Origin of the sequence: Paraburkholderia antibiotica (assembly GCF_012927125.1) — a bacterium.
GTDB classification, from domain to species: Bacteria; Pseudomonadota; Gammaproteobacteria; order Burkholderiales; family Burkholderiaceae; genus Paraburkholderia; species Paraburkholderia antibiotica.
The window spans coordinates 342,684-400,354 of the sequence record NZ_JABBFZ010000004.1 but is presented as its reverse complement, the minus strand read 5'-3'; the positions used below and the strand labels follow the sequence as shown (position 1 = coordinate 400,354).

Sequence of the window (57,671 nt, the reverse complement as noted above, 5' to 3'; positions counted from 1 at the left end):
TCGTTCTGCAAGACCAGCGGCGGCAAGGGACTGCACGTCATCGTGCCGCTCGCGAAACAGGCCGGCTGGGACGAGGTGAAGGATTTTTCGCAGGCGGTCGCGCAGCACATGGCGACGACGTTGCCGCAGTACTTCAGCGCGAAGATGGGCGCGCAGAATCGCAAGAAGAAAATCTTCATCGATTATCTGCGCAACAACCGCGGTTCGAGCACGGTCGCCGCATTCTCGGCGCGTGCGCGGCCTGGGCTAGGCGTGTCGGTGCCGCTCGGGTGGGACGAGGTCGCGGAGACGACGAGGGGCGATCAGTGGCACATCGGCAATGTGCACGAGCGCCTCGCGGACCTGAAGAGCGATCCGTGGGCCGCCTATGCGAAGACCCGTCAACGCATTACCGCCGCGATGAAACAGCGGCTGGACGAGGCGGGCTGAACAGACGAGTGCTCAGTTGGCCGTTTGACGCGCCTGGGTGCAGTGGGCGCGAATCGATGCAAGCGGATCGAGCGGACCGCACGAATCATGCGAGTCGCACGAATCAAGCAGACCGCACGGATACGCGTTCGACCCGTGCGACCGCATCGCAGGATTACTTCACCCGCTCACCACAGGAAGGAGCACGCCATGAAGACCGCGCCGCAATCGACCGACGGCGATCAGCACGCCAACCCACCCGCTAACCCTCGCTCCGATGCGCATACGGAAAAAAATCCGCGCTCGCTAGAAGAGGCGGCTGCGCCGCTGCCGCACGAAAGCGACCAGGACCCGGAGTCGCAGCACGAGGACCATCCGCGCGATGTCGGCAAACAGGCGCATCAGGATCTCGAACGCGGACTCGAAGATACCGATCGTCGTGGCGGCGACGACTATCAGACGCGCACGCAGAACGACGCGCATACCGATGTCAACTCGGATCGCAAGCAGCCGGGAGGGAAAGGCGGTCGGTGATGGTTGAGCGCATCGGGAATCCCACCCAAGCTATTCCCTCGCATCAGACTCCCCCGGCTCCCGATCCCAATACGGCGGATCACCAAAATGCGCGGCCAGAAAATCGATGAACGCGAGCGTCTTCGGCGGCACGAACGCGCGGCTCGGATACACGGCCCAGATCGCGACATCGTTGGCGAGCGGATAGCTGTCGAGCACGCTCACGAGTTCGCCGCTGCGCAGATAGCGCGCCACGTCCCACGTCGATTTCAGCGCGATGCCGAAACCGGCCAGCAGCGCGTCGCGAATCACTTCGCCGTTGTCGGTGACGAGACGGCCGCCCACGCGCACATCGAGCGCGCCGGCCGGTGTCATGAAGCCCCAGTCGCGCTGGTCCGACAGGATGATGCACTCGTGCCGCGCGAGCTCCGACGGATGATGCGGCGTGCCATGCGCGGCAAGATACGCGGGCGACGCGCACAGCACACGCCGGTTCACCGCGAGCCGCCGCGCGACCAGCGACGAATCCTTCAGCATGCCGACGCGAATCGCGACATCGATGCCCGCGTCGACCAGATCGACGAGCTGATCGGTCAGCCGCAGATCGACGCTCACGCCCGGATAGCAGCGCAGGAATTCGCTGATCACCGGCGACACATGCTGCCGCCCGAACGACGACGGCATCGATACGCGCAACCGTCCTTGCGGCTCGGCCTGCGCGCGGCCGACCGATGCGCGCGCGGCGGCGGCCGCATCGAGCAGCGCCTCGGCGCGTGTCATGAACACTTCGCCATCCTGGGTGAGGCTGATGCGGCGCGTGGTCCGATGCAGCAGACGCGCGCCGAGCAGCTTTTCGAGCTGCGCGATCCGCGCACTGGCGACCGCCGCCGATACGCCGAACTCGCGCCCGGCCGCCGACACGTTGGCTAGCAGCGCGGCGCGCACGAACAGCGCGACGTCGAGCAGATCGAGCCGCTCGCGCTCGTCGGGCAGCGAGCGGCCGACAGATTCATGCGTACTCATCGCGGATACTCATTATTCGGAAAAGCCAAAAAATGTTTCAGTCATTATGACTGTTTTAAAAGAAGACCGGCGATCCTACGATAACGCTCATGTCGTCGCCGGTGATGACCGCCAGCGATGCTTCCTTCCGAAACACGAATCTGAAATCCGAACCCATCAGGAGCAGCCATGAAAGCCGTCGGACTCTACCGTTATCTGCCGATCGATCACGCCGAAGCGCTCGTCGACGTCGAGATTCCTCAACCCGAAGCCAGCGGGCGCGATCTGCTGGTCAAGGTCGAAGCGATCTCGGTGAACCCGGTCGACACCAAGGTGCGCGCGCCGAAAGACACAGTCGAATCGACGCCGCGCGTGCTCGGCTGGGATGCCGCCGGCACCGTCGTCGCGGTCGGGCCGGACGTCACGCTGTTCAAGATCGGCGATCCGGTGTTCTACGCGGGCAGCATCACGCGGCCGGGCGCGAACAGCGAATTCCATCTGGTCGACGAGCGGATCGTCGGACGCAAGCCGGCGTCGCTCGATTTCACCCACGCGGCCGCGTTGCCGTTGACCGCGATCACCGCGTGGGAGGCGCTGTTCGACCGTCTCGGCGTGTCGCCGCAGGGCGCGCACAAAGGCCGCTCGGTGCTGATTTTCGGCGGCGCGGGCGGGGTCGGCTCGATCGGCATCCAGCTCGCGAAGCAACTCGGCAAGCTGCAGGTGATCGCGACCGCGTCGCGGCCGGAGTCGGCGCAATGGGCGCGCGAGCTCGGCGCGGATCACGTCGTCGATCACTTCGGCGATCTGCCCGCGCAGTTGAAGGCAATCGGCATCGAGCAGGTCGACTACGTGCTGATCTTCAACGACACCGACCGCAACTTCCCGGCCGCCGCGCAACTGATCAAGCCGCAAGGCGGCATCTGCACGATCGTCGAGAACGGTCAGTCTCTGCCGGTCGAACTGCTGAAGTCGAAGAGCGCCGCGTTTCACTGGGAGTTCATGTTCACGCGCTCGATGTTCGGCACGCCCGACATGATCGAGCAGCACAAGCTACTGACCGAAGTTGCACGGCTCGTCGATGCGGGCACGTTGCGTACGACGCTCGGCCAGGACCTCGGCCGGATCAACGCGGAGAATCTGCGGCGCGCGCACCAGCTGCTCGAAGGGGGACGCGCGATCGGCAAGCTGGTGTTGACGGGCTTCTGAGCGTAGGCCAGTGGCGCAGGGCCGGCGGCGCGCATCGCCGGTCCGTGCGTGCGGGATGCAGATGCACGCAGCCTGAGGCCTCGCACCGCTTTCAGAAATTCAGAGATGAAAGCGGCACGCAGAAACGGTCTTCTCGCAAGCGGGTTAACACCCGAGCCGACACGACACGCGCGGTGCCGTGCTTGGCGTTAGACTGGTGGAGCAGCATGCTAAAACGGTTGCGTGTCTTGCGCCGCAGCGGGCCGGTCCGAACGCACGAGTCGGGCAGGGCGAGGCAGTAGCGCTGGGTGCGGGCGCGCAGCGGCACAACAACGAGGTGACAGTATGGGCTCCAGCTTCAAACTCTCCGCCGTTTCCGTTGTCGCTTCTCTCGCCTGCGCGTTGATGCCGGCTGCCCATGCAGCCACCGCGATCACGGTGACCAACCAGGCCGCGCTCGATGGTCCGATCCGCTACACGGTTCGCGTGACGTCGAAACAGTTCGGCAATTCCCAGGAAACCCGCACGATCCGCTCCGGCGAATCGGACGACTTCACATGGAAAACCGTGCCGCCGGGCGGACCGGTGGCGGGCACGGATGCGTGCCCGAACTACTCGTCGCTGGCGGTCGATGCGAATGGCGCGATGATTCGCCAGACGCAGATACGCTTCGCGCCGGTGGTCGCCAAGGACGGCACCGCGAGCGTGCAGCTGAGCTTCCAGGCGCAGACGCCGCGCGGCGTGAAGACCGTGACGAGCGGCGGCAAGACGCTCAAGTGTCCGAACGACGTGCGCGTGAGTCAGATTGTGCGTTTCACGATGCCGGTCAACGGCACGACGAAGACGCTGACGCTCAGCGATGGCACCGAGGTCGCGGTTAGCGCGAAGCGCTGAGCGCTGGTTCGAATCTTCAGCGCATCCGCATCGAATCGGCAGCGGCGAATGCGTGCGTCGATGCACCGATGTAGCGGGCGCGGTGGATGTAGTGGGCGAGTGAGCCCACTGCGAAGCCGCGCAAGCAGAGCCTCAGGTGCGGCCTCAGATGCGCCGGGCACAGTTCAAACGGGCAACGCAAGCATGCACTTCAAGCGTGAGCCCAGGCGCGGCGGCCATGACTGCGCTGAACGCGCCCCCACTCGCCGGCTGAGCCTCAACCCTTACGCGCCTGCCGCTCGACAAGCCTCGCCGGCAGGAACTGATGCTCCGCCGAAAACAGCCGCCGGTACGTGAGCAACACCGCGCCAACGGTGCCCAACGCCGACGACGCGGCGATCAGAAACATGATGACGATCTGATAGCGCACCGCCTGCAATGGCGACTGCCCGGCCAGCACCTGGCCCGTCATCATGCCGGGCAGACTGACCACGCCGACCACCGCCATCTGATTGAGCGTCGGCATCATGCCCGCGCGCACCGCCTGGCGCGCCGGCGCCTGCGCGGCTTCCCAACGCGTCGCGCCGAGCGCGAGCGCCATGTCGACGCGGTCGCGCCGCGCGGTCAGCTCCTCGGTCATCCGTTCGACGCCGAGCGACACGCCGGTCAGCGTATTGCCGAGGATCATCCCGAGAATCGGAATCGCATATTGCGGTTCGTACCACGGATGAATCCGGATTACCGCGAACAGCCCGACCGCCGCGACCAGCCACGAACTGAGCCAGATCGACAGCACGCTGTCGGCGCGTTGTCCGGCATAGGTGTGGTGGCCGCGCTGCGCGCCGGCGAAACCGGCGATCAGCGTCATCAGGATCATCAACGGCAGCACCACGTACCAGCGGTCGAAGCGGAACACCCAGCCGAGCACGTAGCCGATCGCGAGCAACTGCACGACCGTGCGCACCGCGGCCCAGGCGAGCTTGCGTTCGAGATCGAGCTTCAGCGCGACCGACACCGCGCCATTCACGACGATCAGCAGCGTCGCGATCGCGACGTCCCACAAGCTCAGATTCTGCAGGCTCATGGGCGCGGCTCCCGAGCTTCGTTTGCGTTGACGTCGTCACGCGTATTGGCGAATGTGATTTGTTCGAGCACGCCGGCGCGCATCGTCAGATGCCGCTCGCTCATGCGGGCCGCCTGCTCCAGGTCGTGCGACACCCACATCGACGCATGATGTCCCGGCGCGGCATCGAACCACGCCTGCACCAGCGCTTCGATCGCGCGCGACGAAGCCGGGTCGAGCGACGCGGTCGGCTCGTCGAGCAGCAACACCTCGGGCGCGAGTTGCAGCACGCGAATCAGCGCGGCGATCTGCGCTTCGCCGCCCGACAGTTCGCTTGCGCGCTTGCCGAGGAAGTCGTCGCCGCGACCGGCCTGCGCGGCGAGCGCGGCCGCGCGCTCGCGATCGAAGCGCACGTCGCTATATGCGCGCAATTGGTACGGATAGCGCAGATTGTCCTCGACGCTGCCGTCGATCAGCGCGGGCCGCTGGCGGATATACGCGACGTTGCGCCGATAGCGCGGAATCGCCGCGCGCTCGACCGGCGCGCCATGCCACAGGATGCGTCCGGCATCGATCGGATCGAGCAGCGCGAGGGCGCGCAGGAACACGCTCTTGCCCGAGCCGGACGGCCCGGTGATCGCGACGCGCTCGCCGGCGCGCAGCGCGAAGCGGGTCGGCTGCAGCAGGGTCTGGCCGCGGTGCGCATCGCGCCGCACGATGCCGTCGGCGAGAACGAGGGGAACATCATCGGTCATGACGAGGGGAGAAGGTGAAGAGGCAGCATGAGGAAACAACCGGGCCATATTCACGATGAATAACGGCGGCTTGCGCGAACCGCTCGCGATGACGCCCGATCGCGGCGCGCGGCGCAGTCAATCTGCTGAACAAACTGTCATCGGACTGTGTGCCATGATAAAACGACTACCGCATGGCGATTCATTACTCGCATCCGGGCACGATATCTGCTGCTCGGTGCTCAACGTAGAAAAATAGCGGAGCCTTTCAATGGCAGGGTCGAGCAGTATCGGAAGAAGGATCGGAAAAATCATCACGTGGCTGCTGGTGGTGCTGGTGATTCTGATTGTGGCGCTGGCCATCTTCATTGTGACGTTCGACTGGAACCGCGCGCGGCCTTATGTGAACGACAAGGTCACTCAGGCGATCGGCCGGCCGTTCGCGATCAACGGCGATCTGAAGGTGGGCTGGCGCCGCCCGGTCGGCGAAACCGGCTGGCGCGGCTGGGTGCCCTGGCCGCGTTTCTCGGCGGCCAACATCACGATCGGCAATCCGGAATGGACTCGGCAGCAACAGTTCGCCACACTCGACGAAATCGATTTCGAGGTCAAGGTGTTGCCGCTGCTCGCGCACGACATCGTGATTCCGGCGATCCATCTTGTGAATCCATCGGTCGATCTCGAACGACTGGTCGATGGACGCAACAACTGGACGTTCAAGATGCCGGCCTCGAGCGGGCCGTCCGAGTGGAAACTCGATCTGCACGACATCGCATTCGACAAGGGCAACATCTCGTTGTCCGATCAACAAAAGAAAGTCGACCTGAAGATGGCCGTCGATACGCTCGGTCAGCCGATTCCGATCGGCGAGGCGCTCAAGCAGCAGGAGACCGCGTCGCGTAGCGCGTCGGCTCAGGCGATCGGCCGCGCGGGCGCGAGCAAGCTGGCCGCGCAGGCCGAGGCGCAGGCGGCGTCGGAGGCGCGGGCGGCATCCGCGGCGGCGGCTTCCGAAGCGGCGCTGGCATCGGGCGCATCGGGCGCGGCTGCGACTTCCGGCGCGACGACGGGTGCGGCTTCGGGTATGGCGTCAGGCGCAGCACCGGCCACGAGCACTGCCGTCACGAGCGGCGCGGTCGGCAGCACCGGCACCACCGGCAGCGAAGTCGCCACGGCCTCGGGCGCCAGCGGAGCTGTTACCACCCCGTCACGCGCGACGCCGCTTTACGCGATAGCATGGACCGTCAAGGGCACCTACAACCGTACGCCGGTGTCCGGCAGCGGCAAGGTCGGCGGCGTGCTCGCGCTGCAGGACGCGGACCGCCCGTTCCCGGTGCAGGCCGACGTGAAGGCCGGCGATCTGCATATCGCGTTCGTCGGCACCGTCACCGATCCCGCGCATCTGGCGGCGCTCGACCTGCGTCTCTGGCTGCAGGGCAACAGCATGGCGCGTCTCTATGCGCTGACCGGCGTGACCTTGCCCGATACGCCGCCGTATGCGACCGAAGGCCATCTGATCGGCCACTTCAAGTCGCACGGCAGCGTCTTCACGTATGAAAACTTTACAGGCCGGGTCGGCGGCAGCGATCTCAACGGCTCGTTGACCTATACCGCGCGCGAACCGCGTCCGTTGCTGCAGGGCGAACTCGTCTCGCATCTGCTGCAGTTCTCCGACCTCGCGCCGGTGATCGGCGCGGATTCGAACGCGAGTAAGGCGAAGCGCGGCGACGCGACCCATCAGCCGAGCGATCGCGTGTTGCCGGTCGAGGAATTCCGCACCGACCGCTGGAAGGCGATCGACGCCGACGTCAAGTTCACCGGCCGGCGCATCGTCAAGAACTCGGATCTGCCGATCACGGACCTGTACACGCACGTCGTGATGACCGACGGCGTGCTGTCGCTCGAACCGCTGAAGTTCGGCGTGGCAGGCGGTTCGCTCTCGTCTGACATTCATCTCGACGGTAGCGCGACGCCGCTGAAGGGGCGCTTCGCGATGGCCGCGCGGCATCTGAAGCTCAAGCAGCTGTTCCCGAACGTCAAGACGATGCAGGACGCGCTCGGCGAGATCAATGGCGACGCGTCGCTGTCCGCGACCGGCAATTCGCCAGCAGCGCTCGCGGCGACGTCGAACGGCGAAGTGAAGGCGCTCGTGACCGACGGCACCGTGAGCCGGCTGCTGATGGAAGCGGCGGGGCTGAACGTCGCGAACGTCGTGTATGAAAAGCTGTTCGGCAATCACGACGTGAGGATCAACTGCGCGGCCGCCGATTTCGTCGCGACCGACGGCGTGCTCGAATCGCGCGTGTTCGCGCTCGATACCGACGACGCGGTGATCAACATCGACGGTCACGTGAATCTGCGCGACGAGACGTTGAACCTCGGCGTGCATCCGCATACCAAGGGCTTCCGGGTTTTCTCGCTGCGCTCGCCGCTGTACGTGAAGGGCACCTTCAAGGATCCGCACGTCGGCGTGGACGCGGCCGCGCTCGCGCTGCGCGGCGGCGCGGCGATCGGCCTTGGGTTGATCAATCCGTTTGCCGCGCTGATTCCGCTGCTCGCGCCGAGCAACAACAAGCCGTTGCCGTGCGGGGAATTGCTCGCGCAAGTCCGGCAGTTGCCGAAGGCGCCGCCGCCGGGCGTCAAACAGCAGCCGAAGGCACCGATCTCGCTCGATGGCACGCCGGCCAGCGCGCCTGCGAAGAACGGCGCGTCGGCGCCGTCGCCCGCTACGAAGCGTCAGCCGGCGACGCTGCCGCCGGCGAGCGCGGCCGAGTACAAGGGGAGCTGATGCTGGCGGATTGGCCTGCGGACTGGATAAGCTGGTGTGTCGGCGGTGGCCTGTGCGTGCTGTTTCTGTGGCTGATCAGCGTGCCGCCCGCGCGCGAATGTATCGACGATGCATTGATCGAGTGAGTGCGCGATTGAATCACCTGCAACCGCGTACGCTAACCGGCAGCGCGACTGCGCGCAGCTACGTCGGAGCGTAGCGGGAGAGCAAAGGGGAAAAGGGAAAAAAGGAAGGTGGGAAAGGCAACGCCGCGAAGCGCGACGTTGCCGGAAGAAAAGCGTAGCTGCCTGAAGACCAAACTCGACCCAACCCAATTCGTACCGGCCGTCAGCAGCCCTGATATTCGGCTGACCTGATTTACCTGAGCGAGCGCGGCGTCGCATCGCCGGCGGCATCCTGGCGACGCACGCCGCGGCGAGTGCCGATGCGGGTCGCGCCGAACTCCGTCAGGATCTTGCCGCGCGCACGGCTCGCAAATACCAGGAAACCGAAGCCGTCCGCTTCGTACCAGTAGCCGCCGTTCTCGAGACCGTCGAGCGGCTGCTCCAGCGCGTTCGTAATCGATTCGATGCAGCGCCGCCGCAATTCGGCCGGCCCGGGATAGGGCGGCTGCGCGCCGCGCACACTGCATAGAAGCACGTCGAGTCCGGGTAGCACGTGCGCATAGAGCACCGGTTCGTCCTGCGCGCGGGCGCGCGCAATCTTGGTGTCGAGCTGACCGAACGGCTTGAAGTGCCGTAGAACCGCGAGGAACGACTCATCGCCGTCCACCTTCGCGCGTCTACGCTTTTTCGGGAAGGACATAAAAATTCGCCTGAAAAAGAATTGCAAGAAACGCTGCGTCCTCATGCGACCACTCCCGGCTTTCGCGCGCCGCACGTCGATCTTTTATAGCATACGACAAGGCCGGATTCACGGTGATTCGACGCCAGCGTCGTTCCACCGCCTCCCGCACGAATCATGCCGAACCGCCGCGCCGCGTGCATTCGCATCCCAGCACATCTTGTCTCCATCATAGACGCAGCCGGCGCGGAAAAAACATCCCATCCCAATAAAAAAGTCACTTTTGTGTGGGCCAGCGCCTGCTTGGGCCTACGTTGAAATATCTCCAATTCACATCGATAATGACCCGTCCGGCCGCGCCGTGCCCGGCTTACGGGGCGCAACGGGTACGCGCGAGCCATGCCGTTCGAGTGACAGCCTGAGCGACGGCCTGAACGCCCTGACGGAAACATGAAACTATTTACCAAGGGTCTGCTGTTGATTGCGGTGCCGAGCGCGGTCGAGCTCGCGTTGCTCGGCTTCGTCTTCGATACCCAGGAACAGACTGCGCAGGCTGCGCGGTGGGTCGACAACAGCAGGCAGATCCTCTATCAGTCGTCGGCGCTCGTCGATCCGTTGTTGCGCGAAGCCGCGCGCGTGCGCACGGCCATGGTGACCGGCGACGCATCGGCGATCGACCGTCACGCGGTCTGGGTCGATCTCAACGACCGCCTCGCGAAGCTCGATGCGCTGGTCGCCGATACGCCGCCGCAGGCCGAACGCGTGCGCAACATGCGGCACGCGATCGATGCCTATCGCGAGCAGAGCGCCGCGATCTCGCAGGCCTTGCATCAGGGGCGCGGGCTGAACGCGTATCGCGCGCTCGAAACCGGTGCATTGCCGCGGCAGATCGCGGTGTTGCGCGACGAGCTCGCCGATTTCGATGCGGCCGCTTCGCAACTCGATGCCGAGCGCTCGGCCGCGCTGGGCGAGCGGCGCGAGTTGCAGCAGCGCGCATTGATCGCCGTGGTGTTTGGTTCGATGCTGATCTGGGCGGTCACCGCGTTCGTGTTCGCGCGCAGCATCGGCCGACGTCTGGAAGTGTTGACCGACAATGCCGAGCGCCTCGGCAGCGGCCGGCCGCTTGCGGCGCCGTTGTCGGGCAGCGACGAAATCGCTGGGCTCGACGCGGTGCTACATCAGACCGATGCGCGTCTGCGCGAAGCGGAAGCCGAGCAGGCCGCGTTGAAGACGCAACTCGAAGCGAGGGTCGGCGAGCTGGCGGCCGTCAACGAGGAATTGCGCCAGGAAACCCAGGACAACGAAATGTTCATCTACAGCGTGTCGCACGATCTGCGCTCGCCGCTGGTGAATCTGCAGGGTTTTTCGAAGGAGTTGCATGTGTCGTGCGACGAACTGGACAGCCTCGTCGCCGACGCGCGGCTGCCGGACAGCGAGCAGCGGCGCATGACGCATATTCTCGACGGTGACGTGCGCGAGTCGCTGCACTATCTGCGTAGCGCGGTCGCGCGCGCGGCATCGATCATCGACGCGTTGTTGCGGATCTCGCGCGCGGGCCGGCTCGAATACCAGTGGCAGCGGGTCAGCGTCGGGCGCGCGGTCGGGCGGGTCGTCGATGCGATGCAGGGCGCGATCCTCCAGCGCGCGGCGACCGTCACCGTGCGCGAGCTGCCGCCCGCCTGGGGAGACCCGGCGGCGGTCGAGCAGATCTTCAGCAGTCTGATCGGCAATGCGCTGAATTTTCTCGATCCGGCGCGCCACGGGCGCATCGAGATCGGCGCGCTCGAAGCGGAGTCGGTCGACGCCAACGAGCCGCGCGCGCCGCGGATGCGCACGTACTACGTCCGCGATAATGGGCTCGGGATTCCGGCCGCGTATCTGTCGAAGGTGTTCCGCGCGTTCCAGCGTCTGCATGGCGATGTCGCGAGCGGCGAGGGCATCGGGCTCGCCGTGGTGCGGCGCACGGTGGAGCGGCACGGCGGGCGCGTATGGGTCGAATCGGCCGAAGGCGCGGGCTCGACGTTTTTCGTCGTGCTGCCCGAACAGCCGGTGCGTTTCTGAGCACGTAGCTGCAGCGGTGGGTGCGATGCAGGGCGCTTCATGCGTCGGCACGTCATTGACGTTGGTCATTGACGTCGGGCAGTGACATGGGTCAATGACGTTAGTGATGATCGGATAAATCGGTATCAACCTGGGCTCGGACAAGGACGCGCGCCGCGTGCGTCATGCCCGACGAATCGTTAGCACGGAGAGTCCATGAATCACGCGCAAACGGTCAGCATCGTGCTGATCGAAGATGACGACGGGCACGCGACGCTCGTCGAGCGCAACCTGCGCCGCGCCGGCATTTCGAACGGCTTCGTGCGTTTTCGCGACGGTCAGCAGGCGCTCGACTATTTCTTTGGCCCGACGCCGGCGCAGCCTTTCGTCGATGCTAACGGCCAGCCGTATCCGTCGCGCGAGAGCCTCGAAAATTTCGTCGTGCTGCTCGATCTGAAGATGCCGCGGGTCGATGGTTTCGAGGTGCTGCGACGGCTCAAGGAAGCGCCCGAAACCGCCGCGGTACCGGTGATCGTGTTGACCACCACCGACGATCCGCGCGAAATCGCCCGTTCCTACGAGCTTGGCTGCAACGTCTACATCTGCAAGCCGGTCGAATACGATGCGTTCATCGAGGCGGTGCGGCGGCTCGGTTTTTTCCTGCAGGTAGTCAAGCTGCCGGGCGGGCATCGGCTGGCGCCGCCCTGAACGGTGGGCTACGGCACCGTGCCGCGATGCCGTGTCGCGTACCATGCCACGATGCCTTGCCGCAATGTCCGCGCTGAAGCCGTCCGAAAGCCGTTCGTGACAAGATGAGCCACCGAATCAGCCAGAGAAGATCTGCATGACCGAAGAAGTGTCCACGCCGCACGCCGCGTATGTGCTCGTCGTCGATGACGACGAAGGGATCCTGCGGCTTGCGCGCAAGTCGCTCGAACGCGCCGGCTGCCGGGTCGCGATCTGCGCCGGTATCGACGCGGCCCGCGAGCGGCTCGCGAGCGGCGGCCCCGACCTGCTGGTGCTCGACTATCAGTTGAGCGGCCCGGAGACCGGGCTCGATTTCTTCCGCCGGTTGCGCGCGGAAGGTATCCGCATCCCGGCGATCCTCGTGACCGGTTTTACCGACGAATCGCGCGTGATCGAAGCGTTGCGCGCAGGCGTGTCCGACGTGGTGCCGAAGTCCGGCGACTATCTCGACTATCTGCCGGAGGCGGTCGAGCGCGTGCTGTCGCAGGTGCGGCTGCAGCGTGCGTCCGACGAAGCGCTGCTGTTGCGCGATCGCGAGCTGCACTACCGCACGCTGTCGGAGGCGCTGCCGCACCTCGTGCTGACCTGCGACGCGACCGGCGACTGCGATTTCCTGTCGAAGCAGTGGTACGACTACACCGGCTTGCCCGAGCAGGGTTCGCACGGACTCGCGTGGCTCGATGCGGTGCATCCGGACGATCGCGAGGAGATTCGCCGCAGCTGGCTGAAGGCGGTTGCGGGGCCGGGCGGCGACTACCGGCACGACCTGCGGATTCGCCGCCACGACGGCGAATATCGCTGGTTCGACATGCGCGTGGTCGCGATGCGCGACGCGGAAAACAACGTCAGCAAATGGTTCGGCAGTTGCACGGACATCCATTCGCAGCGCGAGGCGATCGAGGAGCGCGAGCGGCTGCTCGCGTCGGAGCAGGCCGCGCGCCAGGCCGCCGAGGAAGCGAATCGCGCGAAGGACCGTTTTCTGGCGATGCTGTCGCACGAATTGCGCACGCCGCTCACGCCGGTGCTGGCCGGCGCGAGCGTGCTCGAGATGATCCCCGGTCTACCCGAGCAGGCGCGTGGCAGCGTGCGGATGATTCGCCGCAATGTCGAGCTGGAGGCGCGGCTGATCGACGATCTGCTCGACTTGACGCGGGTCGCGAACGGCAAGCTGCGGCTGTCGCTCGAAACCGTCGATGTGCATGATGTGATCGACAGCGTGCTCGAGCTGTTTCGCAGCGAGATTCAGGTCAAGCAGCAGGACGTGCACATCGACAAACGAGCGACCCATCACTACGTGCTCGCCGATCGCGCGCGCCTGCAGCAGATGCTGTGGAACCTGATTCGCAACGCCGCGAAGTTCACGCCGGACGGCGGCCACATCTATGTGCGTACGCGCGACGAACGCATGCAGGTGCAGATTTCGGTCGAAGACACCGGCATCGGCATCGAACCGGAACAGATTGGCAAGCTGTTCAACGCGTTCGAGCAGGGCGACCAGAAGATGACGCGGCAGTTCGGCGGCCTAGGCCTCGGGCTTGCGATCACGAAGGCCCTGACCGACGTGCATGGCGGCGTCGTGACCGCGCAAAGTCCCGGCGCGCACTGCGGTGCGACCTTCACGATCACGTTGCCGACCGCGGCCGCGCCGGCCGCCGCGCAGCCGGTGGTGGTGCCGAGCGCGGTGGCGCCGGCAAGTCCGCTCACGGTGCTGCTGATCGAGGATCACGCGGACACCGCCGAGGTAATGGCGCAACTGATCCGCAGTCTTGGTCATGAAGTGACGGTGGTCGGCCGTGTCGACGATGCGCTCGCCGCGACGCAATTGCAGCGCTTCGATCTGGTGGTCAGCGACGTCGGTTTGCCGGACGGCACCGGCCTCGATTTCATCAAGGCGTTCCGCGAGCATTCGGACGCGCCGGCCGTCGCGCTGACCGGTTTCGGCACCGACGAAGATGTGCGCCGTTGTTTGAGCGCGGGCTTCACTTCGCATCTGACCAAGCCGGTCAATTTCGGCCAGCTCGAAACGATGATCGAAGGCGCGGCGCAGGCGAGGGCGCACGACGCGCGTTAGGCACATCAGGCGAAGCGGGCGATTAGACGCATCGGAAAGCATCAGGACGCGCAATTTTGCGCAACGGCTGAATGGCGCTTTTCGCGGACTTTCATGCCGAAAACGCGGAGTGTACGAATCCTGAAAATGTGACGAATATTGAAAGCAATCTGAAAAGATAAAGGCCTGTTGCGAAGTCGTTCGCAACAGGCCTTTTTATTTCATCGACGCCGTAATCAAGCTGGCGTTTTATTTCATTCGATTCAACGCTGCGAGCTCTTCAGCGAATCGCGGATCTCGCGCAGCAGCAGCACGTCTTCCGGCGTCGGCGGCGGTTCGGCCGGCGCGGCTTGCGGCTCCTTGCGGAGTTTGTTAATGAACTTGACCATCAGGAAGATGATGAACGCGAGAATGATGAAGTTGATCGTCGCGGTAATGAACGAACCGTAACCGAACACCGCCACGCCTGCCGTCTGCAGGTCTTTGTACGAGCCGGGGTTGCCTTTGTAGGTCGCCGGAATGTCGCCGAGGCGAATGAACAGATTGGAAAAATCGAGGCCGCCGGTAGCGATCCCGACAATCGGCATGATCAGGTCTTTAACCACGGAATTGACAATGGTGGAAAATGCGCCGCCGATAATCACACCGACCGCGAGATCCATCACATTGCCCTTGAGGGCAAATTCTTTAAATTCCTTAACCATGCTCATACAAAATACCTCCCCAGATATGAATAGCCGAATAATACCAATCTGAAGCGGATAGGCTAGTGTTTTAGCCCCAATGCAACGCAGGTATTTCGCGCGCGTTGCCGGCGAGGAAAGCTAGCGCGGAAACTGTGACTCGCTATGACGCGCGCGCTCCAGATGCGCGGCAAAACTGACCGGGTCGGTATTGGTGCCGCACAGCAGGACGCCGACGCGCTGTCCTTGCAGAGGCTCGCGCAACGGACCGAGCAGCGCGGCGGTGGCGGCCGCGCAGGCGGGCTCGACGGCAAGCTTCAGTTGTTCGAACAGAATCAGCATCGCTTCGCGCAACTGATCGTCGGAGACGGTGACGAGCCGGTCGATATGACGGCGGCACAACTCGTAGCTGTACTGCTCGGTATGCGGCGACATCAGCGAATCGGCGATGCTGTGCATCGGGCCCATCCTGATCGTATGGTTGGCCGCGAAGCTCCTGCTCATCACGTCCGAGCCTTCGGGTTCGACACCATACACGTGCAGATTCGGATTCGCGAGCCGCAGCGCGGTGGAGACGCCGGCCGCGAGCCCGCCGCCGCCGATCGGCACGATCACCGCTTCGAGGTCGGGCGTTTGCGTCGCCCATTCGTAGCCGAGCGTGGCCGAGCCGAGCACGGTGCGATAGCCGTTGAACGGATGCACGAAATAGCGGCCTTCCTCGGCCTCGATGCGGCGGACCAGTTCGAATGCTTCGGCGAGATTTTCCGCGTAGACGATGTCGGCGCCGTATTCGCGGCATAGCGCGACGCGCGCCGGATTGGCCGCGCTGAACAGCACGACCTTCGCGCCGATGCCGAGCCGTTTCGCCGCGTAGGCGACCGCGACTGCGTGATTGCCGCCCGACACGCAGGTGACGCCCGCGCTTTTTTGCGCGTCGTCGAGCGCGAGCAGATTGGTGAACGCGCCGCGTGCCTTGAAGCTGCCGCCCGCCTGCAACAGCTCGAACTTGAAATTCACCACCGTGTCCTGCAGCGACGCAAAACCGGGTCGGTCGAACACCGGCGTGCGCGCGACCCATGGCGTCAGCGCGAAGTGCTGCGCGGCGATGTCGTCGAGGGTGGGGATCGGCTCGCCGTCGATCGTGTGGTCCGTGTGCTGCGGCATGGCGCTTGACATGGCGGTCGCTCCGACGTCGTCGATATCGATGAGACCCGTTTCGCGGCGCGCAGTTTCAATGCGGCTGCGCGCCGCCGCAACAAGATCGGCCCGCGGCCGCAACGCGCCCGCATCGAGGTCAGGCAGCCTCGACCGACATGCTGTGGATGAATTTCTGCAGGAACCGTTCGCACTGCACCAGCTGATCGAGCGCGACGAATTCGTTCGGCTTGTGGGCCTGCTGGATGTCGCCGGGACCGCAGACGATGCTCGGAATGCCCGCGTTCGCGAACAGGCCCGCCTCGGTGCCGTACGCGACCTTGCGCTTGTCCTGATCGGCGGTCAGCGCGCGCACGAGTTGCGTGATCGCCGCCTGTTCGGACGCATCGAGGCCGGGCGCCGCGGCGATTTTCGTGAACTCGATCGCGGCCGACGGATGCTCGCGCTGCATTTTCGGCAGCAGCGTTTCGCGCGCGTAGGTATCGATGCGCGCGAAGATCTGCTCGGGATCGAGCGTCGGCAGATTGCGGAATTCGAACTGGAACTGGCACTCGGCCGGCACCGTGTTGATCGCGTTGCCGCCCACGATCGTGCTGGTCTGCGCGGTGCTGAACGGCACGTCGTAGAGTTGGTCGAACGGGCCCTGCTCGCGGAACTGATCGGCCATGTCGCGGATGTAGCAGATCAGGCGCGCCGCATATTCGATCGCGTTCAGGCCCTTCGGCGTCAGCGACGAATGCGCGGCCTGGCCGCGCACGCAGCACTGATACGTGTTGATGCCCTTGTGCGCGATGATCGGGCGCATGCTGGTCGGCTCGCCGACGATGCAGCCGTCCGGCTTCACGCCGCGCTTCATCAGATCGGCGATCAGAAGCGGGGCGCCGACGCAGCCGATTTCCTCGTCGAACGACAGCGCGAAGTGAATCGGCTTCGCGAGCTTCGCGCGCTGCATGTTGGGCACGAGCGAGAGCGCCGCGCCGATGAAGCCTTTCATGTCGCAGGTGCCGCGGCCATAGAGCTTGTCGCCGCGAATTTCGGGCTTGAACGGATCGCTGTCCCATTGCTGGCCGTCGACCGGCACGACGTCCGTGTGACCCGACAGCACGACGCCGCCGTTGGTCTCGCCGTCGTGCGCGGGAATCGTCGCGAACAGGTTCGCCCATTTGCCGCCGTTGCCGTGCGTGAGCGTCGCGTCGATACCGAGCGTGCGGAGCTCGTCGCGCACGGTTTCGATCAGACCGAGATTCGGATTGCGGCTCACCGTGTCCATCGACACGAGACGCGTGACCCACGGAAGGGAAGCAGGCGAGGCAGCGGAAGCGGCCGAAGCGGCAGGAGACGATTGTGAGGATTGCGCTGTTTCAGCGGCATGAGACATGACTGGACTCCGGCATTTGAGTCCATCGATCATATCCCAAAATGAATGCCGATAAAGGCGTTCGAAAGCCGTCGTCGCGTTGGCGCAGCGCAGCATCGACGTAAAAAACGGGGGACGTCCCCCCGTTTTTTCTTCTCACGACGTGAATGTTCAACCAGCGCTCAACGCACGTCAGCGCACGCTCAGCGCGCGTTCGCCGCCCCAGCAGTGCCGCGATTCGGCGAGCCGAGCGCGCGCAAGGTTTCCTTGACCGTCGCGACCCGCACCGCGAAATCGGGGCTGCGCGTTTCGATGCGCAGCTTGTCCTGACCCGCGAGCTTGATGTGCTTATGCTTCTGCACCATCTCGATGATCCGCATTGCGTCGATCGGCGGATTCGGGATGAACTGCAGTCCGATCACCGCTTCGCCCGCATCGATCTTCGAAATACCGAGCGGTTTCGCGGCGAGCCGCAAGCGGTGCGTTTCCACCAGCGCATGCGCCTGCGGCGGCAGCTTGCCGAAGCGGTCGATCAGCTCTTCCTGAATGCCGTCGATCGAATCGTTGTGTTCGCAGTTCGCGAGGCGCTTGTACAGCGATAGCCGCTCCTGCACGTCGCCGCAATAGTCGGACGGCAGGATCGCCGGCGTATGCAGGTTGATCTCGGTGGTCGCGGCGAGCGGCGCGGTGAGGTCGGGCTCCTTGCCGTTCTTCAGCGCCTTCACCGCGTCGTTGAGCATGTCGGTGTAGAGCTGGAAGCCGATCTCGTGAATCTCGCCCGACTGCTTGTCGCCGAGCACTTCGCCGGTGCCGCGAATTTCGAGGTCGTGCATCGCCAGATAGAAGCCCGAGCCGAGTTCTTCCATCTGCTGGATCGCTTCGAGCCGGCGTTGCGCCTGCTTGGTGAGCCCTTGCGGATCGTGCACCAGCAGATACGAATACGCCTGGTGATGCGAGCGGCCGACACGGCCACGCAACTGATGCAACTGCGCGAGCCCGAACTTGTCCGCGCGATGAATCAGGATCGTGTTCGCGCTCGGCACGTCGATGCCGGTTTCGATGATCGTCGTGCACAGCAGCACGTTCGCGCGTTGGGCGACGAAGTCGCGCATCACGCGTTCGAGTTCGCGCTCGTGCATCTGGCCGTGCGCGACCGCGATGCGTGCTTCGGGCACCAGCGCTTCGAGCATCTGGCGACGATTCTCGATCGTTTCGACTTCGTTGTGCAGGAAGTAGACCTGGCCGCCGCGCTTCAACTCGCGCAGCATCGCTTCGCGAATCACGCTGTCTTCCTCGCGACGCACGAAGGTCTTGATCGCGAGGCGCTTCTGCGGCGCGGTCGCGATCACCGAAAAATCGCGCAGGCCTTCGAGCGCCATGCCGAGCGTGCGCGGAATCGGCGTCGCGGTCAGCGTCAGCACGTCGACCTCGGCGCGCAGCGCCTTCAGCGCTTCCTTCTGGCGCACGCCGAAGCGATGTTCCTCGTCGATGATCACGAGCCCGAGCCGCTTGAACTGCACATCCGACGACAGCAGCTTGTGCGTGCCGATCACGATGTCGACCGAGCCTTCGTTGATCTGCTGGATCGCCGCGTTGACTTCCTTGGTCGACTTGAAGCGCGACAGCTCGGCGATGCGCACCGGCCAGTCGGAGAAACGGTCGCTGAAGGTTTGCGTGTGCTGCTCGGCGAGCAGCGTGGTCGGCGACAGCAGCGCGACCTGCTTGCCGCCCATCACCGCGATGAAGGCCGCGCGCAACGCAACCTCGGTCTTGCCGAAACCGACGTCGCCGCACACGAGGCGGTCCATCGGCTTGCCGCTCGTCATGTCGCCGATCACCGCGGCGATCGCGGCGGCCTGATCCGGCGTTTCCTCGAAGCCGAAGCTCTCGGCGAACTTCACGTAGTCCTTCGGCTCGAGCGCGAACGCGTGACCCTCGCGTGCGGCGCGGCGCGCGTACAGGTTGAGCAGCTCGGCGGCGGTGTCGCGGATCTGCTGCGCGGCCTTGCGCTTGGCTTTTTCCCACTGGCCGGAGCCGAGCGAATGCAGCGGCGCGCTGTCCGGATCGGCGCCGCTATAGCGCGAGATCACGTGCAGTTGCGCGACCGGCACGTAGAGCTTGCTGTCGCCCGCGTATTCGAGGTGCAGGAACTCGGTTTCGCCTTCGCCGAGGTCCATCGTGACGAGTCCCATGTAGCGGCCGATGCCGTGCTGCGAATGCACGACCGGGTCGCCGACCTTCAGCTCGGACAGGTCGCGCACCATCGAATCGACGTTGCTCGCCTGTTCCTGGCGGCGGCGTCCGGCGCGGCGCGCGAGCGGGCCGTACAGTTCGGTTTCGGTGACGATCGCGAAGCCGTCGTCGGGCACCGCGAAGCCGTTCGCGAGCGGCGCGACGCCGAGCGAGAACGGCGCGTCGCCCTTGAGCCAGTCGGCGAAGCTGTCGGCGGACGCGGGCTTCAGGTGGTTGTCGGCGAGCAGTTGCAGCAGCGTCTCACGACGGCCTGCCGATTCGGCGGCGAACAGCACGCGGTTCGGCGTCGTGGCGAGGTACGCGCGCAGGGCCGCGACCGGGTCGTCGGCGTGACGGTCGATCGCGAGGTTCGGCAGCGCGACCGACCAGGCGCCGCCGCCGTTCGTGGCCAGCGCGAGCCGCGCGAACGGCTTGGCGAGCGTGAAGAAGTCTTCGTCCGACAGGAACAGCTTCTGCGGTTCGAGAATCGGCCGGTCGCGGTCGTGCGACAGGAAGTTGAAGCGCTGCTTCGTGTCGTTGGTGAAGCGCCGGATCGCCGCGTCCAGATCGCCGACGAACGCGAGTTGCGAGCCGTCGGGCAGATAGTGGAACAGGGTGGCCGTGTCCTCGAAGAACAGCGGCAGATAGTATTCGATGCCCGCCGACGGCACGCCGTTGCCGATGTCCTTATAGATCGACGCGCGGCTCGGGTCGCCCTCGAAGGTCTCGCGCCAGCGGCTGCGAAAGGCCGTGCGCGCGGCTTCGTCGAACGGGAATTCGCGGCCCGGCAAGAGGCGCACGTCCTTGACCGGATAGAGGCTACGCTGCGTATCGGGGTCGAACGCGCGGATCGAGTCGACCTGATCGTCGAACAGGTCGATCCGGTACGGCAGCGGCGAGCCCATCGGGAACAGGTCGAGCAGCGAGCCGCGCACGCAGTATTCGCCCGGCCGCACGACCTGGCTCACGTGCTCGTAGCCGGCGAGCGTCAGCTGCGCCTTCAGCTTTGCCTCGTCGAGGCGCTGGCCCTGCGAGAACGAGAACGTGTAGGCGGCCAGAAACGACGCGGGCGGCATCCGGTACAGGGCGGTCGTGGCCGGCACCAGCAGGATGTCGCAGCGGCCCTCGCCGAGATCGTGCAGCGTCGCGAGCCGCTCGGACACGAGGTCCTGGTGCGGCGAAAAGGTGTCGTAAGGCAGCGTTTCCCAGTCGGGCAGGAGGCGCACGCGCGCGTCGGGCGCGAAGAAGCCGATTTCCTGCGACAGCCGCTGCGCGTCGACCGCGCTTTCGCAGACGACCGCCAGCAGCGGCATCTTCTCGCGCCAGGCGAGATGGTAGCGGGCGATCAGCAACGCGTCGGACGAACCGCGCGTGCCGTCGAAGGCGAAACGCTGGCCGGCCTTGACGAGCGCGACGGGCGAGGAGGACTGCGAGGATGCGGCGATATCGGGCATAGGGGGGAGAAAAAGCGGCTCGGGCTCACACGTGACCGGCAAGTTTACGCGTGTGCGGGCGTAGATGCGAAGGACCTATTATAAAATCCGTGCTTTACTTTGACCTGGCGGCATCCGCACTCGTGACTTCCCGTCTCTTCGCCCTGATTCCGTGCGCAGGCACCGGCAGCCGTTCCGGTGCCGCGATGCCCAAGCAATACCGCACTGTCGCCGGCCGCGACATGCTGCATTACTCGCTCGCCGCGTTCGATGCGTGCAGCGAATTCGCGCAAACGCTCGTCGTGATCGCGCCCGACGACCAGCACTTCGACGCCCGCCGCTTCGGCGGTCTGCGCTTTGCGGTGCGCCGCGAAGGCGGCGCGTCGCGCCAGGCGTCGGTGCTCAACGGTCTGCATGCGCTCGCCGAATTCGGCGCGCACGACGACGACTGGGTGCTCGTGCACGACGCCGCGCGGCCCGGCATCACGCCGGCGCTGATCCGCACGCTGATCGTGTCGCTGAAGGACGACGCGGTCGGCGGCATCATGGCGCTGCCGGTTGCCGATACGCTCAAGCGCATCGACGCCGCGTCCGCCGATGGCCGGATCGCCCGTACCGAGGCGCGCGACGGCTTGTGGCAGGCACAGACACCGCAGATGTTCCGCATCGGCATGTTGCGCGACGCGATCCTGCGCGCGCAGGCCGACGGTCACGATCTGACCGACGAAGCGAGCGCGATCGAATGGGCGGGGTATGCGCCGAAGCTCGTGCAGGGCAGTCTGCGCAATTTCAAGGTGACCTATCCCGAAGACTTCGATCTGGCCGACGCGATTCTGAGCCGACCGGCGGCTTCGTGACCGGTTGGGGATTGGGTTAGGCCGCGACGCGGCATCGGGCGCGGCCTGGCGCGAGGGCACCGCGATGCTTTCAAGGTCGGTGCGTGAATCCGCCGCGCCGACGCAGCACTTTTTCAGCTTTAAGAGCTTCAGGACTTGAGGACGTGACGCAAATGGATTTCAGAATTGGGCAGGGCTACGACGTACACGCGCTGGTGCCGGGACGTCCGTTGATTATCGGTGGCGTGACGATTCCGTACGAGCGCGGGCTGCTCGGCCATTCGGACGCGGACGTGCTGCTGCACGCGATCACCGATGCGCTGTTCGGCGCGGCGGCATTGGGCGACATCGGCCGTCATTTCTCGGATACCGACGCGAAGTTCGCGGGTGCCGACAGCCGCGTGCTGCTGCGCGAGTGCGTCGCGCGGGTGAAGGCGGCGGGTTTTTCGATTGGCAACGTCGATAGCAGCGTGGTCGCGCAGGCGCCGAAACTCGCGCCGCATATCGAAGGGATGCGCGCGAATATCGCGGCGGATCTTGGTCTGCCGATCGACCGCGTGAACGTTAAGGCGAAGACCAACGAGAAGCTCGGCTACCTCGGCCGTGGCGAGGGCATCGAGGCGCAGGCCGCGGTGCTGCTGGTCAGGAACTGAGCGTATTCGCTCCCGGCCTTCATCGGGAGGGACGCTCAATATAAAAGCCCGCGGCTTCATCGAAGCTCGCGGGCTTTTTTTCATTCATGTCTGGTGGCACCAAAGCCGCCGTCTTACCGCACCCTCAAAGCGTCGCGCCGCCGAGCGAGCGGTTGCTCGGACACAGCCCGTCCGTCAGCAGGCCGTCGAGAATCCGCAACACCTCCTGCGCATTGCGCCCGACGTTCAGATTGTTCACCGACACGTGCTGGATCGTGTTGTCCGGATCGACGATAAAGGTCGCGCGCAAGGCGACGCCGGCTTCCTGGTCGCGCACGCCGAGCTGGTCGATCAGCTCGCCTTTCACGTCGCCGAACGAGTAGTGGTTGAGCCTGTCGAGTTCCTTCTGCTCGCGGCGCCACGCGAGCTTGACGAATTCGTTATCGACGCTGCCGCCGAGCAGCACCGCTTCGCGGTCTTCGAATTCCTTCACGAGCTTGCTGAACTCGACGATCTCCGTCGGGCAGACGAGGGAAAAGTCCTTCGGATAAAAGTAGATGATTTTCCACTTGCCCGGAAACGACTGCTCGGTGATGTCCTCGAATGCCGAGACGCCGTGCTCCTCGTGGTGATTGAAGCCGGGCTTCGCGGCGGTGACGGTGAACGCTTCGAGCTTGTCGCCAACGGTTTTCATGCGGGTGCTCCTTCGTCAAGCGGAAAACGGCAGGATCGACGCTCAGTGTTCGTAATCGGTTCGGCGCAGGTGACGTCAGGTCCCTTTCGCGAGCGGAAACTCGATCGTGACTTCGAGGCCGGGGCCGGGCGAGCGGTTGCGCAGACGCAGCGCGCCGCGATAACGCGCGACGAGCCGCTGCACGATCGCCATGCCGAGGCCCGTGCCGTTGGCCTGGGTACGCGCCGAATTCACGCGATAGAACGGCCGCGTGACGAGCGCAAGCTGGTCTTCGGGAATGCCCGGTCCTTCGTCGACCACCGAAAGCTCGACGCGCGAATGCGACACGCGCGTCTCGAGAATCACGTGCGGCACGCCGTCGCCGTCGCTCAGGCCATACTTGCGCGCGTTCTCGAGCAGATTGCCGACCACGCGCCGCATGTCGGTTTCGTCGGCCTCGATCACCGCCGACGGCGCGAGCCGCGTGATCAGCCGCATGCTGTCCTCGCTTTGCATGCGCGCGGCGAGTTCGCCCGCGATCACCGACAGGTCGACCGGCTCCGGCACGCGCTGCACCGGGCGTGCGTAGTCGAGGAAGCGGCCGATGATCATGTCCATCTGCTCGATGTCGTCGACCATCGCGTCCTTGGTGGCCTGGTCGGACGGGCTCATTTCGGTTTCGAGCCGCAGCCGCGCGAGCGGCGTGCGCAGATCGTGCGAGATGCCCGCGAGCATCAGTGCGCGGTCGGCCTCGAGCTGTTCGAGGTCGCGCACCATCTGGTTGAAGCTGCGGTTGGTTTCGGCGGCGACGCCCATGCCGCGCTCGGGCAACGGCTCCGGCGACTGCCCGGAGCCGACCCGGCGCGCGGCCATCGCGAGTCGCGCGAATGGCCGGTTCACCAGACTCGTGATGAAAGCCGCGCCGAACAGCGACAGCGCGAGCGCGAACACGCCCCAGCCGGCCCATTGCAGACCGGTCGCGTTGTCGAGCTGATCGCGGTCGAGCGCGACCCAGTAATCGTCGTCGTCGATCTTGAAGCTGATCCACACGCCGTTGATGTCGTTCACGCTCTGCGCGATCACCGTGTCGTCGCCGAGACGGCCGCGGATGTCGTGCTCGATCAGCCGATTCAGCGATTCGTCGGGCTGGAGTTTGTATTTGTCGGTGGCTTCGCGTGGGTACACGCGCACCCCTTCATTGCTCTCCAGATCCTGCAGCAGCGCGCGCCGCAGGTCGGGATCGGAATAGAGGAGTGCGGTGCGCGTGAGCTTGACGATCGCGACGAGCTGCAGCGCCACGCGCTGCGCGCGCGGCTCCCGTTCGATCACGCGAAAGCTCTGGAACCACGCGGCGAGACTGACTGCGATCAACAGTGCGATCAGCAGAAAAGTCCGCCAGAAAAGGCCGCCGAACGCGAGCGTCAGGAGGCGCCGGTCGATCCGCATGGACCCTTCTTATGAGAAGTCAAAAACGGCAACTATTTTGGATTGGACCGGAGTCGGTGCTTTGTCTGGGGCCCATGTAACGCGCTGAAGTTGAAGCGCGCACTCAGGCCGACGGTTCAAGTGCCGGCTCCGATCGACCGCGACGAAGCGCATTGGACCAGAGTAGGCGCTAAAGCGCCCACCTTGGTCGACATTTACGCGGGGCGCAGGCTTAGGCTGCACCGTCGGGGATGAAGACGTAGCCGAGACCCCACACGGTCTGAATGAAGCGCGGGCTGCCCGGATCGGGTTCGATCAGCTTGCGCAGACGCGAGATCTGCACGTCGAGGCTGCGGTCGAACACCTCGTATTCGCGGCCGCGCGCAAGCTCCATCAGCTTTTCGCGCGACAGCGGCTGACGCGGATGACGCGCGAACACCTTCAGCACCGAGAATTCGCCGGTGGTGAGCGGAATTTCCTGGCCGGCCTTGGTGAGCGTGCGAGTGGCGAGATTCAGCGCAAATTCGCCGAATTCGAACACCTCGGTGGTTTCCGACGGCGCGCCCGGCAATTCGGACGGCGACTGACGGCGCAGCACCGCGTGAATCCGCGCGACCAGTTCGCGCGGATTGAACGGCTTGGGCAGATAGTCGTCGGCGCCCATTTCGAGGCCGACGATGCGATCGACGTCCTCACCCTTGGCCGTCAGCATGATGATCGGCGTGCGGTCGTTGCTGCCGCGCAGGCGGCGGCAGATCGACAGGCCGTCCTCGCCCGGCAGCATCAGATCGAGCACGAGCAGATCGAAGCGCTCGCGCACCCAGAGCTTGTTCATGGACGGCGCGTTTTCGGCGACGTAGACGTTGAAGCCCTGTTCGCCGAGGTAACGGCGCAGCAGATCACGCAGGCGTGGATCGTCGTCGACGACGAGGATTTTCGAAGGGTTTTTGGTTTCCATGGTCGGCATCTTAGCGCGATTAGAAAGTGGTGCGCGGTTACCCTATTTCAGGGGTTACAGTCAGTTACAAAATTTACCCGCAGTGTGGCGCGGCGTAAAGTATGCGCGTTTAGACTCCTTTACTGAATGCGGCTGTTCGGTGGATACTTCACTCGACAAAACTCTCGTACCCGGCTGTTACCGGGGTTTTATACGCATCTGAGGTAGCCGGTTGCCGCGCCACGAAGGGAACAACATGAAGGGAGGGGTTTGGCCGAATGTGCGCCTGAGTGTGATTGCACTGGCGGTAGCCGGTACGCTCGCAGGCTCATTGGGTCCGACGTTCGCCCATGCGCAGCCGCCCGCCGAAAGAGCGGCGAGCGAGCGCGCGTCCCGATCCGGCAACGGCCGTGCGAATCGCCACAACCCCGGCATCGATCATCCTGCTTCTGACGCGATCCTGCGTACCGCAGTTCCCCCCGATCTCGATCAACGTCGCCGCGACGGGCATATGACGCCCGAAGAGCGCCGGCTCCTGCGGCAACATATCGAAGACGCAGTGCGCGAGCTGTACAAGCGCTAAGCGCGCTGGTGCTGGCGCGGAAACAGGCGCCGGGGCTCGAAGACGATCTCGCGTCATTCTCCGCTTTTCCGCTTCGCTCTGCTTTTCATCGCTGTTTCCTCCATCACGCGCATTGCGTGAAAATTCCTGTTGCATCTTCGGCGTCAACTTGTGCATCCGCTGTTCCGTTGTGTCGAAAACATCGGCGCATTTTTGTTGCGCCTTCCGTCGTGCATTTCAATCCGTACGGCGTTTCTATTTGCGACATCGTGAAAACCCGGATCAGCGATGACGAAACATCTTCGACGTCTTCCAGAAGGCCTGTGGTCGCTGGCTGGCGCGAGCGCGGCAGCGGTGTCGAGCGTAGCCTCGAAGGCCACGTTCGCCGCGCAACGCACGCCGCAAGCGACGCATGTCGGGCACCGCGCGGCATCGACGGATCTGCGCATCGCGGAAAGCGGGCAAAGCATTCTCGATATCGACGACGCCCGCTTTTTCCTCACCCGCATCGGCTTCGCGCCCAGCAACACCGAGCTCGCGCACTACACAGGACTCACGCGCGCACAGGCCGTCGCCGAAGTGCTCGCGTCCGCGCGCACCGAGGCCGTCTTGCCGCCGCCCGAGTGGATCATCGAGCCAATTCCGACGCGCGCCGAACGCAATGCGTGGACCGAAGATCAGCGTCGTGAGCAACAGAAGCGGCGTGGAGAGCATTACGAACTATTACGCGCATGGTGGGTGCGCGAGATGTTGACTGGCCCGTCGCCGCTCACCGAACGCATGACGCTTTTCTGGCATAACCACTTCACGTCGGCGCAGGACAAGGTCCCTTATCCGCAATTGATGGCGCGGCAAAACCTGCTGTTGCGTCGTCATGCGCTCAATCATTTCGGCGAGCTATTGCATGACGTCGCGAAAGATCCGGCGATGCTGCAATACCTCGACGGCGCGAGCAATCGCAAAGGCCGGCCGAACGAAAATTTCGCGCGCGAGGTGATGGAGCTGTTCACGCTCGGCGAGGGGCACTATACGCAGCGCGACGTCGGGGAGGCCGCCCGTGCTTATACCGGTTGGAGTCTCGATCCCGATACGCTTGCCTACACGTGGCTCGCCAATCGGCACGACGACGGCGAGAAGACCGTGCTCGGCCAGACCGGCCCGTTCGATGGCGATCAGGTGCTCGATCTCCTGCTCGCGCGGCCCGAAACGGCGAGCTTCGTCACGACGAAACTGTGGCACGAGTTCGTGTCCGACACGCCGGAGCCGGCGCGCATCGAAGCGATCGCCGGGCAGTTTCGCGCGAGCCGCTACGACATCAAGGTCGCGTTGCGCGGACTGTTGCTGAGCGACGCATTCTGGCGCGACGACAATCGCGGCGTGCTGGTGAAGTCGCCGATCGAGTTCGTGGTCGGTACGCTGCGTGCGTTCGAGGTCGACTACGACGATACCGCGCATTTTGTCGCGCAGATTCGCGCGCTCGGCGAGAACCTGTTCTATCCGCCGAACGTCAAAGGATGGCCGGGCGGCACGACGTGGATCAATAGCTCGACGTTGCTCGCGCGCAAGCAATTCGTTGAGCAACTGTTTCGCGCGACCGAGCGTGCGAAGCCGATGCGCATGAGTGGTCCGGCGAGCGGCAAGACGATGATGGGCGTGGCGCAGGCGGCCCCGGTTTCAGCGTCAGCCGCGGGTCAATCGCGCGTCGTGCCGCAGCACGCAATGGCGCGCGCCGGGCAGGGTGGCGTACGCTTCGACATCGCGGACTGGCTCGCGCATTACGGCACGTCGCCGGCCGCGAAGCCGGGACTGTCGGTCGAATTGCAGTTGCAGCACGCGGTCCTGCCGTTCACGCCGGTCGATGCGATCGCCACCGATTCGAGCGCGAGCGCCTACCTGCAAGCGTTGTTGATGGACCCGGCCTATCAGTTGAAATAACCCGCGCGGCGGCGATACGTGATACCCGATCCGCGCTGCGCGATGGCGACAGCCCACGCGCCGGCCTTATCACCACGAGGAACAGCATGAAACGACGCAGCTTTCTTTCGATGAGCGCGGCCGCCGGCGCATCGCTATGGTGGCCTCGCGTGGCCGGCGCGCAGGACGCGCCGCGCGTATCGAACGCGTTGCTTGCGTCAGGTCGCGGCTACGACAATCTGCTGATCCTGATCGAACTGAAGGGCGGCAACGACGGCTTGAACACCGTGATCCCGTTCGCCGATCCAACCTACTACGCGCTGCGTAAAAACATCGGCATCCAGCGCGAGCAGGCGATCCAGCTCGACGAGCGCACCGCGCTGCATCCCGCGTTGCAGCCGTTGCTGCCGCTGTGGCACAGCCGGCAACTCGCGATCGTGCAGGGCGTGAGCTACGCGCAACCGAACCTGTCGCATTTCCGTTCCATCGAGATCTGGGATACCGCGTCGCGTGCCGATCAATATCTGCGCGACGGCTGGCTCACGCGCGCGTTCGCGATGCGGCCGGTGCCCGCCGGTTTCGCCGCCGACGGCGTGGTGATCGGCAGCGCCGAGATGGGGCCGCTCGCGAACGGCGCGCGGGCGATCGCGCTCGTCAATCCCGCGCAGTTCGTCAGCGCGGCGCGGCTCGCGACGTCGGTGTCGCTGCAGCAACGCAATCCGGCGCTCGCGCATATTCTCGACGTCGAGAACGACATCGTGAAAGCGGCCGACCGGCTGTGTCCCACGCCCGGCCAGCCGCAATTGCAGACCGCGTTTCCGGGCGGCGCTTTTGGCAGCTCGATCAGAACCGCGATGCAGGTGCTGGCCGCGTCCGATACGCGCCAGCATCGGCCGTCGAGCGGGCAGGGCGTGGCCGTGATCCGGCTGACGCTGAATAGCTTCGATACGCACCAGAACCAGCCGGGTCAGCAGGCGGCGTTGCTCAAACAGTTTGCGCAGGGGCTGGCGGCATTGCAGTCGGCGCTCACCGAACTGGGCCGCTGGGACAATACGCTCGTCATGACGTACGCGGAGTTCGGGCGTCGTCCACGCGAGAACCAGAGTAATGGCACCGATCACGGTACGGTGGCGCCGCATTTCGTGACGGGCGGGCGTGTGCGCGGTGGCCTGTATGGCGTGCCGCCGGTGCTGACGCGGCTCGACGGCAATGGCAACCTGCCGGTCGGCGTGGATTTTCGGCGGCTTTACGCGACGGTGCTGGGACCGTGGTGGGGGCTCGACGCGTCGGCGATCCTGCAGCAGCGCTTCGAGCCGCTGCCGTTGCTGCGCGTGTGAATGCTTGCGGCGGTGAGTGGTCGCGTTCGTATGTTCGCGCGATGCTCCGCGCATCTTCTGCTACGTGTGATGCGCCTATTCTTTCTATTTCGCGCGCCACGCGATCCACAGCTTGCGGATCGGTGTCAATGAAATGCGTTGATGCAGCACGTGGTAGCCGTCCCGCTCGATTTCATCGAGCAAGGCCAGCGAGAGCGCCGCGAGTGCGAGCAGCGTGCGCTGGGTGCGTCGCGCGTTCGTTGGCACCGCTGCCAGTGCGGTCTGCAGCGCGGCGCGTGCGCGCTGCGTCTCGAAGCGCATCAGTTCGGTGAACGCGTCGGTGTATTTGCGATTGATCAGATCGGCGGCGGTGACGTTGAAGCGCTGCATTTCGTCGATCGGAATGTAGATGCGGCCGTGACGCGCATCGTTGCCGGTTTCGGCGACGAACTGCGCAAGCATCAGCGCTTCGCCGAGTGGCGCGGTCCATTCCGGCGCGGGTGCGGAGCCATCGGTTGCGTGGCCGTGGCCATTGTTCGTGGCGTTTGTTGCCGCGCGGGAAACGAGTGCCGCGAAATTGCCGCCGACGCCGCGCACATAGCGCTGCAGATTCGGATAGTCGAGATAGCGCGCCTGGTCGAGATCCATTTCGAACCCGACGAGCAGCGCCTGCAACGCGGGATACTCGGCCTGGACGTTCGGCAGATAAGCCGCGAGCGCCTTCGATACCGGATGCGACGGCGACCCCGTGGCCAGCGCGGCGATTTCCTTTTGCCACCACGCGAGCTTGGTGCGGCCCACCGCGGGATCGCTCGTTTCCTTGACCGTTTCCTCGAACTCGCGACGCAGCGCGAACAGCGCGGTCAACAGCGGCTGACTGGCAGCGCGCGCCTGGCGCAACGCATAGTAGGTGCTCGATCCGGGCGGTGCCGCTTTTTGCTGGCAATAGTCGTCGAAATTCACGGGTTTGGTATGTGGGGAAGGGCGGGCGAGACGGACGAGAGGGGCGCGCGGCGTTTGCCGGGGCGCCTTCGCGCGGAGCCGAAAATTGTAGCATCGGCGCCGCTCGCGCAGATATCGGCAGGTGCAGACAAGCGCGAATCAATCGGTTAGAATCTCGCGCTTACGCTTTCGGGCGCACGTAAATTGCGTGCCCGGAAACGGACAGGACATCGGGTATGCGGGTATGACGCCCACACAACATGCCCGGCTGCGAGGGTGGCGAAATTGGTAGACGCACCAGGTTTAGGTCCTGACGCCCGCAAGGGTGTAGGGGTTCGAGTCCCCTCCCTCGCACCATGTATTGAGCGGTAAAGAAAAACCCCGTCGAGTCTTTGGACCGACGGGGTTTTTGTTTTTGGGCGTTTTTCTGGGCGGTTGTCGGGCCAGCGGGCTCGCGGCCCGCTATGCCCGGCCGCGGCTCCCGCCCAAACTCGAAGCCGCCATATAAAGTCTCAACGAAGCGTCAACGAGTGGATGGCGCGGCCGACGCGCGGCTCAGGCGCCCGGCGTTCCCGCCTGTTCCTGCGAACCCGGCAATTCAGCCTGCACAGCGCCTTCGAGGAAGCGACGCGTCGATTCGAATGCCTGCAGCATCTGGTCCGGCCACGGCGTTTGCAGCATGACCGCCTGATGGTTCTCGAATGCCGACGACAGCAGCTTCGCCAGTTCCGGCGAACGAAGATGACGCAGCACGACGCTGACCGCGATCGCCGTCGCCTGGCTCGCGCCGGCGGTCTGGAGTTCCGATGCGGTGAGTGCCGCGAGCTGTTTGTTGATGTCCACAGAAGCTTCCTGGATGATAAAGGGAGTCAAGGCGCGTTGGCCGATGCTCAATTTTGACACGCGACGCGCGTTGCTGTGAAACGGCCGGCTTCGCGCCTGTCCAGGATGTCGGTCGTCACGAACCCCGTGCGTTGATCGTGTCGATGATCCTGTCGAGGGCGGCGCCGAACGCGGCTTTTTCGTCGTCGTCGAGACAGTCGAACATGTCGCTGTTCCACTTGCGCGCGATCGGCATCACTTTCCGGTACAGCGCACGTCCTTCCTGCGTGAGCGACACCAGCACCACGCGACCGTCCACGGCGCTCGGCTCGCGCTGCACGAGACCCTGGCGGATCAGCGCCTCAGCCGCGCGGCTCGCCTGGCTTTTGTCGAGATTGGCATGGCGCGCCAGTTCCATGATCGAGAACGGCCCGAACGATCCCACCGACGCAATCACCCGCGCCTCCGGCAGCGTCACGTCGAGCTTCGCCGCGTAACGCTCGCTGATGCCGCGCTCGGCCAGCTTGTTCAGCACATGCAGACGGTACGTGAGGAACTGCTCGAGCCCGGCTTTGGCGGAGTCCTTCATGGTCATCCCGTGACGAGTGGAACGGTCGTGGCGCTGTGATTGTTGCTGCAACCCGTTTCGCGGGTCAACGCACGCCATATTTCAGGCGGGTCAGCTGTTCGGCCTCGTTGGCGAGCAGGCGCGCCGCGTCGCGAATCGCGACGTCGAGCGTTATGGGGCCGGGCGCGGGCGAGAAACAGCCGCTGAAATATTCGGCGAGACGGGGCAGCGCGGCGGGGTCGACGGCGCCCGACAGCAGCGTGGCGGGTACGCCCGCGGCTCGCGCGTGCGCGCAGGCAATGAACGGCGCTTTGCCGTGCAACGTTTGCACGTCGGAGCGGCCTTCGCCGGTGATCAGCCAGTCGGCGCCCGCAAGCGCGGCGTCGAGACCGATCTGCCGGGCGACGGTTTCGGCGCCCGGCTCGAACTGAGCGCCAAGCATGTGCAGCGCAAAGCCGAGACCGCCGGCCGCACCGGCGCCGGGCTGGGTGCGCGCGCTGCGGCCGAGCGCGGCTTCGAACAGATCGGCAAAGCGGGCGAGCGCGGCGTCGATCGACGCGACCTGCTCCGGTTTGACGCCCTTTTGCGGGCCGAAGACGGCGGTCGCGCCGTGCTCGCCGGTCAATGGATTGTCGACGTCCGACATGCCGACGAACTGCGCATCCGCGAGCCGGGTGTCGAGTTGCGATGCGTCGATCCGTGCGACGCGCGCGAGCTGTTCGGGCGTGCCTTCGAGCTCGTTGTCCTGTGCGTCGAATAACTTCAGGCCAAGGCCCGTGAGCAGGCCCGCGCCGCCGTCATTGGTGCTGCTGCCGCCAAGCGCGACGAAAAAGCGCCGCACGCCGGCGTCGAGCAGCGCGCGAATCGCCTCGCCCATGCCGCGCGTGCTGCGCGCCTCGACCGGCACGCCCATGCCGACCGGGTCGGTGATGCCGACGATCTCAGCCGTTTCAATAATGGCGCTACCGTCCGCGAGCAGGCCCGTAAGCGCTTCGCGCGTGGGGCCGGCCGCGCCGCGTACCGTGAGCTTGCGGCGTTCGCCGCCGCTCGTGAGCATCGCGTCGAGGGTGCCTTCGCCGCCGTCGGCCATCGGACAGATGCGTACGCTAGCGTTGGGGCACGCGCGCTGGATGCCGGACGCGATTGCCTGCGCGACCTGTTCCGCGCTGAGCGAACCTTTGAATGAATCGGGAGCGATAACGATGACGGGCGTGACGACGGGCGAGGGCGACGAATTCGGCATGGTGTCTCTGAAAAGTTTGAGTCGTTGTGAGCGGTTGCGAGAGCCGGTGATGCGCTCGGCCATGACCTGACCGGGTGCGTTAGCTTAGCAGCATGGAGGCGGTGGCTGAATATGTCGAACGGCATAGGCGGGATCGCGCTGCGGCGAGCGGTTTCGTGCACGTCGGTGCATGGGCGGAGTGCAGTTTTCGGCGTGGCCGGGAAGCGATCGCGGTAGCCGTCGAAAACCGGCCGGCGAGTGCGAAAACCGCTCGAAAAAGGTCCACAAAAGGGCTGGAATGCAGGTAAAACTCGATGCAATCATCGAATCCCGGCTAGGCGCGCAAATAGTTTGCTAAAATATTCGGCTCTTTGGACTCAACCGTGTTGCCGACAGCCTGCCAGCCCGCGGCGCAGGCGCGTGATTGATGAATCAGCGGCGCAATCGGCACAAGCCGATGCGAAGCGACATCGACAGGCGGCACGGAGAAGATAACTGATTCGCTCGAATAATTTTAGGACGATTGAAGCCATGGCTAACGTTGTTGAAAACCTCGGCAAGCTCGAACGCCGCGTGACGATTTCCCTGCCGAAGGATGCCGTGCAGAAGGAAGTGGATTCGCGTATCCGCCAACTCGCGAAGAACGTGCGCATGCCGGGTTTCCGCCCGGGCAAGGTGCCGCTCAAAATGGTGACGCAACAGTATTCGGGCCAGGTGGAAGCCGAAGTGCTGAGCGACAAGGTCGGCAAGGAATTCTTCGACATCAGCCGCACCGAAAATCTGCGTGTTGCAGGTCAGCCGAGCTTCGCGCCGAAGGCCGACGCCGCTGAAGGCGACTACGCGTTCGACGCGACTTTCGAGGTGTATCCGGAAGTGAAGCTGGGCGACGTCGCCACGGCTGAAATCGAGCGCACCACGACCACCATCAGCGAAGCGGAAATCGACCGCACGCTGGACATCCTGCGCAAGCAGCGCGTGCACTTCCACGCTCGCGGCGAAGCCGGCGAGCACGGCGACGGCGGCGCGGATACGGCAGCGAAAGACGGCGATCGCGTGACGGTCGACTTCGTCGGCAAGCTCGACGGTGAAGTGTTCCAGGGCGGTAGCGCGGAAAACTTCGCGTTCGTCCTCGGCGAAGGCCGCATGCTGCCGGAATTTGAAAAAGCGGCGCTGGGCCTGAAGGTCGGCGAAGCGAAGGAATTCGACCTGAAGTTCCCGGACGACTACCACGGCAAGGAAGTGGCTGGTAAGACCGCGCAATTCACGATCACGATGAAGAAGATCGAGTGGGCGCACCTGCCGGAAGTCGACGGTGAATTCGCAAAGTCGCTCGGCATCGAAGACGGCGATCTGACCAAGATGCGCGCCGAAATCAAGGACAACCTCGAGCGTGAAGCGAAGCGCCGCACGCAAGCCATCGTCAAGAATCAGGTGATGGACGCGCTGCTGAAGATTTCGGAACTCGACGTGCCAAACGCGCTGATCGAACAGGATCAGGAACGCCTCGTCGCGATGGCGCGCCAGGATCTGGAGCAGCGCGGCGTGCCGAACGCGAAGGACGCGCCGATTCCGGCCGCGATGTTCAAGGAGCAGGCCGAGCGCCGCGTCAAGCTGGGCCTCGTGCTGGCCGAGCTCGTGAAGGCGAACGAACTGCAGGCGAAGCCGGAGCAGATTCGTGCCGAAGTCGACGAATTCGCGAAAAGCTACGAAGACCCGAAGGAAGTCGTCCGCTGGTATTATTCCAACCAACAGCGTCTTGCCGAAATGGAAGCGTATGTCGTTGAAGCCAACGTCGTCGATTTCGTTCTGGGCAAGGCCAAGGTGACGGACAAGGAAGTGAGCTTCGAAGAGCTGGCAAGCGCAACGGCGCAAGCATAAGCGTCGCTGCAACGGCGTGCCGGCCGTCGGGGCAACCGACGGCCGGCACGCCGTTTTTTTGTGTCGCAAGGAAGCGTGGCGTACCGAACGCGGTGCGCGCGGCGCGAGAGAGACCGGCTCTTGAATACGGGTTTGCCGCACCAACCTGTGTCCAGCATCTAATATTCAGAACATTTCCAGACAAGGATCCATTGCATGACCTTTCGCGCCCAAATGCTGGACACGTTGACCTCCCAGTCGTCCCGGGATCTCGAAGCGCAGGCACTCGGTCTGGTGCCGATCGTCGTGGAAACGAGCGGCCGGGGCGAGCGCTCGTATGATATTTATTCGCGTCTGCTGAAGGAACGCATCGTGTTCCTCGTGGGCGAAGTGAACGACCAGACGGCCAATCTGGTGGTCGCGCAGATGCTGTTCCTCGAGAGCGAGAATCCGGACAAGGACATCTATTTCTATATCAATAGCCCGGGCGGCTCCGTGTCGGCGGGTATGGCGATTTACGATACGATGCAGTTCATCAAGCCGGACGTCTCGACGTTGTGCATGGGTCTCGCGGCAAGCATGGGCGCGTTCCTGCTCGCGGCCGGCGCAAAGGGCAAGCGTTTCGCGCTGCCGAACTCGCGCGTGATGATTCACCAGCCGCTCGGCGGCGCGCGCGGCCAGGCATCGGACATCGAGATTCAGGCGCGCGAAATCCTGTATTTGAAGGATCGGCTGAATCATCTGCTTGCACATCATACGGGTCAGCCCGTCGAGCGCATTGCGCGCGACACCGACCGTGACAATTTCATGTCCGGCGACGACGCGCAAGCCTATGGCCTCGTCGACCAGGTGGCGCACAAGCGTCCTTGATCTGGTACGGTTTTGCCCCGCTGTTTTGCTCGAAATCGGGGCGAAACCGCCATCGGGCCGGTTGTGAAATCATCAACATCCGTCCGGGCGTCTGCGGCAAGCGCCGTCATCCTGCTCACTAGCCCCGTCTTGCCCAAACTGCGAGGCGGGGGCAAACGGCGTATCATGTAATTCAGTGTCCGGAGGCTCACACATCTATGGCGGACAAGAAAGGGTCTAACAGCGAAAAGCTGTTGTATTGCTCGTTTTGCGGCAAGAGCCAGCATGAGGTCAAGAAACTGATCGCTGGCCCGTCGGTGTTCATCTGCGATGAATGTATCGACCTGTGCAACGAAATCATCCGCGACGAAGCTGCAGGCGCGGGTATCGAGGCGGGCTTGTCCAAGTCCGACCTGCCGACTCCGCAGGAAATCCGCGAAATTCTCGACCAGTACGTGATCGGTCAGGAACGCGCGAAGAAGATCCTCGCGGTCGCGGTCTACAACCACTACAAGCGCCTCAAGCATCTCGACAAGAAGGACGAAATCGAGCTGTCGAAGAGCAACATCCTGCTGATCGGCCCGACCGGTTCCGGCAAGACGCTGCTCGCACAGACGCTCGCGCGCCTTCTGAACGTGCCGTTCGTGATTGCCGATGCAACCACGCTGACGGAAGCCGGCTATGTCGGCGAAGACGTCGAGAACATTATCCAGAAGCTGCTGCAGAATTGTAATTACGAAGTCGACAAGGCCCAGCGCGGCATTGTCTACATCGACGAAATCGACAAGATCAGCCGCAAGTCCGACAACCCGTCCATCACGCGCGACGTGTCGGGCGAGGGTGTGCAGCAGGCGCTGCTGAAGCTGGTCGAAGGCACGATGGCGTCGGTGCCGCCGCAAGGCGGTCGTAAGCATCCGAACCAGGACTTCATCCAGGTCGACACGACCAACATCCTGTTCATCTGCGGCGGTGCTTTCGACGGTCTCGAAAAGGTTATCGTCGATCGTACCGAGAAGACCGGTATCGGCTTCGGCGCGAGCGTGAAGAGCAAGCAGGACCGCGACGCGGGCGAAGTGCTGCGCGAAGTGGAGCCGGAAGACCTGATCAAGTTCGGTTTGATTCCGGAACTGATCGGCCGTCTGCCGGTGGTCGCCACGCTCGGCAAGCTCGACGAAGCGGCGCTCATGAAGATCCTCGTCGAACCGAAGAACGCGCTGGTCAAGCAGTACCACAAGCTCTTCAACATGGAGCGTGTCGAACTCGAAATCCGTCCGGCCGCGCTGCAGGCTGTCGCTCGCAAGGCGATTCGCCGCAAGACCGGTGCGCGGGGCCTGCGCTCGATTCTGGAACAGGCGTTGCTCGAAGTGATGTATGACCTGCCGCAAATGAAAGGCGTCAGCAAGGTCATCATCGACGACAACGTCATCGACGGCGACGGCAAACCGCTGCTGATCTACGAAGACGCGCCGAAGGTCGCGGGTTCGAACTGATCGGCTTCGGATTCTGCAAAAAAGGCCGTTCATGGCGACGTGAACGGCTTTTTCGTTTATCGTGTGATCAGTTTGGTTGTTTTCACTATGGAGTCACTGAACCTTCGGAGTCATTGAACTTTTCCCACACGCGAAGGCTTGCAATATTTTCTGCTGGCCTTACCTATCGAACGAACTGATTCCACTCATGGGGAAATGAAATGTCAGGAACCCAACTCCTTCCGCCGGAACGCATTACGCTGCCGCTGCTCCCGCTGCGCGACGTAGTCGTCTTCCCGCACATGGTGATTCCGCTCTTCGTAGGCCGCCCGAAGTCGATCAAGGCTCTCGAAGCAGCGATGGAAGGCGGCAAGCACATCATGCTCGTCGCCCAGAAAACGGCTGCGAAAGATGAGCCGACCGAAAAGGACATGTACGAAGTAGGGTGTATCGCCAACATCCTGCAGATGCTGAAGCTGCCCGACGGTACCGTGAAGGTGCTCGTCGAAGGCTTGCAACGCGCGAAGACGCTTTCCATCGAAGAACAGGAAACGCAGTTCTCGTGCGAAGTCATGCCGCTCGAACCCGACCACGCCGACAGCGCTGAAACCGAAGCGCTGCGTCGCGCGATCGTGTCGCAGTTCGACCAGTATGTGAAGCTGAACAAGAAGATCCCGCCGGAGATCCTGACGTCGCTGTCGGGTATCGACGAGGCTGGCCGTCTGGCCGACACGATCGCCGCGCATCTGCCGCTCAAGCTCGACCAGAAGCAGCACATCCTCGAAATGTTCCCGGTCATCGAGCGTCTCGAGCATCTGCTCGCGCAACTCGAAGCCGAGATCGACATCCTGCAGGTCGAAAAGCGTATCCGTGGGCGCGTGAAGCGTCAGATGGAGAAGAGCCAGCGCGAGTACTACCTGAACGAGCAGGTCAAGGCGATCCAGAAGGAACTCGGCGAAGGCGAAGAAGGTGCGGATCTCGAAGAACTCGAGAAGCGCATCACGGCTGCGCGCATGCCGAAGGAAGCGAAGAAGAAGGCCGACGCCGAGTTGAAGAAGCTCAAGCTGATGTCGCCGATGTCGGCTGAAGCGACGGTCGTGCGTAACTACATCGACACGCTGATCGGCTTGCCGTGGCGCAAGAAGAGCAAGGTCAACAACGACCTGTCGAATGCGGAACGCGTGCTCGACGAGGACCACTTCGGTCTCGAGAAGGTGAAGGAACGCATTCTCGAGTATCTCGCGGTCCAGCAACGTGTCGACAAGGTCAAAGCGCCGATCCTGTGCCTCGTTGGGCCCCCGGGTGTCGGTAAGACCTCGCTCGGCCAGTCGATCGCACGTGCGACGAACCGCAAGTTCGTGCGCATGGCGTTGGGCGGCGTGCGTGACGAAGCCGAGATTCGCGGCCATCGTCGTACGTACATCGGTTCGATGCCGGGCAAGATCCTGCAGAGCCTGACCAAGGTCGGCGTGCGCAATCCGCTCTTCCTGCTCGACGAAGTCGACAAGATGGGACAGGATTTCCGCGGCGATCCGTCGTCAGCGCTGCTGGAAGTGCTCGATCCGGAACAGAACCATACGTTTGCGGACCACTACGTCGAAGTCGATTTCGACCTGTCGGACGTGATGTTCGTGGCGACGTCGAACTCGCTGAACATTCCGCCGCCGCTGCTCGACCGGATGGAAGTGATCCGTCTGTCGGGCTACACGGAAGACGAGAAGGTCAGTATCGCGCAGCGTTACCTGTTGCCGAAGCAGAAGAAGAACAACGGTCTCAAGGATGGCGAGATCGAAGTGACCGAAAGCGCGATCCGCGACATCATTCGCTACTACACGCGTGAAGCGGGCGTGCGTTCGCTCGAGCGTGAAGTGTCGAAGATCTGCCGCAAGGTCGTGAAGATGCTTCTGCTGAAGAAGGCTGAAGGCGCGGTGAAGGTCGACGGCAGCAATCTCGACACCTTCCTCGGCGTGCGCAAGTACGACTTCGGTCTGGCTGCGAAGGAAAATCAGGTGGGCCAGGTCACGGGTCTCGCGTGGACGGAAGTGGGCGGCGATCTGCTGACTATCGAAGCCGCGGTGATGCCGGGCAAGGGCAATGTGATCCGCACGGGTTCGCTCGGCGACGTGATGAAGGAATCCGTCGAAGCGGCGCGCTCGGTCGTGCGTTCGCGTTCGCGTCGTCTTGGCATCAAGGACGAAGCGTTCGAGAAGCAGGACATTCACATTCACGTGCCGGAAGGCGCGACGCCGAAGGACGGTCCTTCGGCCGGTATCGCGATGACGACCGCGCTGGTGTCGGTGTTGACCGGTATCCCGGTGCGTGCCGACGTCGCGATGACGGGCGAAATCACGTTGCGTGGTGAAGTCCTGCCGATCGGCGGCCTGAAGGAGAAGCTGCTCGCGGCGCATCGCGGTGGCATCAAGCTCGTGCTGATTCCGGAAGAGAACGTCAAGGATCTGACGGAGATTCCGGACAACGTGAAGAACGCGATCGAAATCGTGCCGGTCCGCTGGATCGACAAGGTGCTCGAACTCGCGCTCGAACGTGTGCCGCAGCCGTTGCCGGAAGAAGAACCGAAGCCGTCCGCGCCCGTCGCGGCGGAGCCGGGCAAGGACGCCGCAACGGAAGTCGTGAAGCACTGAAGTGTGATGCGCATGAAAATGCGCTGAAGCATCCAGCAGTAACGTAGTTGCTCGCTGAAGCAAAAAACCCGCGGTCAAGGCCGCGGGTTTTTTATTGCCTGAACGGTTGCGTGATGCATCACGCAAGTCCATTCGGTCGATGACGTCGATGATATTCCCACATTCCAGGCGAAGCAGAACACACATGAGGCATCGTCGCGGCGGCTCCCTTTCCGTTGCAATATCCGGTGATAAAAGCATCCTTCTAAAACCGCTCCGATCAGGCTCAACCCTTGTTGACACTCGGTTTCAGGCCACTTCTAATGAGTCGGCCCGGCATGACGGCCGGCCGCGAGGAGTCAGGTGCTGGAAAGCACCATCGAGATTGCGAACAAACACACGGGGGTTGGAATGAATAAAACAGAATTGATCGATCACATTGCACAGCAGGCCGACATTTCGAAAGCCGCAGCCGGTCGCGCACTCGACGCCGTAATTGCCGGCGTCAAGAGCACGTTGAAGAAGGGTGGTTCGGTGACCCTGGTTGGCTTTGGTACGTTCGCGGTCGGCAAGCGCACGGCTCGCACGGGACGCAATCCACGCACCGGCGCCGCCATCAAAATCAAGGCAGCGAAAGTTCCTAAATTTAGGCCTGGCAAAGCGCTGAAGGATGCGCTAAACTAATGGGCTTGCTGCTTGAGAAACACGTTGAGCGGCAAAAGCACTGAATCATGAAACGGGTGCTTAGCTCAGTTGGTAGAGCGGCGCCCTTACAAGGCGTAGGTCGGGAGTTCGAGCCTCTCAGCACCCACCAGTTTCAGATTCGGCAACAGTGTTTCAGCAGCGAATGTAGCAACGCGCAGTATAAGGAGTGGTAGTTCAGTCGGTTAGAATACCGGCCTGTCACGCCGGGGGTCGCGGGTTCGAGTCCCGTCCACTCCGCCAGTATCCACGAAAGGCGAACTCCGGTTCGCCTTTTTTATTGCCCGCTGTTGTAAGATCGGGCGTTCTGTCTTTGGCACCCCTCACGCATGCTCGATTTTTTCCGCAATCACCAGCGCCTGATGATGTTCATGCTCATCCTCGTCATTTTGCCGGGGTTGGGTTTCGTGGGTATTCAGGGTTTCCGCGGCTTCTTTGACGAAAGTGCAAACGTCGCGAGTGTCAACGGCCACAAGATCACGCGTGCCGAGTACGACGACGCGATGCGTCAGCAGCTCGATCGTGCGCGGCAGATGCTCGGCGCGCAGTTCGACATGAAGACGTTCGATACGCCCGAGCGTCGTCGTCAGATGCTCGACGGCATGATCGAGCAGCGTGTGCTGGCCGACGAAACGCAACGTCTGCATCTGACCGCTTCGGACGCCGCCGTGCGTCGCTCGCTGTTGGCCGACCCGGTGATCTCGTCGCTGAAGAATCCCGACGGTTCGATCGATGTCGAACGCTACAAGCAGCTGCTCGCGATGCAGGGCATGACGCCCGATCAATACGACGAGCGCGTGCGTTACAGCCTGGCGATGCAGCAACTGCCGGCGGGCATCCAGGGCAGCGCGTTCACGTCGAAGACGCTCGCGCAGCATCTGACCGAGCTTGCCGAACAGCAGCGTGAGGTGCAGGGCATCGTGTTCCATCCGCACGACTATGCCGCTCAGATCCAGCCGACCGATGCGCAATTGCAAGCCTATTTCGACGCGCACCGCAACGACTTCGCGACGCCGGCTACCGCGACGATCCAGTATCTGGTGATGTCGCCGGCCACGCTGGCCGCATCGGCTGCGCCGACCGACGCCGATCTGAAGAAGTTCTACGACGACAACATCGCGCATTTCCGCACCGAAGGCGAAGTGCGCGCGAGCCACATCCTGATCGCGGCACCGAAGGATGCGAGCGCGGCCGACAAGGCCAAGGCAAAGCAGAAAGCCGAGGAATTGCTCGCCCAGGTCAAGGCGCATCCGGATCAGTTCGCGCAGATCGCGCAGCAGAACTCGCAGGACCCGGGCTCGGCATCGAAGGGCGGCGACCTCGGTTACTTCGGTCGCGGCATGATCGCGGGCGGTCAGGCATTCGACGACGCGGTGTTCGCGCTGAAGAAGGACGAGATCAGCGGCATCGTGCAGAGCGACTTCGGCTTCCACATCGTCAAGGTCACGGACGTGAAGCCGGCGGTGACGAAGTCGTTCGACGAAGTGAAAGAGCAGATCGCGCGAGATCTGAAGACGCAGCTCGCCACCAAGGCGTTCACCGACAACTCGGAAGCGTTCACGTCGATTGTCTACGAAAAGGCGAAGAGCCTGCAGCCGGCCGCCGACAAGTTCAAGCTGCAGATCCAGACCACGACGGTCACGCCGCAGCCGGATCCGAAGCTCGCGCCCGACAGCCCGCTGAACAACGCGAAGTTCCTCGCGGCCGTGTTCGCGAACGACGCCGTGACGGCGCGCAACAACACGCAGGCCATCGACGTCGGCAACAACACGCTGATCGCCGCGCGCGTTACCGACTACAAGCCCGCCGCCGTGCCGGCATTCGACGCGGTGAAGGACGCGGTGCGTCAGCGCGTGATCGCCGCGCAATCGAAAGAAGCGGCGCAAAAAGACGGCGTGGCGAAGCTGGCCGAGTTCCAGAAGTCGAAGACGACCGCCGGGTTCTCGTCGCCGCTGAAGGTGTCGCGTAACGATACGCAGGGCGTGCCGCCCGCCGCACTGAGTGCAATCTACAAGGCGGATCCGCAAAAGTTGCCGGCGTATGTGGGTGTCGATCTCGGCGACGACGGTTATGCGATCTATCGCGTGAACCAGGTCCTGCCGGCTGCAGCGGTTGATCAACAGCATCTCGCCGCGGCGCAGCAGCAGATTGCGCAGGTCGATGCGCAGTCGCAAGTCGAGGCCTACATGAAGGCGCTGCGCGAGCGTTCGAAGGTGAAGTTCTACGGCTCGCTCGATAGCGCGGCGCAGACCGCGGATCAGTAAGCCGCAGTTCAGCAGGCCGCAGTTCAGCAAGCAGGATTGATAGTCAAAAAAAGCCCCGCAATCGCGGGGCTTTTTTTCGTCTGGCATCTGCACCAGACGAACGACAACGAAGCAAGGAAGCGCAAGAGAGAGTGGCAATACTGAATACTGTGCCGCTGACTACCGTTACCTCACTCGCATCGCCACCTCACAAGCAGCAACCTCACAAACAGCCGCTGATCGCGCCGGTCGCGTTGCTGTTACCCGCACCACCAGTGCCCGCGCGGAAGCCGACCCAGGTACCCTTGCCGGTGTACGACGGGCGCACGACCGCGGCCGCGCCGTTAGGCGGCTGCTGGCCCGGCACGTAGACGTCCATCGCCTGATCGTTGGCGAGCGTGTTTTGCGAGACCACCTGTTGTTGCGAGGCGTCCGCCCATTTCTGCGCAATGCAGCTGGCGACGGCACGCGGTGGCTGCTGGCTTTGACCGACCGATTGAACGCCGGCAGGCGGTTGGGCGGCGCAAGCCGAGAGGGCTACAGTCAAAGCGATTAACGGTAAATATTTCACGTTATCTCCTCAGAAGTCGCTCAAGAATGAGCTGGGTGGCACGGGATTGCGAAGATGTCGCAACAGCCTGGCGATCCGCGTTCCCCAAGTTCCGGAAACAAGTTGTTAGCAGGTTTTCAGTGCGGCGAACTTGTGCGAAGAAGTGGCTTGATAGTGGGCCACACGTTGTTGAGTAGCACGGGCTGTGCCTGCTGGTTCGGATGGATCTGATCGGCCTGGAACATGTCGGGTTTATCCGCGATGCCGGCGAGCAGGAACGGCACGAGCGGCAGGCGGAATTCCTTCGACAACTGCCCATAGAGCCCGTGGAACTTTTGCGTATAGTCAGGGCCGTAATTGGGCGGTACGTACATGCCGACGAGCACGACCTTCGCATGACCCTGCTGCGCCTGTTCGATGATCGTGCGCAGGTTGTCTTCGGTCGTGGAGAGCGGCACGCCGCGCAACGCGTCGTTGGCGCCGAGCTCGACGATCACGATGCGCGGCTTCAATCGCTCCATCAGCGCGGGCAGGCGCGCACGTCCGCCGCTCGTCGTATCGCCGCTGATGCTCGCATTGGCGACGCTATAATCGATGCGCTCTTCAGCGAGACGCTGACGCATCAACGCTACCCAGCCCGTATCGCGGGGCAGGCCGTATTCGGCGGAGATGCTGTCGCCGAGCACGACGATCACCGGCTTCGCGGGTTCAGGCGGATTCGCCGCATGAACCGGCAAGGGCCACGAAACCAGCGCGGCGGCCATCACGGTCGCGCCGAATGCCGCGGTCAGTACCGCGGCGCGAGGGGCGATGGCGCGCACGTTCAACCTACGCTTCACCATGCCAAACAGAACTGATCCAGTCATTGAAGTGCGGGGTTTGTGCAAGAGGGTTAAGGATGCAACGGGCGAACTGACGATTCTCGACGACATCGATCTCGCCATCGACGCGGGCAGCAGCGTGGCGATCGTCGGTGCATCCGGGTCGGGCAAGTCTACGCTGCTCGGCTTGCTCGCGGGATTGGACAGTGCGAGCGCGGGCTCGGTTCGGCTGCTCGGCCGCGAGCTCGGCGAGCTGGACGAAGACGGTCGCGCCGCGTTGCGCAGCGGCTCGGTTGGCTTCGTGTTCCAGTCGTTTCAATTGATGCCGCATCTGACCGCGCTCGAAAACGTCACGCTGCCACTCGAACTGCAAGGCGGCATCGGTACGCGCGAAGCGGCGCAGCGTGCGAGAGAGTTGCTCGAACAGGTCGGGCTCGGGCAGCGCACTGGTCATTATCCAAAGTTGCTATCCGGCGGCGAGCAGCAGCGCGTCGCGTTGGCCCGGGCGTTTGTCACGCGTCCGGCGATCCTGTTCGCCGACGAACCCACTGGCAGTCTCGATGCCGCCACCGGCCACGCGGTGATCGATCTGATGTTCGAGATGAATCGCGCGCATGGCGCGACGCTGGTGCTCGTCACGCACGACATCGAACTCGCGCGCCGCTGCGACACGACGGTGACGATCGATGCGGGGCGGCTCGCGTAACGGCACAAAGCGCGGCTGCGCGCAGGCGAGTGCGTAGCGATGCGTGCCTTAACAACATGATCGCCGAAGCAAAAAAGCGGGCCGCAGCCCGCTTTTTTTAATTGCGCGTCGTTACGCGCTTCAAACTTCCATCCAGCGCCTCAGCGCCTTAGCGCCTTAGCGCTTCAGCGCCGCCCGCGCCCGCGCGATCAACGCCGCCGTCGACGAATCGTGCCTCTTCACGTCGGCCGCCGGCGCACCGAGATCGGCCTCGACCACCTTGCCGAGAATCTTGCCGAGTTCGACGCCCCATTGATCGAACGGATTGATGTTCCACACCGATGCCTGCACCAGCACCTTGTGCTCGTATAGCGCGATCAGCGCGCCGAGCGAGCGCGCGGTCAGCGCGTCGACGAGCAGCGTCGCGGTGGGGCGATTGCCGGGGAAGGTCAGATGCGGCGCGAGTTCCGGCTTGTCGGGACCGGCCACTTTCTGCGCTTCTTCGAGCGTGCGACCGAGCATCAGCGCCTCGCTTTGCGCGAAGCAGTTCGCGAGCAGCTTCGGATGATGGCTCGCGAGCGGATGCTCGGGCGTCAGCACCGCGATGAAATCGATCGGCACGATCGTCGGGCCCTGGTGCAGCATCTGGAAGAACGCGTGCTGACCGTTCGTGCCCGGCTCGCCCCACGTGACCGCGGACGTCGCATAGTCGACGAACGCGCCGTCGAGCCGCGCGGACTTGCCGTTGCTCTCCATTTCGAGCTGCTGCAGATACGACGGCAGAAAATGCAGCGCCTGCGAATACGGCGCGACCAGATAGCTCTGCGAGCCGAAGAAGTTGCGATACCAGATGCCGATCATGCCGAGCAGCACCGGCAGGTTCTTTTCGAGCGGCGCGCTGCGGAAATGCTGGTCCATCTCGTTGGCGCCGGCGAGCAGTTCGTCGAACTGCTGCGGGCCAACCGCGATCATGATCGACAGACCGACCGCCGACCACAGCGAATAGCGGCCGCCGACCCAATCCCACATCGAGAACACGTTCTCCTTCGCGATGCCGAACTTGACCACTTCGGCGGTATTCGCCGACACGCCGACGAAGTGCTTCGCGAGCGCGCTTTCGGGGCAGCCTTTCTGCAGGAACCAGTCGCGCAGAGAATGCGCGTTGGTCATGGTTTCGAGCGTCGTGAAAGTCTTCGACACGATGATCGCGAGCGTTTCCTCGGGATCGATCTGCTGCATCACGTTGTACAGATCGGCACCGTCGACGTTCGAGACGAAATGCGTCGAGATGTCCGGCGTGGCCAGATGATGCAGCGCATGCACGACCATCTTCGGCCCGAGATCCGAGCCGCCGATGCCGATATTCACCACATAACGAATCCGCTTGCCGGTGTAGCCGGTCCAGGCGCCGCTGCGAATCTGCTCGGCGAATCCGGCCATTTTCTTGCGCTCGGCCTGCACGTCGGCGAAGAACGGCGCGTTCGGATCGGTGGCGCGCAACGCGGTATGCAGTGCCGCGCGACCTTCGGTCGGGTTGACCACTTCGCCCGCGAACATCGCGTCGCGGCGCTTTTCGACGCCGGCTTCGCGCGCGAGTTGCACAAGCAGCCGCAGGGTTTCGTCGGTGATGCGGTGCTTCGAGAAATCGGCTGCGAGACCGCCGCCCGCGAACGTGAAGCGTTCGGCGCGGGTGGGCGCGGGATCGTTCTCGGGGGCGAACCAGTCGCGCAGATGCGCATCGCGAATCGCGTTGTAATGCGTCTGCAGCGAGGACCAGGAGGGGAGCGAGTTCTGGGTCATAGCGTCCGTCTAACCAAGGGGCAGGAAGGAAGGCGCGCGCATGAAGCGCGGCCGAGAATGATGCGGCGATGCAGTCAGAGCGATGCCGCGCGGCCGGCTCGGGTGGGGAGGGGCGATGCTTCTTGAACCTCGCAAACCGCGTGAATGACGTGAACGGTATGGTTCACGACGCGGTGCCTGCGTGGGCCGGAGCTTCGCCGCCACCCGCGATCGATCCGACGCGCGGCGCAGACAACCAGTATAGCGGGGATGCGTGACGGGCAGCAGTGCAGCAATGCAGCAGGGCGTTAGTACTCCGTGCTGGGGGCAACGCGTGCGGCCGCTTGAAGTGCTTCAGGCACTAGCAGTGCTCGAAGCTCGCGCTTCGATGCGCGCGGCACACGCGGCACGCACCGCACGCACGATGCGGTTAGCTATCGCGCGAGCGCCTCACCCTTGCAGCGACGGATAGGACGGATGGCGCGCATAGAACAACCGGTTCAGCAGGGTCCGCACCATCGGTGCGAGTTCGCCGGCCGTCAGACCCGCCGGACCCTGGCCCTGCGCGGTCAGCGTATCGGCGGCGAGACCGTGCAGATAGACGCCCGCGAGCGCCGCCTCGTAGGGCGGCAGATGCTGCGCGAGCAACGCACCGATGATGCCGCCGAGCACGTCGCCGGTGCCGCCCGTCGCGAGCGCGGCGTTGCCGGTCGGGTTCAGCGCGAGGCGGCCGTCGGGCGCGGCGACGATCGTGCCGACGCCTTTCAGCACGACGACGCTCGCAAAGCGCGCGGCGAGCGCACGCGCGGCGGCCAGCCGGTCGCGCTGCACGCTCGCGGCATCGCTGCCGATGAGACGCGCGGCTTCGAGCGGATGCGGCGTGAGGATGCACGGATCGCCTTGCACGCCGCGCGCGGTGACTTCGGCGCCGAGCGCCGGGTCCTGCGCGATCAGGTTCAGCGCGTCGGCGTCGAGCAGCTTCGGGACGTCGAGCGCCAGCACGTCATGCAGCACGCGCGTCGCGCGCTCGCGCTGTCCCATTCCGCAGCCGATCGCGAGCGCGTCCATTCTGTCGAGCGGCAGCGTATCGATCGGATGCAGCATGAGTTCGGGATGCGGCGGGTCGTAGGGTGGCGCGCCTTCGCCGAGCAGCGCGACGTGGACCTTGCCCGCACCCGTGTACAGCGCCGCGCGCGCCGCGAGGATCGGCGCGCCGCACATGCCGGTGTCGCCGCCGACCACCGCGAGGCTGCCGAAGCTGCCCTTGTTGGTCGCGAAGTCGCGGGGCGGCATGAACGGGGCGAAGAGGTCGGGCGCGTTCAGCTGGAGCGCCGTGTGAGCGGTGTTGCCGGCGCGGCGAGTGGCGCCCTGATTAGTGCCCTGGTTAGCACCTTGGTTCGTGCCGCTGTCGGCGCCATCATTCGCGATGCCGCCATTGCCGTTCACCCCTTTGTTCAACCCGATCGGCGCGACCGTCACCTGGCCGGCGAGATCGCGGCCCTGCGCGGTGAAGAGCCCCGGTTTCGCGCCGAGGAACGTGATCGTGTGCGTCGCGCGAACCGCGGCTGCGCCATGACCGCCAATCACCGCGCCGGTGTCGCTATCGAGGCCGCTCGGCACGTCGAGCGCCAGCACCACGCCTTGAGCCGGGCGAGCCTGCGTGCGTTGCGACAGGCGCCGGGCGACGCTCGCGAACACGCCGTCGAGCTCACGCGCGAGGCCGATGCCGAACATGCCGTCGACGAGCCAGCCGTACGCCTCGAGCGAGGCGGGCGGTGCCGTGCTGATCGGCACGCCCGCGGCGCGCGCGGTGTCGAGCGCCCAGCGCGCGTCGGCGGGCTTCACATCGACCGGCATGCAGACGTCGACGGCGATGCCGGCCTTGTGCAATTCGGTCGCGACGACCAGCGCGTCGCCGCCGTTGTTGCCGGGGCCGGCGACCAGCCACACACGCTGCTGCGATTTGATCACCGACGTATCGGCGGCGATCCGCTCGAGCAGCCAGCGCGCGGCAGCCTGGCCGGCACGCGCCATCAGGGTGTGTTCGGGAAGCGCCGCGGCGGCTTGCGATTCGGCGATCCGTAGATCGGTCAGCGTGAGCAGCGGCAGCGCGCGCGGCGTCGAGGTGTTGAGCGGATCGAACAGGGTGGGCAGCGAGTTGTCGGCGTCTGTCATGGCGAAACCTGGCGATGCGCCCGTGATGAGACGGGCGGACTGGTGAATCGCTATGTTAGTGCCGATGGGCGTGCGCTGCGCTGTGCTGTGCTGCGTCGTGAAAGCGACCGAACGGTCAATCGGGCGAAGGCGCGAAGCCGCGCCTCTTCGCATGACGAGCGGCACAGGTGCGTGGTAAAGGTGCAAAACGAGGCACAGAACAAGCGAGCGCAAAGTCCGCCGCGCTCGCGCGAGGAAGAAAAACAGGAAAAACAGGAAAAACGCGGCAAGCGAAGCAGCCGAAAAGCCGCGACGCCACCGCGCGCAGACCGACCGCCCTTACCGGAACCGCTCCGGCCGCAGCGCCGCCAGCGTTTCCTGCGGCAGCGTCGGCGTCTGTTCCGAGATCAGTTCGGCGATCAGCTTACCCGCGCCGCAAGCCATCCCCCATCCCGCCGGGCCATGACCAGCGTTGACGAACAGGCGCGGATGCAGCGCGTTGCCGATCACCGGCAAGCCGTCCGGCGACAGCAGCTTCACGCCTTCCCACGGCAGCGCGGCCGAAATGCGCGCGGCGCCCGGAATCCAGTCGTGCGTCGCCTGGCCGAGCAGCGCGAGCGCCTCCCGGGTCAGCGCCTCGCCGAGCGGTTTGTCGATCTGGCTCGCGCTTTGCAGCACCGCGCCACCCGCGATCCGCAACCGATGATTCATGCGGCTGATGCCGATCCGCTTCACCGCATCGACGATCGCCACATGCGGCGCGCATTCCTCGTGCGCGATCGGCGCGACCAGCGTATGCAGCCGCAGCGGATGCAGCGGCAACGACAGCCCCGCGCGTTCGAGCAGCGCGAGGCTGCCGTGGCCGGCCGCGACCACTACCGCGTCGGCCTGAATCACGTCGACTTCACGCGAGCGCGCGGCGCCGTCGCGCGGCGCGAGTTCGACCGCGGCGCGCTGGCTTTCGAGGCGGATCGACGTGACTTCGCGCCCCGGCATGAACTGCACGTCGCCCTGCGTATCGAGTACCTGCTTGATGAGCTTCGCGAACAGCGGGCAGTTGGCGGTGCGTTCGTGCTCGAACAGCACGCCGCCGGCGAATTCCGGCTCGGTCGGCACCGCATGCTCGAAGGCCGCGCATTCGGCGGGCCCCAGCACGTGATGCGGCACCTCGAACCGGCGCAGCAGATCGAGCGCGGTGGCGTTCTGTTCCCATTCGTGCGCGGCGCGCACGAGGTAGAGCAGCCCGCTCGCCTGTTCGAATTCGAGGCCGAAGCGGCTCTCGACGTCGGCCATCGCTTCACGCGACGACTCGATCAGCGGCCGCAGCAGCGCGTACTGGCGCGCGAACGCTTCGGGTTCCTGCCACTCGGCGAGCCGCTTGACGAACTGCCGCGCGGCACCGTTAAAGCCGGTCTTGCTGATCACGCCGTTTCTGGCGTTGTGGCGGGTCGCCATGAAGGTCGGGCCGAACCAGACGTCGAGCGGGGTCGGCAGCACGGCGCCGCCCTGTCCGTAGGTGGCGCCTTGCGCGACGGTCGCGTGACGCTCGACGACGCAAACCCGGTGGCCGGCCGCGCGCAGGTGATAAGCGGTGGCGACGCCCGCTATCCCGCCGCCAATGACGATGACATCCATGCTCTGATTCGATGTGCCGACGGGCTGCTTGCGCGCAATCCCGTTGGACGTGACATGCGGCGCGCTGCCTTACGATGCTCGGACCGCGCGCGCCGATCTGATCTGGTGAAAGGGCGAATGATAGCAGCCAAACCGCCCGCGCGGCCACGCGGCAAGCTGCGCTCGGCAAGGCTCGCGAGCCGTCCGCCGCTGCCGTTTCACGCAGCGTGAGGCCCGCTGGAAGCCCGTTCCCGGGGTATAATCCCGGACTTCCTTTCCGCCTCACGTCGCCTGCATGCGCGACTTCTCGGCATCACTGAGCGACGCAACGTCAAGTCCATGGCCCACTTCTCGTGTTTCCCCGGCGCTTCGGCCCTTTCCGATTTCCGTCAAACCCGCCTGCTCGAGACGCTCACGCGTATCGATCCGAATATCACCGGCGTGCGCGGCCAATATCTGCACTTCGTCAACGCGCAGACGCCGCTGTCCGCTGAAGACAGCGCGAAAGTCGCCGCGCTGATGCATTACGGCGATCCGTTCGAAGAGGGCAAGGAACGCGGCGCGGCCGAGACCTTCCTCGTGGTGCCGCGCTTCGGCACCGTGTCGCCGTGGGCCAGCAAGGCAACCGACATCGCTCATCTGTGCGGCCTCACCCAGGTGCGCCGCATCGAGCGCGGCGTCGAGTACACGGTCACGCTGAAAAGCGGCCTGCTCGGCGGCAAGAAGACGCTGTCCGACGAAGCACGCGCGGCCGTCGCCGCGGCGCTGCACGACCGCATGACCGAAAGCGTCGCGCCGTCGCGCGACCACGCGATGCACCTGTTCGATGAACTGCCGGCCAAGCCGCTGCAAACCGTCGACGTGCTCGCGAGCGGCCGCGCCGCGCTCGAAACCGCCAACGCGGAACTCGGCCTCGCGCTCGCCGACGACGAAATCGATTATCTGGTCGACGCGTTCACGAAGCTCGGCCGCAATCCGACCGACGTCGAACTGATGATGTTCGCGCAGGCCAACAGCGAGCACTGCCGCCACAAGATTTTCAACGCGGACTGGACGATCGACGGCGAGAAGCAGGACATGTCGCTGTTCAACATGATCCGCAACACCGAAAAGCTGAACCCGCAGGGCACGATCGTCGCGTATTCGGACAATTCGTCGATCATGGTCGGCGGGATGGCCGAGCGCTGGTTCCCGCGCACGCCGGAGCAAGGCGATGCGAACCCGTTGCCCCAGCACTACAAGCGCGGCGTCGAACTGACGCACACGCTGATGAAGGTTGAAACGCATAACCACCCGACCGCGATCTCGCCGTTCCCGGGCGCCGCGACCGGCGCGGGCGGCGAAATCCGCGACGAAGGCGCGACCGGCCGTGGCGCGCGTCCGAAGGCGGGTCTCGCGGGCTTCACCGTATCGAATCTCGAACTGCCGGACAGCGTCGAAAGCTGGGAAAACGCGCGCGATACCGCGCAGCCGCTCGAACAGCGCAACCCGTCCGAGCAGCACGGTGCGTACGGCCGCCCGGACCGCATCGCGTCGCCGCTGCAGATCATGATCGACGGCCCGCTCGGCGGCGCCGCGTTCAACAACGAATTCGGCCGCCCGAACCTCGGCGGTTACTTCCGCGCGTATGAGCAGAACGTCGGCGGCGTCGTGCGTGGCTATCACAAGCCGATCATGATCGCGGGCGGCATCGGCAATATCTCGGACCAGCATACCCACAAGCACGATCTGCCGGAAGGTTCGCTGCTGATCCAGATCGGCGGCCCGGGCATGCGCATCGGCATGGGCGGCGGCGCCGCCAGCTCGATGGCGACCGGCACCAACACCGCCGAACTCGACTTCGACTCGGTGCAGCGCGGCAACCCGGAAATCGAGCGTCGCGCGCAGGAAGTGATCAACGCGTGCTGGCAGCTCGGCGACAGGAATCCGATCCTCAGTATCCACGACGTCGGCGCGGGCGGTCTGTCGAACGCGTTCCCCGAAGTGGTCGACGGCGCGGGCAAGGGCGCGGTGTTCGAGTTGCGCAAGATCCAGCTCGAGGAAAGCGGCCTGTCGCCGCGCGAAATCTGGTCGAACGAAGCGCAGGAGCGCTATGTTCTCGCGATCGCACCGGCCGACCTGCCGGCGTTCGAGGCGATGTGCAAGCGCGAGCGCTGCCCGTTCGCGGTGATCGGCACGGCCACCGCCGAGCGTCAGCTGAAGCTGATCGACGTCGAACAGGCGAGCGACGCGCATCAACCGGTCGACATGCCGATGGAAGTGCTGCTCGGCAAGCCGCCGCGCATGCATCGCGATGTCAAGCGCGTCGAACGCAAGCTGGAGCCGGTCGACGTAACCGGTATCGCGCTGGCCGACGTCGCGCAGAGCGTGCTGCGTCATCCGACGGTCGCGAGCAAGTCGTTCCTGATCACGATCGGCGACCGCTCGGTCGGCGGCACGACCGCGCGCGACCAGATGGTCGGCCCGTGGCAGGTGCCGGTGGCCGACGTCGCGATCACGACGATGGACTATGCGGGCTTCAGAGGCGAAGCGATGACGATGTCCGAGCGCACGCCGCTTGCGGTCATCAACGCGCCGGCCTCGGGCCGCATGGCGGTCGGCGAGGCGATCACGAACATCGCGGCGGCGCCGATCGCGTCGCTGGACAAACTCAAGCTGTCGGCGAACTGGATGGCCGCCTGCGGCGCGCCGGGCGAAGACGCGGCGCTCTACGACACCGTCAAGGCGATCGGCATGGAACTGTGCCCGGCGCTCGGTATCGGCATTCCGGTCGGCAAGGATTCGCTGTCGATGCGCACGCGCTGGGAAGACAGCGGCGTCGCGAAGGAAGTAGTCGCGCCGGTGTCGCTGATCATCTCGGCGTTCGCGCCGGTCGAAGACGTGCGCCGCCATCTGACGCCGCAACTGCAGCGCGTGAGCGATGTCGGCGATTCGGTGCTGATCGCGATCGACCTCGGCCGCGGCAAGCATCGTCTGGGCGGCAGTATCCTCGCGCAGGTCACGCAGCAGGTCGGCGACACGGTGCCGGACGTCGACGATCCGGAAGACCTGAAGCGCTTCTTCAACGCGATCCAGGCGCTCAATAACGACGGCAAGCTGCTCGCGTACCACGACCGCTCGGACGGCGGCCTGTGGGCGACGGTCTGCGAAATGGCGTTCGCGGGTCACGCGGGCGTGTCGCTGAACGTCGACATGCTGGTGCTCGACGCGAACCACGAATCCGATTTCGGCGACGCGAAGGACTGGGCGAAGCAGACCAGCGGCCGTCGCGAAGACCGCACGCTGCGCGCGCTCTTCAACGAAGAACTGGGTGCCGTCGTGCAGGTGCGCGCGGCCGATCGCGACGCGGTGCTCGCCGCGCTGCGCGAGCAGGGGCTGTCGGCGTGCTCGCACGTGATCGGCAAGGTCAACGAACGCGACGTGATCGAGATCTATCGCGACGCGAAGAAGATTTACGACGCGCCGCGTGCCGAGCTGCATCGCACGTGGAGCGAGGTGAGCTGGCGGATCGCGCGTCTGCGCGACAACCCGGCTTGCGCCGACGCCGAACACGACACGCTGCTCGACGCGGCCGATCCGGGCATCACGCCGGTGCTGAGCTTCGATCCGGCGGAAGACGTCGCCGCGCCGTTCATTGGTAAGGGCGCGCGTCCGCGTGTCGCGATCCTGCGAGAGCAGGGCGTGAACTCGCACCTCGAAACCGCGTATGCGTTCGATCGCGCCGGCTTCGACGCGCACGACGTGCACATGAGCGACCTGTTGTCGGGTCGCGCAAACCTCGCCGATTTCGCCGGCGCGGTCGCGTGCGGCGGCTTCTCGTACGGCGATACGCTGGGCGCTGGCGAAGGCTGGGCGAAGACGATCCGCTTCAACGCGCAACTCGCCGACATGTTCGCGGCGTTCTTCGGCCGTGACGACACGTTCGCGCTCGGCATCTGCAACGGCTGCCAGATGATGAGCAGCCTCGCGTCGATGATCCCGGGCGCCGAAGCGTGGCCGAAGTTCACCCGCAACAAGTCGGAGAAATTCGAGGCGCGCTTCTCGCTGGTCGAAGTGCAGAGCTCGCCGTCGATCTTCTTCGCCGGCATGGAAGGCTCGCGCATTCCGGTCGCGGTCGCGCACGGCGAAGGTTTCGCGGACTTCTCGCAGCAGGGCGATGCGTCGAAGGTCGCAGTCGCGATGCGCTACGTTGATCACCGTGGTCAGGCCACCGAGCAGTATCCGTTCAACCCGAACGGCTCGCCGGAAGGCATCACGTCGGTTACCACGGCCGACGGCCGCTTCACGGTGCTGATGCCGCACACCGAGCGTGTGCATCGCGCGGTGCAGATGAGCTGGCATCCGCAGGGCTGGGGCGAGGGCGTCACCGACGCGAGCCCGTGGCTGCGCGTGTTCCAGAACGCGCGTCGCTGGCTGGGTTGATCTCACGGAGCGTTGCCGGCCTGGATGGCGGTGGCTCTGCGCAGATGCACGTAGTGAAAGAAAAAGCCGCCCTTGGGCGACTTTTTCTGCTCTTGTGGAGATGAGCGTGTGACACGCACGGTTTGGCAGCGGCGGGGACGCGCGGACGCATGAGCCCAGCATGAGCCTGAGGTGAGCCTGCACGAGCTCGAAGCGACATGCATTGTCACCACAAACCCAAACCGCGCCACAACAAAACAAAAAAGCCGCTCGAGAGCGGCTTTTTTGCATTCAGACTTCGTCGAAACCAGGCGAGCGATCCGAAGACAACCCGCCCGCCGACGCTTACTGAATCTTCGCGTTCTTGCGCAGACCTTCTTCGAACGCCTGCAGCTTTTCCTGCTGGATCTGCTGCACGATCTGTGCGCGCACCTGTTCGAGCGGCGGCGGCGTGACCGCGCGGACGTCGTCGACGCGGATGATGTGCCAGCCGAATTGCGTGTGCACCGGCGTGTCGGTCATCTGGCCTTTCTGCAGATGCGTGGCCGCCTCGGCGAATTCAGGCACGTAGGCCTTCGGGTCCGACCAATCGAGGTCGCCGCCGTTCTTGCCCGATCCCGGATCCTTCGAGTACTGCCTGGCCAGATCTTCGAAGCTCGCGCCGGCCTTGATCTTCGCGATCAGGTCCTTCGCCTGCTGCTCGTTGTCGACGAGGATGTGGTGCAGGTGGTATTCCTTGCCGCCCGCATCCTTGATCAGCGCGTTGTAGCGCGCGGTGACTTCGGCGTCGCTCGGCTGGTTGTTCTTCACGAAGTCTTCGATCAGCGCGCGCAGCACCACGGTTTGTTGGGCGACCGCGATTTGCGCCTTGATGTCCGGACGGTTCGGCAGGCCGCGACGCAGCGCTTCCTGCATCAGGATTTCGCGATTCACGAGTTCTTCGCGCACGGCCATCTGCAGCTGCGGCGTGTTCTGCTGGCCCTGATGAACCAGTTGATCGATCAGCGCATCAGCGCGCGATTTCGGGATCGGCGTGCCGTTCACGACGGCGATGTTCTGTGCGAATGCAGGTGCGGCCGCGAATGCGGCCAGCAATACCCAGAGGCGGGTTTTCTTCAAGGTCATCGAAAAGTTCCTAGCGGGGCAACGAAGCAAATTCTTCGGGCGTGTACGCCGTGATGGCAAGGGCATGGATGCCACGCTGCATGGCATCAGCCAGCGCATCATACACCATGCGATGCCGCGCCACGCGGGGCTTACCGGCAAAAGCTACCGCAACAATCGTGACGCTGAAATGCCCCCCGGCCGCGGCGCCGGCATGGCCGGCGTGCTGCGCGCTGTCGTCGGTGATACGGATCGACTCGACCGGCGCGAGCGCGGCGGTAAGGCGCGCCTCGATCAGCGCGGCGCGCTCGGCGGTGGTGGCATGCATGAACACGTCGCTCATCTCATTCTTCCTTCATGTACTTCGACAGCCACAGGCTCTGTCCGACGATGAAGACGAGCAGGCAGCCGGTCGCGCCGAACAGCTTGAAATTGACCCATTGGTCGGTCGTGAAGTGGTAGGCGACGAACAGATTGAGCACGCCGAGCAGCACGAAAAACACCGCCCAGATCAGGTTCAGCTTGCCCCAGATCGCGTGCGGCAGCGTGATCTGCTTGCCCATCATCGCTTCGATCAGGTTCTTGTTGAAGCCGAGCTGCGAGACGATCAGCGCGACGGAAAACGCCCAGTACAGCACGGTCGGCTTCCACTTGATGAAGGTGTCGTTGTGCAGCACGAGCGTCGCGCCGCCGAAGACCACGACGACGCCGAGGCTCACCCACAGCATCGGGTCGACCTTGCGGTGGCGGAACGCCACCCACGCGATCTGCACCAGGGTTGCGACGATCGCCACTGCCGTCGCCGTGAAAATGCCCCAGATCTTGAAGGCGACGAAGAACAGGATGATCGGGAACAGATCGAACAGGAATTTCATTTATCTGGCCGGGAAGTCGGAGAGTGTGTCGAACGGTGAAGGGCGCTAGTTAGCGGACGAAGTGCGAAGGCCGTGGGCGGATAGTCCGCATAAACTGCGTGGCGGTTCGCGGGCGGTGCCACGCGCGGTGTGCTGCATGGCCGGCCGGCGCTCGTCCATGTTCGAACGGACATGGAAGGGCTCGAAATACGTCCCAGGCACGCCCTGGACATGCCCCAGACCGGCTCAAGTCCCAGCCAGGCCCCGCGATTTCACGCGGTTTCAATCTGCCAGGGCTGGCCTGACAGCAGTCCGAAGAACCGACCGCAGAGCCGATCGAACAACCAACCGCGGGACACCGCCGCGCCACTCGCGCTAGCCCGCCCGCCGCCAGCCTCGAAGCACATGAACCCGCCTGAGCCCGCCCGCCGCGCATGCGTCGCGCGTTACTTGGGCTCGAATTGTAACGCAGCCGAATTGATGCAGTAACGAAGACCGGTCGGCGCGGGCCCGTCCTCGAACACGTGACCCAGATGCGCGCCGCAGTTCTTGCACTGCACCTCGATGCGTAGCATGCCGTGCGAGCGGTCGGTCTTCTCGGCGATCACCTCGCCGTCGATCGGCCGGAAGTAGCTCGGCCAGCCGCAACCGGCGTCGAACTTGGTGTCCGATTCGAACAGCGGCGTGCCGCAACAGACGCAGTCGTAGATGCCGCGTTCCCAGTGATCGTGGTAGCGGCCCGTGAACGGCCGCTCGGTGGCCGCGTGGCGTGTCACCTGATATTCGATGTCGGACAGCTGGTCGCGCCATTCGGCATCGCTTTTCTGCACAACGGGCGCATCATGCTTGAGATCGTCGGGATTGTTCATGGTCGGGTTCCTGTCTCGGGTTTGTCTCGGTATTGGATATCGGGGTAGCGGGCGGCGGGGCGGCCGGAGCGTTCTGACCGCCCCAGCGCGTCACGACGAACAGCTCACTTCCAGCGAGCTCGCCCAGTCGGGCGGCAGCCCCGCATACGCGGCGTGTTCGGGCTGTTCGTCGAACGGGCGACGCAGCACGTCGGCGAGCCGTTCCAC

At 64.4% G+C, this 57,671-nt stretch carries 48 protein-coding genes and 3 tRNA genes (2 of these 51 cut by a window edge); 26 read left to right on the top strand and 25 right to left on the bottom strand.

The window, feature by feature from the left end; translation table 11 throughout:
- On the top strand, window positions 1-429 hold the 3' end of the coding sequence (ligD, locus tag HHL14_RS10815; RefSeq protein ID WP_169497584.1) for a DNA ligase D. 2,694 nt of this gene lie to the left of the window's left edge; only the last 429 of its 3,123 coding nucleotides appear in the window; its start codon lies off the left edge, out of view; it ends in the stop codon at window positions 427-429.
- Between the two features lie 189 nt (window positions 430-618).
- Window positions 619-942: a hypothetical protein gene (locus HHL14_RS10810; protein ID WP_169497583.1), complete on the top strand. Its 324-nt coding sequence runs from the start codon at window positions 619-621 to the stop codon at window positions 940-942.
- A gap of 30 nt (window positions 943-972) precedes the next feature.
- On the opposite strand, the gene HHL14_RS10805 is transcribed toward HHL14_RS10810, so the two are convergent.
- On the bottom strand, window positions 973-1,944 hold the full coding sequence (locus HHL14_RS10805) for a LysR family transcriptional regulator (protein ID WP_169497582.1): 972 nt from the start codon (window positions 1,942-1,944) through the stop codon (window positions 973-975).
- A gap of 168 nt (window positions 1,945-2,112) precedes the next feature.
- On the opposite strand from HHL14_RS10805, the gene HHL14_RS10800 reads away from it, so the two are divergent.
- Together HHL14_RS10800 and HHL14_RS10795 are read left to right on the top strand one after the other, a co-directional pair.
- A complete protein-coding gene (locus tag HHL14_RS10800) occupies window positions 2,113-3,129 on the top strand; it encodes a zinc-binding alcohol dehydrogenase family protein (protein ID WP_169497581.1) in 1,017 nt (338 codons plus the stop codon).
- A 324-nt stretch (window positions 3,130-3,453) separates the two neighbouring features.
- Window positions 3,454-4,002: a DUF6013 family protein gene (locus HHL14_RS10795; RefSeq protein ID WP_169497580.1), complete on the top strand. Its 549-nt coding sequence runs from the start codon at window positions 3,454-3,456 to the stop codon at window positions 4,000-4,002.
- A gap of 256 nt (window positions 4,003-4,258) precedes the next feature.
- Here the strand turns inward: HHL14_RS10795 and HHL14_RS10790 are convergent, their stop codons facing one another.
- Window positions 4,259-5,065 carry an ABC transporter permease gene (locus HHL14_RS10790; RefSeq protein WP_169497579.1) on the bottom strand — a complete coding sequence of 269 codons (807 nt, stop codon included), beginning with the start codon at window positions 5,063-5,065 and terminating at the stop codon, window positions 4,259-4,261.
- On the bottom strand, window positions 5,062-5,799 hold the full coding sequence (locus HHL14_RS10785; RefSeq protein ID WP_169497578.1) for an ABC transporter ATP-binding protein: 738 nt from the start codon (window positions 5,797-5,799) through the stop codon (window positions 5,062-5,064). The genes HHL14_RS10790 and HHL14_RS10785 overlap by 4 nt, the downstream gene beginning before the upstream one ends.
- Before the next feature lie 250 nt (window positions 5,800-6,049).
- Between HHL14_RS10785 and HHL14_RS10780 the strand changes: the two genes are divergently transcribed.
- Together HHL14_RS10780 and HHL14_RS33540 are read left to right on the top strand one after the other, a co-directional pair.
- Entirely contained in the window at window positions 6,050-8,563 is a 2,514-nt protein-coding gene (locus HHL14_RS10780; protein ID WP_169497577.1) for an AsmA family protein, read from the top strand.
- The gene (locus HHL14_RS33540; RefSeq protein ID WP_268966596.1) at window positions 8,563-8,688 is read left to right on the top strand and encodes a hypothetical protein; all 126 of its coding nucleotides are present in this window, start codon (window positions 8,563-8,565) and stop codon (window positions 8,686-8,688) included. The genes HHL14_RS10780 and HHL14_RS33540 overlap by 1 nt, the downstream gene beginning before the upstream one ends.
- A 232-nt stretch (window positions 8,689-8,920) precedes the next feature.
- Here the strand turns inward: HHL14_RS33540 and HHL14_RS10775 are convergent, their stop codons facing one another.
- Complete coding sequence (locus HHL14_RS10775) at window positions 8,921-9,412, bottom strand: hypothetical protein (RefSeq protein ID WP_169497576.1); 492 nt, start codon at window positions 9,410-9,412, stop codon at window positions 8,921-8,923.
- Window positions 9,413-9,796: 384 nt separating this feature from the next.
- Here HHL14_RS10775 and HHL14_RS10770 point away from each other — a divergent pair, with 384 nt between their 5' ends.
- From HHL14_RS10770 to HHL14_RS10760, 3 genes are all read left to right on the top strand, one after another.
- A complete protein-coding gene (locus tag HHL14_RS10770; protein ID WP_169497575.1) occupies window positions 9,797-11,407 on the top strand; it encodes a sensor histidine kinase in 1,611 nt (536 codons plus the stop codon).
- A gap of 195 nt (window positions 11,408-11,602) precedes the next feature.
- Window positions 11,603-12,094, top strand: a complete 492-nt coding sequence (locus tag HHL14_RS10765; RefSeq protein WP_169497574.1) for a response regulator — start codon at window positions 11,603-11,605, stop codon at window positions 12,092-12,094.
- A gap of 136 nt (window positions 12,095-12,230) precedes the next feature.
- The gene (locus HHL14_RS10760; protein ID WP_169497573.1) at window positions 12,231-14,204 is read left to right on the top strand and encodes a hybrid sensor histidine kinase/response regulator; all 1,974 of its coding nucleotides are present in this window, start codon (window positions 12,231-12,233) and stop codon (window positions 14,202-14,204) included.
- Between the two features lie 242 nt (window positions 14,205-14,446).
- Here HHL14_RS10760 and mscL read toward each other — a convergent pair whose 3' ends face one another.
- From mscL to mfd, 4 genes are all read right to left on the bottom strand, one after another.
- Window positions 14,447-14,893: a large conductance mechanosensitive channel protein MscL gene (gene mscL / locus HHL14_RS10755; protein WP_169497572.1), complete on the bottom strand. Its 447-nt coding sequence runs from the start codon at window positions 14,891-14,893 to the stop codon at window positions 14,447-14,449.
- A 114-nt stretch (window positions 14,894-15,007) separates the two neighbouring features.
- Window positions 15,008-16,042, bottom strand: coding sequence for a threonine ammonia-lyase (locus tag HHL14_RS10750; RefSeq protein WP_169497571.1), 1,035 nt, complete (start codon window positions 16,040-16,042; stop codon window positions 15,008-15,010).
- A 118-nt stretch (window positions 16,043-16,160) separates the two neighbouring features.
- Complete coding sequence (gene argE / locus HHL14_RS10745) at window positions 16,161-17,399, bottom strand: acetylornithine deacetylase (RefSeq protein WP_169497570.1); 1,239 nt, start codon at window positions 17,397-17,399, stop codon at window positions 16,161-16,163.
- Between the two features lie 182 nt (window positions 17,400-17,581).
- Window positions 17,582-21,064, bottom strand: a complete 3,483-nt coding sequence (gene mfd, locus HHL14_RS10740; protein WP_169497569.1) for a transcription-repair coupling factor — start codon at window positions 21,062-21,064, stop codon at window positions 17,582-17,584.
- A gap of 122 nt (window positions 21,065-21,186) precedes the next feature.
- Here mfd and ispD point away from each other — a divergent pair, with 122 nt between their 5' ends.
- Together ispD and ispF are read left to right on the top strand one after the other, a co-directional pair.
- Window positions 21,187-21,900: a 2-C-methyl-D-erythritol 4-phosphate cytidylyltransferase gene (ispD, locus tag HHL14_RS10735; protein ID WP_169497568.1), complete on the top strand. Its 714-nt coding sequence runs from the start codon at window positions 21,187-21,189 to the stop codon at window positions 21,898-21,900.
- A 152-nt stretch (window positions 21,901-22,052) separates the two neighbouring features.
- Window positions 22,053-22,532, top strand: coding sequence for a 2-C-methyl-D-erythritol 2,4-cyclodiphosphate synthase (gene ispF / locus HHL14_RS10730; RefSeq protein ID WP_169497567.1), 480 nt, complete (start codon window positions 22,053-22,055; stop codon window positions 22,530-22,532).
- Between the two features lie 124 nt (window positions 22,533-22,656).
- Here ispF and HHL14_RS10725 read toward each other — a convergent pair whose 3' ends face one another.
- From HHL14_RS10725 to ompR, 3 genes are all read right to left on the bottom strand, one after another.
- On the bottom strand, window positions 22,657-23,205 hold the full coding sequence (locus tag HHL14_RS10725; protein ID WP_169497566.1) for a peroxiredoxin: 549 nt from the start codon (window positions 23,203-23,205) through the stop codon (window positions 22,657-22,659).
- A 75-nt stretch (window positions 23,206-23,280) separates the two neighbouring features.
- Window positions 23,281-24,630: an ATP-binding protein gene (locus HHL14_RS10720; RefSeq protein ID WP_169497565.1), complete on the bottom strand. Its 1,350-nt coding sequence runs from the start codon at window positions 24,628-24,630 to the stop codon at window positions 23,281-23,283.
- 211 nt (window positions 24,631-24,841) lie between these two features.
- Window positions 24,842-25,576 (bottom strand): osmolarity response regulator transcription factor OmpR, encoded by a 735-nt coding sequence (gene ompR, locus HHL14_RS10715; protein WP_006048917.1) that lies wholly within the window; start codon window positions 25,574-25,576, stop codon window positions 24,842-24,844.
- Between the two features lie 226 nt (window positions 25,577-25,802).
- Here ompR and HHL14_RS33135 point away from each other — a divergent pair, with 226 nt between their 5' ends.
- The 3 genes from HHL14_RS33135 (at window position 25,803) to HHL14_RS10700 (ending at window position 29,359) form a co-directional block, all read left to right on the top strand.
- Window positions 25,803-26,129, top strand: coding sequence for a hypothetical protein (locus tag HHL14_RS33135; protein ID WP_169497622.1), 327 nt, complete (start codon window positions 25,803-25,805; stop codon window positions 26,127-26,129).
- Between the two features lie 426 nt (window positions 26,130-26,555).
- Entirely contained in the window at window positions 26,556-28,043 is a 1,488-nt protein-coding gene (locus HHL14_RS10705; RefSeq protein ID WP_169497621.1) for a DUF1800 domain-containing protein, read from the top strand.
- A gap of 86 nt (window positions 28,044-28,129) precedes the next feature.
- The gene (locus tag HHL14_RS10700; protein WP_169497564.1) at window positions 28,130-29,359 is read left to right on the top strand and encodes a DUF1501 domain-containing protein; all 1,230 of its coding nucleotides are present in this window, start codon (window positions 28,130-28,132) and stop codon (window positions 29,357-29,359) included.
- An 84-nt stretch (window positions 29,360-29,443) separates the two neighbouring features.
- Here the strand turns inward: HHL14_RS10700 and HHL14_RS10695 are convergent, their stop codons facing one another.
- Window positions 29,444-30,301, bottom strand: a complete 858-nt coding sequence (locus tag HHL14_RS10695; RefSeq protein WP_169497563.1) for a squalene/phytoene synthase family protein — start codon at window positions 30,299-30,301, stop codon at window positions 29,444-29,446.
- A 249-nt stretch (window positions 30,302-30,550) separates the two neighbouring features.
- On the opposite strand from HHL14_RS10695, the gene HHL14_RS10690 reads away from it, so the two are divergent.
- Window positions 30,551-30,637, top strand: a tRNA-Leu gene (locus tag HHL14_RS10690).
- 198 nt (window positions 30,638-30,835) lie between these two features.
- Here the strand turns inward: HHL14_RS10690 and HHL14_RS10685 are convergent.
- The 3 genes from HHL14_RS10685 to HHL14_RS10675 all read right to left on the bottom strand — a co-directional run bounded on the left by HHL14_RS10685 (window position 30,836) and on the right by HHL14_RS10675 (window position 32,868).
- Window positions 30,836-31,123 (bottom strand): hypothetical protein, encoded by a 288-nt coding sequence (locus tag HHL14_RS10685; RefSeq protein WP_169497562.1) that lies wholly within the window; start codon window positions 31,121-31,123, stop codon window positions 30,836-30,838.
- Between the two features lie 115 nt (window positions 31,124-31,238).
- Complete coding sequence (locus tag HHL14_RS10680) at window positions 31,239-31,691, bottom strand: MarR family winged helix-turn-helix transcriptional regulator (RefSeq protein WP_169497561.1); 453 nt, start codon at window positions 31,689-31,691, stop codon at window positions 31,239-31,241.
- A gap of 64 nt (window positions 31,692-31,755) precedes the next feature.
- Entirely contained in the window at window positions 31,756-32,868 is a 1,113-nt protein-coding gene (locus HHL14_RS10675) for a glycerate kinase family protein (RefSeq protein WP_329601643.1), read from the bottom strand.
- Between HHL14_RS10675 and HHL14_RS33780 the strand changes: the two genes are divergently transcribed.
- The 9 genes from HHL14_RS33780 (at window position 32,801) to HHL14_RS10635 (ending at window position 42,654) form a co-directional block, all read left to right on the top strand.
- Window positions 32,801-32,983, top strand: a complete 183-nt coding sequence (locus tag HHL14_RS33780; RefSeq protein WP_329601645.1) for a hypothetical protein — start codon at window positions 32,801-32,803, stop codon at window positions 32,981-32,983. The genes HHL14_RS10675 and HHL14_RS33780 overlap by 68 nt on opposite strands.
- 440 nt (window positions 32,984-33,423) lie before the next feature.
- The gene (tig, locus tag HHL14_RS10670; RefSeq protein WP_169497559.1) at window positions 33,424-34,770 is read left to right on the top strand and encodes a trigger factor; all 1,347 of its coding nucleotides are present in this window, start codon (window positions 33,424-33,426) and stop codon (window positions 34,768-34,770) included.
- A gap of 195 nt (window positions 34,771-34,965) precedes the next feature.
- Window positions 34,966-35,619, top strand: coding sequence for an ATP-dependent Clp endopeptidase proteolytic subunit ClpP (gene clpP / locus HHL14_RS10665; RefSeq protein ID WP_013089401.1), 654 nt, complete (start codon window positions 34,966-34,968; stop codon window positions 35,617-35,619).
- 197 nt (window positions 35,620-35,816) lie between these two features.
- A complete protein-coding gene (gene clpX / locus HHL14_RS10660) occupies window positions 35,817-37,088 on the top strand; it encodes an ATP-dependent Clp protease ATP-binding subunit ClpX (protein ID WP_169497558.1) in 1,272 nt (423 codons plus the stop codon).
- 200 nt (window positions 37,089-37,288) lie between these two features.
- On the top strand, window positions 37,289-39,709 hold the full coding sequence (gene lon, locus HHL14_RS10655; RefSeq protein ID WP_169497557.1) for an endopeptidase La: 2,421 nt from the start codon (window positions 37,289-37,291) through the stop codon (window positions 39,707-39,709).
- A 390-nt stretch (window positions 39,710-40,099) separates the two neighbouring features.
- The gene (locus tag HHL14_RS10650) at window positions 40,100-40,372 is read left to right on the top strand and encodes an HU family DNA-binding protein (protein ID WP_008923411.1); all 273 of its coding nucleotides are present in this window, start codon (window positions 40,100-40,102) and stop codon (window positions 40,370-40,372) included.
- Between the two features lie 54 nt (window positions 40,373-40,426).
- Window positions 40,427-40,502 (top strand) — tRNA-Val (locus tag HHL14_RS10645).
- Window positions 40,503-40,556: 54 nt separating this feature from the next.
- A tRNA-Asp gene (locus tag HHL14_RS10640) sits at window positions 40,557-40,633 on the top strand.
- Window positions 40,634-40,719: 86 nt separating this feature from the next.
- The gene (locus HHL14_RS10635) at window positions 40,720-42,654 is read left to right on the top strand and encodes a SurA N-terminal domain-containing protein (RefSeq protein WP_169497556.1); all 1,935 of its coding nucleotides are present in this window, start codon (window positions 40,720-40,722) and stop codon (window positions 42,652-42,654) included.
- Between the two features lie 202 nt (window positions 42,655-42,856).
- Here HHL14_RS10635 and HHL14_RS10630 read toward each other — a convergent pair whose 3' ends face one another.
- The gene (locus tag HHL14_RS10630; protein WP_169497555.1) at window positions 42,857-43,204 is read right to left on the bottom strand and encodes a hypothetical protein; all 348 of its coding nucleotides are present in this window, start codon (window positions 43,202-43,204) and stop codon (window positions 42,857-42,859) included.
- 116 nt (window positions 43,205-43,320) lie between these two features.
- Complete coding sequence (locus tag HHL14_RS10625; RefSeq protein ID WP_169497620.1) at window positions 43,321-44,025, bottom strand: arylesterase; 705 nt, start codon at window positions 44,023-44,025, stop codon at window positions 43,321-43,323.
- Here HHL14_RS10625 and HHL14_RS10620 point away from each other — a divergent pair.
- Window positions 44,024-44,710 (top strand): ABC transporter ATP-binding protein, encoded by a 687-nt coding sequence (locus tag HHL14_RS10620; RefSeq protein ID WP_169497554.1) that lies wholly within the window; start codon window positions 44,024-44,026, stop codon window positions 44,708-44,710. The genes HHL14_RS10625 and HHL14_RS10620 overlap by 2 nt on opposite strands.
- A 156-nt stretch (window positions 44,711-44,866) precedes the next feature.
- Here the strand turns inward: HHL14_RS10620 and pgi are convergent, their stop codons facing one another.
- From pgi to HHL14_RS10605, 3 genes are all read right to left on the bottom strand, one after another.
- A complete protein-coding gene (pgi, locus tag HHL14_RS10615; RefSeq protein WP_169497553.1) occupies window positions 44,867-46,489 on the bottom strand; it encodes a glucose-6-phosphate isomerase in 1,623 nt (540 codons plus the stop codon).
- 429 nt (window positions 46,490-46,918) lie between these two features.
- Entirely contained in the window at window positions 46,919-48,643 is a 1,725-nt protein-coding gene (locus HHL14_RS10610; RefSeq protein ID WP_169497552.1) for an NAD(P)H-hydrate dehydratase, read from the bottom strand.
- Between the two features lie 318 nt (window positions 48,644-48,961).
- On the bottom strand, window positions 48,962-50,257 hold the full coding sequence (locus HHL14_RS10605; protein ID WP_169497551.1) for an FAD-dependent oxidoreductase: 1,296 nt from the start codon (window positions 50,255-50,257) through the stop codon (window positions 48,962-48,964).
- Between the two features lie 318 nt (window positions 50,258-50,575).
- On the opposite strand from HHL14_RS10605, the gene purL reads away from it, so the two are divergent.
- Window positions 50,576-54,658: a phosphoribosylformylglycinamidine synthase gene (gene purL / locus HHL14_RS10600; protein ID WP_169497550.1), complete on the top strand. Its 4,083-nt coding sequence runs from the start codon at window positions 50,576-50,578 to the stop codon at window positions 54,656-54,658.
- 324 nt (window positions 54,659-54,982) lie between these two features.
- Here the strand turns inward: purL and HHL14_RS10595 are convergent, their stop codons facing one another.
- The 5 genes from HHL14_RS10595 to HHL14_RS10575 form a co-directional block, all read right to left on the bottom strand.
- Complete coding sequence (locus tag HHL14_RS10595; RefSeq protein WP_169497549.1) at window positions 54,983-55,762, bottom strand: peptidylprolyl isomerase; 780 nt, start codon at window positions 55,760-55,762, stop codon at window positions 54,983-54,985.
- Window positions 55,763-55,772: 10 nt separating this feature from the next.
- A complete protein-coding gene (locus HHL14_RS10590) occupies window positions 55,773-56,084 on the bottom strand; it encodes a BolA family protein (protein ID WP_169497548.1) in 312 nt (103 codons plus the stop codon).
- A 1-nt stretch (window position 56,085) separates the two neighbouring features.
- Window positions 56,086-56,616 (bottom strand): septation protein A, encoded by a 531-nt coding sequence (locus tag HHL14_RS10585; protein WP_169497547.1) that lies wholly within the window; start codon window positions 56,614-56,616, stop codon window positions 56,086-56,088.
- Between the two features lie 425 nt (window positions 56,617-57,041).
- Entirely contained in the window at window positions 57,042-57,464 is a 423-nt protein-coding gene (msrB, locus tag HHL14_RS10580) for a peptide-methionine (R)-S-oxide reductase MsrB (protein WP_169497546.1), read from the bottom strand.
- Between the two features lie 90 nt (window positions 57,465-57,554).
- A protein-coding gene (locus HHL14_RS10575; RefSeq protein WP_169497545.1) for a protein adenylyltransferase SelO crosses the window boundary here: on the bottom strand, window positions 57,555-57,671 show its 3' end. It continues 1,440 nt past the right edge of the window; only the last 117 of its 1,557 coding nucleotides appear in the window; its start codon lies off the right edge, out of view; the stop codon is at window positions 57,555-57,557.

Bases quoted from the DNA above. Each gene is read 5' to 3' on its own strand.
- mscL (WP_169497572.1), bottom strand. From the start codon at position 14,893: ATGAGCATGGTTAAGGAATTTAAAGAATTTGCCCTCAAGGGCAATGTG.
- msrB (WP_169497546.1), bottom strand. From the start codon at position 57,464: ATGAACAATCCCGACGATCTCAAGCATGATGCGCCCGTTGTGCAGAAA.
- HHL14_RS10775 (WP_169497576.1), bottom strand. From the start codon at position 9,412: ATGAGGACGCAGCGTTTCTTGCAATTCTTTTTCAGGCGAATTTTTATG.
- pgi (WP_169497553.1), bottom strand. From the start codon at position 46,489: ATGACCCAGAACTCGCTCCCCTCCTGGTCCTCGCTGCAGACGCATTAC.
- HHL14_RS10610 (WP_169497552.1), bottom strand. From the start codon at position 48,643: ATGACAGACGCCGACAACTCGCTGCCCACCCTGTTCGATCCGCTCAAC.
- mfd (WP_169497569.1), bottom strand. From the start codon at position 21,064: ATGCCCGATATCGCCGCATCCTCGCAGTCCTCCTCGCCCGTCGCGCTC.
- HHL14_RS10785 (WP_169497578.1), bottom strand. From the start codon at position 5,799: ATGACCGATGATGTTCCCCTCGTTCTCGCCGACGGCATCGTGCGGCGC.
- HHL14_RS33540 (WP_268966596.1), top strand. From the start codon at position 8,563: ATGCTGGCGGATTGGCCTGCGGACTGGATAAGCTGGTGTGTCGGCGGT.
- ompR (WP_006048917.1), bottom strand. From the start codon at position 25,576: ATGCCGACCATGGAAACCAAAAACCCTTCGAAAATCCTCGTCGTCGAC.
- HHL14_RS10770 (WP_169497575.1), top strand. From the start codon at position 9,797: ATGAAACTATTTACCAAGGGTCTGCTGTTGATTGCGGTGCCGAGCGCG.
- HHL14_RS33135 (WP_169497622.1), top strand. From the start codon at position 25,803: ATGAAGGGAGGGGTTTGGCCGAATGTGCGCCTGAGTGTGATTGCACTG.
- HHL14_RS10590 (WP_169497548.1), bottom strand. From the start codon at position 56,084: ATGAGCGACGTGTTCATGCATGCCACCACCGCCGAGCGCGCCGCGCTG.
- HHL14_RS10810 (WP_169497583.1), top strand. From the start codon at position 619: ATGAAGACCGCGCCGCAATCGACCGACGGCGATCAGCACGCCAACCCA.
- lon (WP_169497557.1), top strand. From the start codon at position 37,289: ATGTCAGGAACCCAACTCCTTCCGCCGGAACGCATTACGCTGCCGCTG.
- purL (WP_169497550.1), top strand. From the start codon at position 50,576: ATGGCCCACTTCTCGTGTTTCCCCGGCGCTTCGGCCCTTTCCGATTTC.
- HHL14_RS10765 (WP_169497574.1), top strand. From the start codon at position 11,603: ATGAATCACGCGCAAACGGTCAGCATCGTGCTGATCGAAGATGACGAC.
- HHL14_RS10805 (WP_169497582.1), bottom strand. From the start codon at position 1,944: ATGAGTACGCATGAATCTGTCGGCCGCTCGCTGCCCGACGAGCGCGAG.
- clpX (WP_169497558.1), top strand. From the start codon at position 35,817: ATGGCGGACAAGAAAGGGTCTAACAGCGAAAAGCTGTTGTATTGCTCG.
- HHL14_RS10595 (WP_169497549.1), bottom strand. From the start codon at position 55,762: ATGACCTTGAAGAAAACCCGCCTCTGGGTATTGCTGGCCGCATTCGCG.
- ispF (WP_169497567.1), top strand. From the start codon at position 22,053: ATGGATTTCAGAATTGGGCAGGGCTACGACGTACACGCGCTGGTGCCG.
- HHL14_RS10680 (WP_169497561.1), bottom strand. From the start codon at position 31,691: ATGAAGGACTCCGCCAAAGCCGGGCTCGAGCAGTTCCTCACGTACCGT.
- HHL14_RS33780 (WP_329601645.1), top strand. From the start codon at position 32,801: ATGCCGGACGCGATTGCCTGCGCGACCTGTTCCGCGCTGAGCGAACCT.
- HHL14_RS10780 (WP_169497577.1), top strand. From the start codon at position 6,050: ATGGCAGGGTCGAGCAGTATCGGAAGAAGGATCGGAAAAATCATCACG.
- HHL14_RS10725 (WP_169497566.1), bottom strand. From the start codon at position 23,205: ATGAAAACCGTTGGCGACAAGCTCGAAGCGTTCACCGTCACCGCCGCG.
- HHL14_RS10585 (WP_169497547.1), bottom strand. From the start codon at position 56,616: ATGAAATTCCTGTTCGATCTGTTCCCGATCATCCTGTTCTTCGTCGCC.
- argE (WP_169497570.1), bottom strand. From the start codon at position 17,399: ATGTCTCATGCCGCTGAAACAGCGCAATCCTCACAATCGTCTCCTGCC.
- HHL14_RS10620 (WP_169497554.1), top strand. From the start codon at position 44,024: ATGCCAAACAGAACTGATCCAGTCATTGAAGTGCGGGGTTTGTGCAAG.
- HHL14_RS10800 (WP_169497581.1), top strand. From the start codon at position 2,113: ATGAAAGCCGTCGGACTCTACCGTTATCTGCCGATCGATCACGCCGAA.
- HHL14_RS10795 (WP_169497580.1), top strand. From the start codon at position 3,454: ATGGGCTCCAGCTTCAAACTCTCCGCCGTTTCCGTTGTCGCTTCTCTC.
- HHL14_RS10650 (WP_008923411.1), top strand. From the start codon at position 40,100: ATGAATAAAACAGAATTGATCGATCACATTGCACAGCAGGCCGACATT.
- HHL14_RS10760 (WP_169497573.1), top strand. From the start codon at position 12,231: ATGACCGAAGAAGTGTCCACGCCGCACGCCGCGTATGTGCTCGTCGTC.
- clpP (WP_013089401.1), top strand. From the start codon at position 34,966: ATGACCTTTCGCGCCCAAATGCTGGACACGTTGACCTCCCAGTCGTCC.
- HHL14_RS10700 (WP_169497564.1), top strand. From the start codon at position 28,130: ATGAAACGACGCAGCTTTCTTTCGATGAGCGCGGCCGCCGGCGCATCG.
- HHL14_RS10720 (WP_169497565.1), bottom strand. From the start codon at position 24,630: ATGCGGATCGACCGGCGCCTCCTGACGCTCGCGTTCGGCGGCCTTTTC.
- HHL14_RS10790 (WP_169497579.1), bottom strand. From the start codon at position 5,065: ATGAGCCTGCAGAATCTGAGCTTGTGGGACGTCGCGATCGCGACGCTG.
- HHL14_RS10605 (WP_169497551.1), bottom strand. From the start codon at position 50,257: ATGGATGTCATCGTCATTGGCGGCGGGATAGCGGGCGTCGCCACCGCT.
- tig (WP_169497559.1), top strand. From the start codon at position 33,424: ATGGCTAACGTTGTTGAAAACCTCGGCAAGCTCGAACGCCGCGTGACG.
- HHL14_RS10625 (WP_169497620.1), bottom strand. From the start codon at position 44,025: ATGGTGAAGCGTAGGTTGAACGTGCGCGCCATCGCCCCTCGCGCCGCG.
- HHL14_RS10750 (WP_169497571.1), bottom strand. From the start codon at position 16,042: ATGTCAAGCGCCATGCCGCAGCACACGGACCACACGATCGACGGCGAG.
- HHL14_RS10635 (WP_169497556.1), top strand. From the start codon at position 40,720: ATGCTCGATTTTTTCCGCAATCACCAGCGCCTGATGATGTTCATGCTC.